Annotated in this window: 44 protein-coding genes, 1 tRNA gene and 1 pseudogene (1 of these 46 running past the window's edge); 27 read left to right on the top strand and 19 right to left on the bottom strand. The window is 75.3% G+C overall.

Annotation, left to right across the window (positions count from 1 at the left end; genetic code table 11):
* Together CHF15_RS36740 and CHF15_RS36735 are read left to right on the top strand one after the other, a co-directional pair.
* Positions 1–284 carry the 3' portion of a PPOX class F420-dependent oxidoreductase gene (locus CHF15_RS36740; RefSeq protein WP_089228271.1) on the top strand. 145 nt of this gene lie to the left of the window's left edge, so 284 of the gene's 429 nt are visible here — the last part of the coding sequence; its start codon lies beyond the left edge, outside the window; it ends in the stop codon at positions 282–284.
* A gap of 288 nt (positions 285–572) precedes the next feature.
* Positions 573–1,739: an MBL fold metallo-hydrolase gene (locus CHF15_RS36735; RefSeq protein ID WP_089228270.1), complete on the top strand. Its 1,167-nt coding sequence runs from the start codon at positions 573–575 to the stop codon at positions 1,737–1,739.
* A 54-nt stretch (positions 1,740–1,793) separates the two neighbouring features.
* Here CHF15_RS36735 and CHF15_RS36730 read toward each other — a convergent pair whose 3' ends face one another.
* The 5 genes from CHF15_RS36730 to CHF15_RS36710 form a co-directional block, all read right to left on the bottom strand.
* On the bottom strand, positions 1,794–2,969 hold the full coding sequence (locus tag CHF15_RS36730; protein ID WP_245939237.1) for an MFS transporter: 1,176 nt from the start codon (positions 2,967–2,969) through the stop codon (positions 1,794–1,796).
* Entirely contained in the window at positions 2,966–5,926 is a 2,961-nt protein-coding gene (locus CHF15_RS36725) for a glycoside hydrolase family 2 TIM barrel-domain containing protein (protein ID WP_245939236.1), read from the bottom strand. The genes CHF15_RS36730 and CHF15_RS36725 overlap by 4 nt, the downstream gene beginning before the upstream one ends.
* Positions 5,927–6,232: 306 nt before the next feature.
* The gene (locus tag CHF15_RS36720) at positions 6,233–6,604 is read right to left on the bottom strand and encodes a hypothetical protein (RefSeq protein WP_220093372.1); all 372 of its coding nucleotides are present in this window, start codon (positions 6,602–6,604) and stop codon (positions 6,233–6,235) included.
* A 153-nt stretch (positions 6,605–6,757) separates the two neighbouring features.
* Positions 6,758–8,635, bottom strand: coding sequence for a tetratricopeptide repeat protein (locus CHF15_RS36715; RefSeq protein WP_089228269.1), 1,878 nt, complete (start codon positions 8,633–8,635; stop codon positions 6,758–6,760).
* 151 nt (positions 8,636–8,786) lie between these two features.
* The gene (locus tag CHF15_RS36710; protein ID WP_089228268.1) at positions 8,787–9,509 is read right to left on the bottom strand and encodes a transporter substrate-binding domain-containing protein; all 723 of its coding nucleotides are present in this window, start codon (positions 9,507–9,509) and stop codon (positions 8,787–8,789) included.
* Positions 9,510–9,692: 183 nt separating this feature from the next.
* Between CHF15_RS36710 and CHF15_RS36705 the strand changes: the two genes are divergently transcribed.
* From CHF15_RS36705 to CHF15_RS36685, 5 genes are read left to right on the top strand one after another with little or no spacing between them, the layout of a single operon-like run.
* On the top strand, positions 9,693–10,547 hold the full coding sequence (locus CHF15_RS36705; RefSeq protein ID WP_089228267.1) for a DUF4132 domain-containing protein: 855 nt from the start codon (positions 9,693–9,695) through the stop codon (positions 10,545–10,547).
* Entirely contained in the window at positions 10,544–15,529 is a 4,986-nt protein-coding gene (locus tag CHF15_RS36700; RefSeq protein WP_089228266.1) for a hypothetical protein, read from the top strand. Before CHF15_RS36705 ends, CHF15_RS36700 begins: the two co-directional genes overlap by 4 nt.
* Positions 15,526–16,701, top strand: coding sequence for an ATP-binding protein (locus tag CHF15_RS36695; RefSeq protein WP_089228265.1), 1,176 nt, complete (start codon positions 15,526–15,528; stop codon positions 16,699–16,701). The genes CHF15_RS36700 and CHF15_RS36695 overlap by 4 nt, the downstream gene beginning before the upstream one ends.
* 4 nt (positions 16,702–16,705) lie before the next feature.
* Complete coding sequence (locus tag CHF15_RS36690) at positions 16,706–20,530, top strand: vWA domain-containing protein (protein WP_089228264.1); 3,825 nt, start codon at positions 16,706–16,708, stop codon at positions 20,528–20,530.
* The gene (locus tag CHF15_RS36685) at positions 20,527–22,299 is read left to right on the top strand and encodes a hypothetical protein (protein WP_089228263.1); all 1,773 of its coding nucleotides are present in this window, start codon (positions 20,527–20,529) and stop codon (positions 22,297–22,299) included. Before CHF15_RS36690 ends, CHF15_RS36685 begins: the two co-directional genes overlap by 4 nt.
* A 4-nt stretch (positions 22,300–22,303) precedes the next feature.
* On the opposite strand, the gene CHF15_RS36680 is transcribed toward CHF15_RS36685, so the two are convergent.
* Genes CHF15_RS36680 through CHF15_RS36670 form a run of 3 tightly spaced genes read right to left on the bottom strand, consistent with a single transcriptional unit; the run spans position 22,304 to position 26,204 of the window.
* Positions 22,304–22,645 (bottom strand): ribosomal protein L7/L12, encoded by a 342-nt coding sequence (locus CHF15_RS36680; protein WP_179280122.1) that lies wholly within the window; start codon positions 22,643–22,645, stop codon positions 22,304–22,306.
* A gap of 32 nt (positions 22,646–22,677) precedes the next feature.
* Entirely contained in the window at positions 22,678–23,532 is an 855-nt protein-coding gene (locus CHF15_RS36675; RefSeq protein ID WP_089228261.1) for an ABC transporter permease, read from the bottom strand.
* Positions 23,529–26,204, bottom strand: a complete 2,676-nt coding sequence (locus CHF15_RS36670) for an alpha/beta fold hydrolase (protein ID WP_089228260.1) — start codon at positions 26,202–26,204, stop codon at positions 23,529–23,531. Before CHF15_RS36670 ends, CHF15_RS36675 begins: the two co-directional genes overlap by 4 nt.
* A 119-nt stretch (positions 26,205–26,323) precedes the next feature.
* On the opposite strand from CHF15_RS36670, the gene CHF15_RS36665 reads away from it, so the two are divergent.
* Entirely contained in the window at positions 26,324–27,289 is a 966-nt protein-coding gene (locus CHF15_RS36665) for an aldo/keto reductase (protein ID WP_089228322.1), read from the top strand.
* On the opposite strand, the gene CHF15_RS36660 is transcribed toward CHF15_RS36665, so the two are convergent.
* Together CHF15_RS36660 and CHF15_RS36655 are read right to left on the bottom strand one after the other, a co-directional pair.
* On the bottom strand, positions 27,286–28,227 hold the full coding sequence (locus CHF15_RS36660; protein ID WP_089228259.1) for a transketolase family protein: 942 nt from the start codon (positions 28,225–28,227) through the stop codon (positions 27,286–27,288). The genes CHF15_RS36665 and CHF15_RS36660 overlap by 4 nt on opposite strands.
* Positions 28,228–28,256: 29 nt before the next feature.
* A complete protein-coding gene (locus tag CHF15_RS36655; RefSeq protein ID WP_089228258.1) occupies positions 28,257–28,958 on the bottom strand; it encodes a thiamine pyrophosphate-dependent enzyme in 702 nt (233 codons plus the stop codon).
* Between the two features lie 54 nt (positions 28,959–29,012).
* On the opposite strand from CHF15_RS36655, the gene soxR reads away from it, so the two are divergent.
* Positions 29,013–29,492, top strand: a complete 480-nt coding sequence (gene soxR / locus CHF15_RS36650; protein WP_089228257.1) for a redox-sensitive transcriptional activator SoxR — start codon at positions 29,013–29,015, stop codon at positions 29,490–29,492.
* On the opposite strand, the gene CHF15_RS36645 is transcribed toward soxR, so the two are convergent.
* The gene (locus tag CHF15_RS36645; RefSeq protein ID WP_026251357.1) at positions 29,473–29,763 is read right to left on the bottom strand and encodes a YiaA/YiaB family inner membrane protein; all 291 of its coding nucleotides are present in this window, start codon (positions 29,761–29,763) and stop codon (positions 29,473–29,475) included. The genes soxR and CHF15_RS36645 overlap by 20 nt on opposite strands.
* 180 nt (positions 29,764–29,943) lie before the next feature.
* On the opposite strand from CHF15_RS36645, the gene CHF15_RS36640 reads away from it, so the two are divergent.
* A tRNA-Pro gene (locus tag CHF15_RS36640) sits at positions 29,944–30,017 on the top strand.
* 482 nt (positions 30,018–30,499) lie between these two features.
* Positions 30,500–32,203, top strand: coding sequence for an ABC transporter ATP-binding protein (locus CHF15_RS36635; protein ID WP_179280121.1), 1,704 nt, complete (start codon positions 30,500–30,502; stop codon positions 32,201–32,203).
* A 36-nt stretch (positions 32,204–32,239) separates the two neighbouring features.
* Here CHF15_RS36635 and CHF15_RS36630 read toward each other — a convergent pair whose 3' ends face one another.
* Entirely contained in the window at positions 32,240–32,719 is a 480-nt protein-coding gene (locus tag CHF15_RS36630) for a winged helix-turn-helix transcriptional regulator (protein WP_089228256.1), read from the bottom strand.
* Between the two features lie 197 nt (positions 32,720–32,916).
* Between CHF15_RS36630 and CHF15_RS36625 the strand changes: the two genes are divergently transcribed.
* The 3 genes from CHF15_RS36625 (at position 32,917) to CHF15_RS36615 (ending at position 35,106) form a co-directional block, all read left to right on the top strand.
* Positions 32,917–33,273: an MmcQ/YjbR family DNA-binding protein gene (locus CHF15_RS36625; RefSeq protein ID WP_089228255.1), complete on the top strand. Its 357-nt coding sequence runs from the start codon at positions 32,917–32,919 to the stop codon at positions 33,271–33,273.
* A complete protein-coding gene (locus CHF15_RS36620; protein WP_089228254.1) occupies positions 33,270–34,334 on the top strand; it encodes a TIGR03617 family F420-dependent LLM class oxidoreductase in 1,065 nt (354 codons plus the stop codon). The genes CHF15_RS36625 and CHF15_RS36620 overlap by 4 nt, the downstream gene beginning before the upstream one ends.
* Positions 34,335–34,422: 88 nt before the next feature.
* Positions 34,423–35,106 (top strand): RibD family protein, encoded by a 684-nt coding sequence (locus CHF15_RS36615; RefSeq protein WP_089228253.1) that lies wholly within the window; start codon positions 34,423–34,425, stop codon positions 35,104–35,106.
* A 436-nt stretch (positions 35,107–35,542) separates the two neighbouring features.
* On the opposite strand, the gene CHF15_RS36610 is transcribed toward CHF15_RS36615, so the two are convergent.
* Complete coding sequence (locus CHF15_RS36610; RefSeq protein WP_089228252.1) at positions 35,543–36,358, bottom strand: CDP-alcohol phosphatidyltransferase family protein; 816 nt, start codon at positions 36,356–36,358, stop codon at positions 35,543–35,545.
* Positions 36,359–36,464: 106 nt separating this feature from the next.
* Here CHF15_RS36610 and CHF15_RS36605 point away from each other — a divergent pair, with 106 nt between their 5' ends.
* The 5 genes and pseudogenes from CHF15_RS36605 to CHF15_RS36585 form a co-directional block, all read left to right on the top strand.
* Positions 36,465–37,445, top strand: coding sequence for a zinc-dependent alcohol dehydrogenase (locus tag CHF15_RS36605; RefSeq protein ID WP_089228251.1), 981 nt, complete (start codon positions 36,465–36,467; stop codon positions 37,443–37,445).
* A 24-nt stretch (positions 37,446–37,469) separates the two neighbouring features.
* The gene (locus tag CHF15_RS36600) at positions 37,470–37,868 is read left to right on the top strand and encodes a 6-pyruvoyl trahydropterin synthase family protein (protein ID WP_089228250.1); all 399 of its coding nucleotides are present in this window, start codon (positions 37,470–37,472) and stop codon (positions 37,866–37,868) included.
* Complete coding sequence (locus CHF15_RS36595) at positions 37,865–38,989, top strand: glycosyltransferase family 4 protein (RefSeq protein ID WP_089228249.1); 1,125 nt, start codon at positions 37,865–37,867, stop codon at positions 38,987–38,989. The genes CHF15_RS36600 and CHF15_RS36595 overlap by 4 nt, the downstream gene beginning before the upstream one ends.
* On the top strand, positions 38,986–39,837 hold the full coding sequence (locus tag CHF15_RS36590) for an SAM-dependent methyltransferase (RefSeq protein WP_089228248.1): 852 nt from the start codon (positions 38,986–38,988) through the stop codon (positions 39,835–39,837). Before CHF15_RS36595 ends, CHF15_RS36590 begins: the two co-directional genes overlap by 4 nt.
* Positions 39,834–40,664: pseudogene (locus CHF15_RS36585) on the top strand (lysylphosphatidylglycerol synthase transmembrane domain-containing protein); the annotation flags it as partial. The gene CHF15_RS36590 and the pseudogene CHF15_RS36585, both read left to right, overlap by 4 nt.
* Positions 40,665–40,771: 107 nt before the next feature.
* On the opposite strand, the gene CHF15_RS36580 reads toward CHF15_RS36585, so the two are convergent.
* The 3 genes from CHF15_RS36580 to CHF15_RS36570 form a co-directional block, all read right to left on the bottom strand.
* Positions 40,772–41,281 (bottom strand): GNAT family N-acetyltransferase, encoded by a 510-nt coding sequence (locus tag CHF15_RS36580; protein WP_089228247.1) that lies wholly within the window; start codon positions 41,279–41,281, stop codon positions 40,772–40,774.
* Between the two features lie 100 nt (positions 41,282–41,381).
* A complete protein-coding gene (locus tag CHF15_RS36575; protein WP_089228246.1) occupies positions 41,382–42,833 on the bottom strand; it encodes an MDR family MFS transporter in 1,452 nt (483 codons plus the stop codon).
* 180 nt (positions 42,834–43,013) lie between these two features.
* Entirely contained in the window at positions 43,014–43,790 is a 777-nt protein-coding gene (locus CHF15_RS36570; RefSeq protein WP_089228245.1) for an enoyl-CoA hydratase-related protein, read from the bottom strand.
* A gap of 135 nt (positions 43,791–43,925) precedes the next feature.
* Here CHF15_RS36570 and CHF15_RS36565 point away from each other — a divergent pair, with 135 nt between their 5' ends.
* The gene (locus tag CHF15_RS36565; protein WP_179280120.1) at positions 43,926–44,711 is read left to right on the top strand and encodes a tyrosine-protein phosphatase; all 786 of its coding nucleotides are present in this window, start codon (positions 43,926–43,928) and stop codon (positions 44,709–44,711) included.
* A 279-nt stretch (positions 44,712–44,990) separates the two neighbouring features.
* Here CHF15_RS36565 and CHF15_RS36560 read toward each other — a convergent pair whose 3' ends face one another.
* Positions 44,991–45,944, bottom strand: coding sequence for a LysR family transcriptional regulator (locus CHF15_RS36560; RefSeq protein WP_089228243.1), 954 nt, complete (start codon positions 45,942–45,944; stop codon positions 44,991–44,993).
* A 114-nt stretch (positions 45,945–46,058) separates the two neighbouring features.
* Between CHF15_RS36560 and CHF15_RS36555 the strand changes: the two genes are divergently transcribed.
* From CHF15_RS36555 to CHF15_RS36530, 6 genes are read left to right on the top strand one after another with little or no spacing between them, the layout of a single operon-like run.
* A complete protein-coding gene (locus CHF15_RS36555) occupies positions 46,059–46,931 on the top strand; it encodes an FAD binding domain-containing protein (RefSeq protein ID WP_089228242.1) in 873 nt (290 codons plus the stop codon).
* Between the two features lies 1 nt (position 46,932).
* Complete coding sequence (locus tag CHF15_RS36550; protein WP_089228241.1) at positions 46,933–47,442, top strand: (2Fe-2S)-binding protein; 510 nt, start codon at positions 46,933–46,935, stop codon at positions 47,440–47,442.
* Positions 47,439–49,811 carry an aerobic carbon-monoxide dehydrogenase large subunit gene (locus tag CHF15_RS36545; RefSeq protein WP_089228240.1) on the top strand — a complete coding sequence of 791 codons (2,373 nt, stop codon included), beginning with the start codon at positions 47,439–47,441 and terminating at the stop codon, positions 49,809–49,811. The genes CHF15_RS36550 and CHF15_RS36545 overlap by 4 nt, the downstream gene beginning before the upstream one ends.
* A 9-nt stretch (positions 49,812–49,820) precedes the next feature.
* Positions 49,821–50,792, top strand: coding sequence for an XdhC family protein (locus CHF15_RS36540; protein ID WP_089228239.1), 972 nt, complete (start codon positions 49,821–49,823; stop codon positions 50,790–50,792).
* On the top strand, positions 50,782–51,681 hold the full coding sequence (locus tag CHF15_RS36535; protein ID WP_089228238.1) for an AAA family ATPase: 900 nt from the start codon (positions 50,782–50,784) through the stop codon (positions 51,679–51,681). The genes CHF15_RS36540 and CHF15_RS36535 overlap by 11 nt, the downstream gene beginning before the upstream one ends.
* Before the next feature lie 43 nt (positions 51,682–51,724).
* Positions 51,725–52,927 carry a vWA domain-containing protein gene (locus tag CHF15_RS36530; protein ID WP_089228237.1) on the top strand — a complete coding sequence of 401 codons (1,203 nt, stop codon included), beginning with the start codon at positions 51,725–51,727 and terminating at the stop codon, positions 52,925–52,927.
* 1,010 nt (positions 52,928–53,937) lie between these two features.
* Here the strand turns inward: CHF15_RS36530 and CHF15_RS36520 are convergent.
* Positions 53,938–54,924 (bottom strand): NAD-dependent epimerase/dehydratase family protein, encoded by a 987-nt coding sequence (locus tag CHF15_RS36520; protein WP_089228235.1) that lies wholly within the window; start codon positions 54,922–54,924, stop codon positions 53,938–53,940.
* Between the two features lie 269 nt (positions 54,925–55,193).
* Here CHF15_RS36520 and CHF15_RS36515 point away from each other — a divergent pair, with 269 nt between their 5' ends.
* Positions 55,194–56,846 (top strand): amidohydrolase, encoded by a 1,653-nt coding sequence (locus CHF15_RS36515; protein WP_089228234.1) that lies wholly within the window; start codon positions 55,194–55,196, stop codon positions 56,844–56,846.
* Positions 56,847–56,858: 12 nt separating this feature from the next.
* On the opposite strand, the gene CHF15_RS36510 is transcribed toward CHF15_RS36515, so the two are convergent.
* A partial coding sequence (locus CHF15_RS36510; RefSeq protein ID WP_107418602.1) for an ATP-binding cassette domain-containing protein occupies positions 56,859–57,671 on the bottom strand: 813 nt, incomplete at its 5' end.

Here is a 57,671-nt window from a genome sequence, read left to right as displayed (position 1 = left end):
ACGACCGGGCCAAGACCCGCAACCTGCGGCGCGACCCCCGGGCCAGCTACCACGTCACCACGGCCGACCGCTGGGCCTGGACCGTCGCGGAGGGCACCGCGGAACTCACCCCCGTCGCGGCGGAGCGGGACGATGCGACGGTCGAGGAGCTCATCGACCTCTTCCGTGCCGTGCAGGGCGAGCACCCGGACTGGGACGACTACCGCGGGGCCATGGTCGAGGACAGGCGCCTGGTGCTGAAGCTCCACGTCGAGCGCGCGTACGGCCAGCCCCGCCCCGCGTAAGGGCGCCTCCGGCGCGGTCCGCCGCCCGCGCCCGGTGGGGCGGGCGGCACCCGGCCCGCGACGGTGGCACCATCGAGAGTGCGGGCGACGATCTCCCGCTCCGGCGAACATCCTGCTCACAGCCGTGCCGCCGGTTGTGGGCGGGTGGGGGCGGGCCGCCGCCGGCCGATCCCGCAAAGGGGCGCGGAACCGGAATGACCGGTGTAGGAGTTGTCGCTGTACATACTGGTTCTGCCGGGGCCGGACGGCTCACGGCACGTTCGTGACCGCCGACCAACGGGAGGTGCCGTGTCCGGCCCCAGTCCGAAGCGTTCCCTGCTCTCCAGCCTCATCCCCGCCTTCGGAGACAACCCCTACGGGGAGAGGATGGAGCGCATCCGGCGGTCGCCGAACTTCGCCGACGGGGTGTTCACCAACCCCGTCGGCGCACGTACGGCGCCCTCCGGATCGATGCTGCGGTTCGCCCGGACGTACTTCCGCAAGGGGGAGCGGATCCGCAGGGCCCCGGCGGGGGCCATCCCGCTGCACGCCACGACCCTTGCCGATCTGGCCGTCCCGCCCGCTTCGGGCCTGCGACTCACCTGGATGGGCCACTCCACCGTCCTGGCCGAGATCGACGGGCGCCGCGTCCTGTTCGACCCGGTCTGGGGCGAGCGCTGCTCCCCGTTCTCCTTCGTCGGTCCCAAGCGCCTCCACCGGCCGCCGGCGGCCCTGAAGGAACTGGGCGAGGCCGACGTCATCGTCATCTCGCACGACCACTACGACCACCTCGACATGCCCACGATCAAGGCGCTGGCCGGTACCGGCACCCGCTTCGTGGTGCCGCTGGGCGTCGGTGCCCACCTGGAGCGCTGGGGCGTCCCCGCGGACCGGACGACCGAGCTGGACTGGCACGAGTCGACGCAGGTGGCCGGTCTCACCCTCACCGCGACCCCGGCGCGGCACTTCTGCGGCCGCGCGATCCGCAACACCCAGCACACCCTGTGGGCGTCCTGGGTCGTCGCGGGGCCCGAACACCGCGTCTACCACAGCGGCGACACCGGCTACTTCCCCGGTTTCGCGGAGATCGGCGAGGCGTACGGGCCGTTCGACGCCACCATGGTGCAGATCGGTGCGTACAGCGACTTCTGGCCGGACATCCACATGACTCCCGAGGAGGGCGTCCGCGCCCACCAGGACCTGCGCGGCGCGATCATGCTCCCCATCCACTGGGGCACGTTCAACCTGGCCCCGCACCCGTGGGAGGAGCCCGCGGAGGGCACCGTCACCGCGGCGCTGGCCGTGGGGGCCCGGGTCGCCGTACCGCGCCCCGGCGAGCCCTTCGAGCCCGCGGCCGGGCTCCCGCTCGACCCCTGGTGGCGGGCGATCGCGCAGGGCGCCGCCGCCCGGACCTGGCCCGCTCTCACCGACGACGCGCGGCCGACCGCCCCGCAGCCGGACAGCGCACCGGCGTGAGCGACGAGGGGCGGGCGCCCACCGCGCCCGCCCCTCCACCGCGGGCCGTCACCGTCAGCCGTCGCCGTCGCCCGCAGCCCGTGTGAGCCAGACCGTCGCCGCGAGGCTCGCCGCCGACAGCAGGAGCAGCAGCAGCGGGACGGCGCCGACGCCGGAGGCCTCGATGCCCTTGCCGAGTGCCGGCGGGGCCGCCACACCGCCGACCATGGACGCGGCGATGACCCACGCCCCCGCGCGCCGCGCCCCGGGCACCGCACGCGCCAGCCACGGCAGTCCGGTCGGGAAGAGCGGGGCGATGAACAGCCCCACACCCGCGTAGGCGTACGGCGCGAGCGCGGGGACCGCCGCCAGCGCAAGACAGCCCGTCATCCCGGCGCAGCACACCAGCAGGATCCGCGGCGCCGGGTACCTCAGCGCGATCGGCACGACGAGGAACCGTCCCGCGGTCATCATCAGCCAGTACACCGCCGTCGCGGACGCCGCGTACGCCGCCGGGTGCCCCAGGGACTCCAGATGCGTCGGCTCCCAGCCGCCGACGCCCGCCTCCACCCCCACATGCAGGACGTACAGCGCCACGAAGCCCAGCAGCACCGGCGTGACCAGCCGCCCCCTCGCGCCCGGCCGGGCGGTGGCGGGCGCGGCGGCCGGCGCCTGTGCCCGCACCCCGCGCGTGCTCAGCGCGAGGACGCCCGCGAGGACGGCGCATCCGGCGAACACGGCCGCGTAACGGCCGGGGCCGAGGGCGGCGAGCAGGGCGGGACCGGCGACCGCGCCGATCCCGAAGTGGGCGTTGAGCACGTTGAGCATCGCCGCGCCGCGGTTCCCGAAGCCCACCGCGAACAACTGGTTGAGCCCGTAGTCGATGCCGCCGAAGCCGAGCCCCGTCAGCAGCGCCGCGCCCAGCGCGACGGGCCAGTCCGGCGCGAGCGCGAAGGCCCCGCCACCCACCGCCATCAGCGCGTACGACACCGTCAGCAGCCGTCGGCTGCCGATCCGGCCGTGCACCGCGTCGAAGAGCAGCACCCCCGCGACACCGCCGACGAAGTGCGCGCTCAGCCCCAGCCCCGCCATCGACGGCGACAGCCCGTGCTCCTGCCGCAGTGCGGGCAGCGCGGGGCCGTACAGCGCCTGGAGGGCGCCGATGAGGACGAACCCGGCGCAGGACGCCACCACCGCGGGCCGGCTGAAGAGACGGGGCGCGGGCGCGGTGTCGCGCAGGGCGGTGGTCACCGGGACTCCCCGAGGGTGGTGAAGGTGAAGCCGAACGAGGCCGGGGCGGCCTCCAGCCGGTGGCGGGGCAGCACACCGGGCCCGCAGGACTGGCTGCCGATGCCGTGCAGGGCGTGGTCGAGGTTGACCCACAGGGTGTCCCCAGGCACCAGGTCGCAGGTGTGCGCGGCGGCGTCCAGCTCTTCCGAGGTCCAGCGCCGGGCGGTGAACCAGAAGGGCGGGCCGCCCTCGATCGCCACCCCCGTCCCGTCCTCCCGGCGCAGCCGCACCCGGCGGACGTCGGCGCGGGCGCCGTTCTCCTGCGGGCGGACGTACGGGGTCTGCAGGGCGTCGACGGAGGCGGTGTGGAGGCCGACGCGGGAGGCGGCCCGCGTGTCGGGGTAGGCCTCGCCGGGGCCGCCGCCGAACCACTCGGCACGGGTGAGCGTGCCGCACAGGCCGAGGCGGACCCCGAGCCGGGGGAGCGGCAGCGTCCACCGGCCCTCGGGAGTGACCGCCACCGCCAGGTGCAGCCGGTCGCCGTCCGCGGTCCAGCGGTAGACCGTGCGCAGCCCGAGCGAACCGGCGGCGGGGGCGACCCGTGTGGTGACGGTGAGGGCGTCGTCCCCGGCGACCACGCCGTCCACCCGGTGCCGCATCCGGTGCAGGCCGGCCTCGCGCCACAGCAGGCCGTGGCGCGGGTCGGACTGCCAGGGGGCGCCGAGGTCGTTGTCCGTCGGGGCACGCCACACGTCCAGCCGGGGGCCGGCGAGGGCGAAGCCGTCGAGCAGCCGCAGTTCCCCGGTGGCCGCGTCGAAGGTGCCCGGTCCGAGCAGCACCACGCCGCCCTCCGCGTGCCGGGGGCGGTGCGGGCGCTCGGGATCGGGGGCCGTCCGCAGGCTGCCCGGGCGGTCCGCGGCGGGCCACTGGCCCCACGCCACCTCGTGTCCGGCCGGTGCCCACGGGGTGTCCCGCGCCAGGACCGCCCGCACCTGCCAGAACGCCTCCCCGGCCCCGTCCGCCGCGGCCGGCAGCGGCAGCTTCAGCTCCGTGGTGCCGCCCGCGGCGAGCGGCGGCACATCGAGGTCGCCGCGGGCCGCGGCCACCCCGTCCACCTCGTACGACCAGGTGAAGCGCAGGTGCGAAAGGTCCGCGACGTCATGGCGGTTGGTGACGCGTACCGTGCCCGCCACCGGGTCGCCCTCGATCCGCACCGGCTCGACCACCTTCTTGTACTCGACCAGGCCGGGCGAGGGCGTCCGGTCCGGGAAGAGCAGCCCGTCGCAGACGAAGTTGCCGTCGTGCAGTTCCTCGCCGAAGTCGCCGCCGTAGGCGAACCAGCGCCTGCCGTCCGGGGTACGGCGCGCGATGCCGTGGTCGATCCACTCCCAGACGAAACCGCCCTGCAGCCGCTCGTGGGTCTCGAACAGCCGCTGGTACTCCGCCAGTCCGCCCGGTCCGTTGCCCATGGCGTGCGCGTACTCGCACAGCAGGAAGGGCATCGCGCGCCGCCTCGCGTCGAGCGCGGGATCGTCCAGGGGCTCCTCCTCGCGCCTGCCGATCCGCTCGACCTCGGCGTGCGGGGCGTACATCCGGGAGTACAGGTCCGTGTCGGCGCAGGTGCGGTCGCCCTCGTAGTGGAGGGGGCGGTCCGGGTCGCGCTCGCGGATCCACCGTGCCATGGCGGTCAGTGCCCGGCCCGTCCCGCATTCGTTGCCCAGCGACCAGACGAGCACACTCGGGTGGTTCTTGTCGCGTTCGACCATGCGGGCGGCGCGGTCCAGCAGGGCAGGGGTCCAGCGGTCGTCGTCGACGGGATTGCCCGCCCAGCCGTCCTCCGCGAAGCCGTGGGTTTCCAGGTCGCACTCGTCGACGACCCACAGGCCGAGCTCGTCGCACAGGTCGAGGAAGGCGGGATGCGGCGGGTAGTGGCTGGTCCGTACGGCGTTGACGTTGTGACGCTTCATCAGCAGCAGGTCCTCGCGCATGGTGCCGAGGTCCAGGGCGCGGCCGTGCTCGGGGTGGAACTCGTGGCGGTTGACGCCGCGGAAGAGGATCCGGCGGCCGTTGACCTTGAGGACCCCGTCCTCGACGGCGACCGTGCGGAAGCCGACGCGGAACGGGACGCGCTCGCCCGCGCCGGTGAGCACGGCCTCGTACAGCCGGGGCACCTCGGCGCTCCACGGCTCGGCGGGCACGGTGACCGTCTCGCCCACCGCGACGTCGACGCCCAGTTCGGGCACGGTGACCCGGCCGCCGGACGGGGCGTCCACCCGCAGGGTGCCCTCGCCGGTGGAGTGGTCCCAGCCGGCGTGCACGAAGAAGTCGGCGACGCATCCGGCGGGCCGGTGCAGCAGCGTGACGTCCCGGAAGACCCCGGGCAGCCACCACATGTCCTGGTCCTCCAGGTAGCTGGCCGAGGACCACTGGTGGACGCGGACCGCGAGCACGTTCCCCCTTCGCCTCAGCAGGTGCCCCACGGGGTACTCGGCGGGCAGTCTGCTCCCCTTGAAGACCCCCACCTCACGGCCGTTGAGCCAGATCCGGGCGCAGGACTCGACGCCGTCGAAGCGCAGCACCGTCTCGCCGCCGGCGGGCCAGTCCTCCGGCAGGGCGAAGGTGTGCCGGTGGTCGCCGGTCGGGTTCTCCGTCGGCACCCGGGGCGGGTCGACGGGGAAGGGGTAGCGGACGTTGGTGTACGCGGGCGCGCCGTGGCCGCCCAGTACCCAGTGGCCGGGGACGGCGAGGATGTCCCAGCGCGAGGCGTCGAAGTCCGGCCGGGTGAAGGCGGTGTCCTCGGCCGTGGCGGTCGGCGAGAGCCGGAACCACCACAGGCCGTTCAGGCTCAGCCGTGCCGCGTCGGAGGCGGGCACCCAGGCCCGGGGCGGCAGCGCACCGTGGCCGGGGGAGAAGTCCTCGTAGTACGTGAGGTGCGGCCCGGCGGCCGGGGAGCCGGACGGGTGCGCGGGCATGGTCATACGACTCCTCGGTCGGCCCTGGTTGCCGGTCTGCCGTTCCCTGGGGTGTGCCGCCGGTGGGCGCGCAGCCGCGGCCGCCGCGGCGTTCCGCGGACGTGCGCCGTGGAGGGGCCCGGGGGGTGCGGCGATCCGCCGCCGGCGGTCCTCCCGCGGCCGTGCCCGGGCCGGTGCGGCCCGGCGCGATGCCACCCGACGTCCGCTCCACCCCCGGGTCCCCCTCCCGTGCCGCCGCCGGCGCCGACGGGTCCTCACGCTAGGGCGCCGGGCGGGAGTCGAACAAGCGCTTCGCGCACACCCCGCCGTGCGTCACAGCGCAGGGAACGGACCGCCCGCGATCCGCAGTGCGAGCTGTCCGACGTCCACCGGGCGGGTGGCGTCCACCCGGTGCACGCTGCCCAGGCCCAGCGGTTCGGCCATCTCCGTCCGGAAGCGTGCGCTCTCCGTGTGCACCGGGTGCCGTGCTTCCGCCCGCTCCCGGAACCTGCGGCGCGCGGTGTCCGGCGGTACGGCGCACCACACCTCGTGAGCCTCGGAGGCGCCCGACCGGGCCGGGCCCGCGGCCACCACGGGGCGCATGTGCGCCGGCCGCGGGCTCTCCGGCACGGCCGGCGCGTCGGCCGGGGTCTCCTTCACGGAGTCCTCGCTGAACAGGGGGAGTTCCAGTTCGCGGGCGGGCATCCGGGCGAGGGTCGTCTTCCCGGCGCCGGAAGACCGTCGACCAGCACAGCCAACATGCCGCGACCCTCACCACGCCGCGGGCGGCCGTGGAGGACGCCGACCCTCCCGTCCGCGCGGCACCCCGACCCTCCCGTCCGCGCGGCACCCCGTGCCTCACGGCTGGGCGGCGGCCGCCTCCTCCGTGACGTCGATGCCCGTGAACCGGGCCCAGTTGCGCCCGATCTCGCCCCAGGCCGCCACCGGCCCGCCGCCCAGACGGCCGGTGAACAGCGGGCGCAGGTCCGTGTCGCGTTCCGCCCAGGCCGCGGAGAACTGGCTGCGCGTCACCCGGAGGCTGGTGTTGAGCTGGACGACGGCCGCCCGTGCGCAGTCCTCGCGCCACTCGTCGTCCGTCCAGGCGGCGGACCCCGCCGGGGGCCGCGTGGTGAGCGCCAGGCTGAGGAAGCACGCCGCGTTGTAGTTGACGAGGTATCCGGCGGCGGCCCGGTTCGAGCCGCGGTGCCGGGGCGCGGAACCGGCGATGCCCGCCCGGCTGTGGGCGTCCCCGCCCACATGGTCGGCGCCGGAGTGGTGGTCGGCGTAGAGCAGCCTGCGCAGCCCCCAGTCGGGGCCGCCCCACAGCCGGCCCCAGCGTGCCCAGCCCCCGGTGACCTCACTCGCCACGTTCCGGAACGCCGTCCGCAGTTCCTCCGGACCGGGCGAGCCGTTCTCGCGCAGCACCTCGGCGGCGCTGGCGATCCGCACCGCCCCGCGGAAGGAGCGGCGGCGGGTGCGCAGGGAGGGACGGGGCCGCTCCATGGCCCACCACTGCCGCCAGTAGCGGCGTTCCCCGAGGTTGCGGCGGCCGGGGAGCAGGGTGCGGGCGTACCGCCGCAGGATGGCGCGCCGCGACAGGCGCCCGAGCAGCAGCCGCAGGTGCTCCCGCGACGCGGGTTCGCGGCGCCTCGCCCGCTCCTCCCGGTGCGCCGGGTGGCGGCTCTCCTCGGCGCGGGCGATGGAGAGCCGGTAGGCGGTCTCGATGTGCTCGGGCCACAGCTGGACGCAGTACGTGTAGATCTCGACGGCCCGCCGGATGTGGTCACCGGGGTCGGTGACGCCGGGGAACTGGCCCATCAGTTCCAGCACGCCCGCCTGGTGCAGCCGGACCGTGAGGTTCCCCGGCACCAGCGCCGCCGCCTCCTCGAAGTGCCTCAGGGCCCGCTCGTGCCCGGCCCGTTCGCCGTCCACGTCCCGGCGCTTGTTCGCGGCCAGCGCGTCCTCCTGCGCCTTGGTGCCCAGGCGGTAGAGGAGGTACGCGTCGGGGTCGTCGCCCCAGCTCTCCCAGCGGGGGATGCGGTCCTGCGAGCGCGGGTCGGCCAGGATCTTGACGGTGCAGTAGCAGGCGATGCGTTCGTACAGCTCGCGGTCGGCGTCCCGCCTGTCCCGGTCGGTGGCGCCGGGCTCGACCTCGCGGCCCTCCATGAGGGTCGCCGCCACCACCGTGTTCTTCGGCATGTACAGGATCCGCACCGAGAAGCGGGCCGGCTGGTCGCCCGTCGACAAGCGGTGCAGCATCACGTGGTAGGCCCGGGGGCGGAAGAACGCGAGCCGCTTCATCACGTCCACCCAGCCGTGCGGGGAGGAGGCCGTCTCGGGCGCCGGGTCGGGCCCGATGGTCGTGCCGCTGCCGGGGGTGAGGACGTTCGGGCCGAGCGCGTCGGCGGCCATGTGCTCCGTGATGTACGCGGCCAACTCGGCGGTGGCCCCGGACTCGTGGCCGTGGTCGGGGCCGCCCGGCCCGCCGCCGTTGCCGCGGTGGCCGTTGCCGTGGCCGCCGAGCAGACCCCGGTCCTCGCACACCACCACGGGCAGCAGCCGGTTGCCGCGATGGCGCCGCAGCAGCCCCGAACCCAGCCGTACCAGGCCGATGAACACAGCGACCGCGAAGATGCCGAGCACCCACACGGCGGTGCCCCCGGACTGCTGCCAGAACCCCTCGGGCCACGGGCCGCCGTCCCCGGCGGCCGAAGGCGCGGCGAAGACCGTCCCCACGGCACATCCCCCCGTCACATCCCCCTGTGCACTCCTTGGTGATCCCCACAACCGGAGATCACCAAGCCCGTGCAAGGACGGCGAATCACGGGCTCCCCTGCCATCGGCGGGCGTTCCGCGACGTACGGGACGGACGGCGCCGAAGGGGCCGTCAGGCGGGCGGGGCGACCAGCGTCTGCGCCTGCCCGGCCCGGCGCAGGGCGCGGGCGACGAAGCCGTCCGTCTTCAGCTCCTCGACGACCTCGCGGAGGAAGGCCACCGACTCGGGCCGCCGGGTCACCGTCGTGCCCGCGGCCTGCCGGATCTGCATGAACGCGCCCTCGACGAGACGGACGTCGGGGTGCCGGGAGACGTACTCGGTCATCGGCTGCCCGATCCCCGCCGCGACCTCCAGCCCCTCGGTGCGGAAGACGTCCACGCCCTCGTCCCCGCGGACGACGGTCGCTTGGCGCAGCGTGCGCGACAGGAAGAGGTCGTAGGCGGAGCCGCGCTTGACCCCGATCCTGACACCCGCACGGTCCACCTCGTCCACCGTGGTGATCTCCGAGTCGCCGGGCACCGCGAACACGCCCTCGATCAGCACGTACGGCGCGGTGAACGCCACCTCGGCCTCGCGGGCGGGCTCGATCGCCAGGAAGCAGAGGTCCGCCCGGCCCGACGCCATCGCCTCGTACGACGCGCGGGCCGCGTCGAAGCACACGAGCTCCACCGGCTCCTCCAGCCGTGCGCCCACCTCGCGCGCGATGTCGACGGTGACACCGCCGGGGGAGCGCGCGGTGCCGTGCGCCAGCACCGGGTTGCCCAGGTTGATCGACGCCCGCAGCACGCCTGTCGGCGCCAGGTCCCTCACGACGGCAGCAGTCACGGTCCTCATGGTGCGGAGTGTAGGCCGGGCCTCGCCGGCGGCCCGTCAGGGCCCTCTGCCCGCGGCTGCCGGTGCCCGTCGCGGGCCCTTCCGGTTGCGGCCGGGCGCCTTGTCAACAGGGTGGCGGGGGCGTTGTCAGTGGCCTCGCCTAGTGTTCCGGTCACTTGATCACGGCGTTGCAGGGAGGCACGCATGGGGTGGGTATCGGTGGGCGACTACGAAGTCGCCCTCGACGAGGGGAAGGTCGTGTGCCGCAACGCGGCGGGCCGCCGGCTGAAGTCGGTGCCCGCGAAGCTCGCGGACGACCCGGTGATCACGGGGCTGCGGCAGCTCACCGAGTGGCTGGAACGTCACGAACGCCGGTGCCTGGCCGACGTCGAGCGCTGGATGGTGCGTTCGCTTCCGGTGCCCCTCGCCGTGATCGGCCGCGTGTGGCCCGACCCCGCGTGGCGGGCGGCCCTGCGCGACCTCGTCGTCACCGGGGAGGACGGACAGGTCGCCGGCTTCCTGCGGGACGCCGGCACCGATCGCGGCCTCGGCCTGGTCGACCTCGACGGCGACACCGTGCGCATCGCCCCGGACATGGTGCGCATCCCGCACCCCGTCCTCCTCGACGACCTGGCGGAGCTGCGGGAGTTCGCCGTCGAGCTGGGCGTGGAGCAGAAGGCGCAGCAGCTCTTCCGCGAGGTGTGGCAGCGTCCCGACGGGCTCGACCCGCAGGGCACGCTCGTCGAGGAGTACGCGGGCGGCACCTTCAAGGAACTGCGCTTCCTGCACGGCCGCGCCACCTCGCTCGGCTACCGCGTCCGCGGCGGGCACTCCGTCTGCCCCGTGCTGGAGGACGGCCGCTCCGTCGAGGCCCGCATCTGGATCGGCGACTACGACGGCTGGAGCGAGACCGAGACCGGCTCCCTGTCCTGGACCGACACCGCCGGGAAGACCCTGACGTTCGATCAGGTCGGGCCCGTCGCCTGGTCGGAGGGCATGCGCATGGCGGCCGCGCTCTACGCGGGACGCGACATCGAGGACGAGGAGCAGGCGGCATGACCACGTACGACCCCACGACCACGGCCGCGCTGCTCGACGCCGGCGCGGTGCTGCCGCCCGGTACCACCGCCCGTGAGGACGCCGACACGCTCACCGTCCGCACCTACACCCACCCCGTGCTGGACGACCGGCGCGTCGTCCGGCTCGTGCCCGGCACCCTCGGGGAGGCCGAGGACCTCGCCCTGGACTTCCTCGGCCTGACCCGCGAGGACGAGGCCCCCGTGGTCGGCCAGGTCCGCCGGGAGACCCTCGGGTTCCCCGCCTGGGCCCTGGTCAACGACCCGGCCAACGGGCACCACGCGCTCGCCCTCGTCAAGGACGTCGAGCGGCTCGCCCGGATGGCCAAGTCCCGTGCCGGGGCGGCCAAGGACGGCTTCGACGCGCTCGCCGAGCGCCTGGGCCGCGCCGTACCGCACTTCCTGCCCACCTTCCACGAGCAGGCGGCCCGCGTCTTCCTCCAGCACGAGAACACCACGTACGCCGCCGCCTTCTTCGGCAAGGCCCGTGCCGCCGAGCGTGTCCACGGCCTCGCCGTCGACGAGGAGCGGCAGCGCGCCGTCTTCCTGGAGTTCGCCTTCGCCGGCGCCCTCACCGTCAAGGCCCTCAAGGAGCACGTCAAGGACCTGGCGCGGCGGCTGGACCCGGCCGAGGCCTGGCGGCAGTTCCGGCAGCTGACCGTGGAGCGCTGCGCCGCGGGGATGCCGCCGTACGCGTCCCTGCCGCAGGACGCCAGGAGCCTGATCAAGGCGGCCGACCTCGACCGGGTCACCGAGGAGTGCGCCCTCGTCGCCGACCTCGTCGCCTCGCCCGCCGTCGTCCGCGCCCCCGGGTCCTTCTGGACCGCCTACCGCGCCACCCTCACGGTCCTCGCCGAGCGTGAACCGGCCGTCCGCGCGCGGCTGCTCGAGATCATGCCGGCCGGGCTCGGGCACGATGCCGCGGGCGACGAGTTCTGGCTCGCCCTGCTCGTCGAGACCGGCGCCGACACCCTGCTCACCGGCGAGGCGGGGGAGGCCTCGCGGGCCGTCGACGCGGCGGACTGGCTGAGCTGCTGGGCGAGCCACCGCAAGCACGGCTCCGGCGCCTCCGAACGCTCGGCGGCCACCCTCGGCCTCGTGACCCGCATGGCGCCCCGGTTGCGGGCCGACGGCAGGCCCGTCGACCTCTTCACGGGCCGCTGGCACCAGGGCGCCGAACTCGACCTGCTCGACCTGTGCGCCGCCGAGAGCGTGCCGCTGACCGTCCCCGCCGAGGACGTCTCCGTGCACCTGCCGCTCCGCCAGTGGCTGGAGACCGCCGACCCCGGCCGCCGCGACCTCGTCGCCACCGGCGCCGACCCGCGCCTGCGCCGCCTGCTGCACGAGGCCGTCGGCCGCCTCGGCGAGGACCGGGGGCTGCCCGGCGTGGTGGAGGCCCTGGCCGGTCACCCTGTGCTCGGTGACGTCCTGCACGCGTGGCTGGACGAGGCCGCAGGGCAGTTCACCCGCGCCGCCGGCCTGCCTGCCGCGCGCACCGCCGTCCGACGGCTGCGCCCCTTCCGCTCCGTAGCGGGCCGGGTCAACCCGCAGGCCGTGGCCGGGGTCGCCGCGCACGAGATCGCGCCGCTTCTCGGCCGCACCCTTCGCGAGGGCATCCTCGACGAACTGGGCTGGCCCGCCCTCGAAGAGGGGCTGCGCCTGCTCGAAACGGCGGTCGCCAAGAACAAGGACCACACCCTGGCCGTCGCCGAGGCCTGGCCCGCGCTGATCCTCAACCGCGCGGACAAGGCCGTCGTCGTCGGGCCCGACAAGGTGCTGCTCGAGCACGACCTGCGCATCCCCGTCGAACTCGACCGCTGGAGCCGCCCCCACTTCCGCTGGGCCGACGGCGAACTCCTGGTCATGTGGTGGCAGGACGGCAAGCAGCTCGGCTACTGGTCCGCCCGGCCCGCCGAGGTGTTCACCGTCGGCGGCGAGGAGCTCCCGCACTGGTGGTACGGCCACGTCTCCGCCCCGTCGATCCCGCTGCCGGGCGGCGGCCGCGCCACCGGCGGCCGCACCCTGCACGCCGGTGACACCGTGCTGCCGCCCAGCCGCCCCGTCATCGGCGACGGCACCACGCTCTGGCGCCGGGGCAAGCAGGGCGGCCACGAGCTGTGGATGGAGTACGACCCGGCCACCGGCACCCACGGCCGTGCCTCACTGCCCGCCTTCCTCCGCTCCGGCATCCGCGACGGGGCGAGGCTCAGCCAGGAGGCTTGCGAGGTCCTGCCGCTGCAACCCGGCCTCGAACAGAGCCCCTTCGGCACCGACGGCACGGTCCTGGGCCGCTGGGTCCGCGAAGAGGGGGAGGGCGAGGAGGCCCGGACCGTCACCGGTACGCCCGACGGCCGCACCGTCACGTTCCCCACCCGGGACGGGAGGCGGACCCACCGCGTTCCCCTGGGCGCGCTGCGGCTGCCCGGCGGGGCCGAGCCCGTCGTCACGCTCGTGAACCAGACGGTGTCGCTGTACGCGGCGGGCGACGTCACCCGCGACGACGAGCTGGGCAGTGTGTCGCTCACCGAGCCGGGCGGCGACTTCGCGGCCGGCACCCGCTACGTACCGCCGCTCGCCTACTGGCACGCCCTGCGCCCGCGCGACGAGGAGGCCTCCGCGGTGCTGCGCGCCTTCGACGACGAGCAGGCGGCCGAGGTGCTGCGCGTCACCGCGCACGCCCTGGCGGAGCGTCAGGCCGAGGTGAACAGGACCGAGAAGTACACCGGCCCCTCGGCGGAGGACGTCGCGCGGACCGCCGTCGCCGCCGCCCTTCCCGCGCTCACGGACGAACGGCTGCTCATCGGGGTCACCGCCCTCGTCCGGGGCACCCTGCGCCACGCCGAGTCCGTCGAGTCCTTCGTCGCCCCGCCCGCCGAGAAGTCCCGGCAGCCGCTCCGGCGCACCGAGGGCATGTTCTGCGACCACAAGCCGCTGCACGGCGACGACACGACCCTTCGCGCCGCCGTCTCCGGCATCGCCGACCAGCAGGGCTACTCCTGGTGGAGCGGCGGCATGGAGTGGAGCGTGCTCCAGCAGATCCGGGCGGTCAACCACGTCCTGTCCGGCAAGGAGGCCGACGGCAAGCCGCTGCCGGACCGGGCCGCGCTCGGCGCCCTCGGCGACGGCTGGCACAGCGAGGAGTACACCGTCCCCGGCATCGGCATGGTGTGGCCGTCCACGCTGGCCGTGCTGCGCCCCCTGGCCTACCGTGCCGCGTCTCCCGTCACGGGTCAGGCGCTGCGCGAGGGTCTGCTCCTCCTCTTCGACGCGATCACCGAGGGCCCACTGGCGGTCCCCGGGAGCGGTCTGCGCGAGATCGTCCTCGGCGAGAAGCACGAGAAGCAGCGACGCGTGGGCCAGGTCCTGCGCAAGGACGGCCGCACCGTGGTGATCCTCGGCTGCAAGAACATCGACGGCGACCGCGACCGCGTCCACTGGCTCGCCCTCGACCACGACCCCACCGGGGCGTTCGGCGCCGTCGCCCACTTCACCCTGGAGGACGAGACGGACCGCGCGCCCGTCTTCCCCGCCGAGCGGCTCGCCGCCGTCGCCCGCCTCGTCCGCGACAAGGGCCCCGCGCCCTGGCATCACTGCGCCCCTGATGCGCTCGCGGCGGCCACCCGCGGTGGCCTCGGCCCCGTTCAGGCGACCCTGCTCGTCGCCGGGCGACCGGAGGAGCCGGGCGCCGAGGCACTGACCCTCATGGAACTGAAGACACGTCAGAAAGCGTTCGGTGAAGGCCTGCTGAGCTCGGTGTCGCGGCACGACTGCGCCGCCCTCATGGGCGCCCTCCTCCCCGACGACCCCGCCGACCTGTGGACCCACGGACCCGACGCGGACGCGGCGGGCCGCGTCTGGCGCGAACGCCTCGGCGACGTCGTCCGCCTGCCCGAGGACATAGCGGCCGACCTCGCCGGAGTCACGGCGGCATCGGCCGAGGCCGTGCTCAACCCCGCGCGGACGCCGTGGCTGAGCCGCACCACGGAGCAGCGCCCCGACAAGGACGGGGACCTCGTCCCGGCCGACCCCTCCGCGCTGCCCGGCCGGCAGGACATCACCCGCTCCGTCGCCGCCCTCGCCGGGCTCGCCTACGGTCTGCCGTACGGCCATCCGCTGCGCTCCGCCCTCCCCGAGGGCCTGGCGGCGCTGCGGCGGCGGATGGCCGACCCCGGTCTCCTGCTCGACCTCGACATCGCCTGGTCGGAGAAGGGCGGCCCCACCGCCGTCCAGATCCGCAAGGCGTACGGGCTGCCCGCCGCCGGCGGCGCCGGCCTGCAGGGACTCACTCCTGTGGGCGAGGCGCTGGTGCTCCGCCCCTGGTACGGCGACACCGAGGCGGTGCTCGTCCGGCCTGCCGGGCTGACCGGGGCCGACGATCCCGTACTGGGCCTCCTCGAGGGGCTCGTCGGCGTCCAGGGCGGAGGGGGCGTCCAGGCGCTGCGCGCCGTGCTCGGCGACGGACTCGCCCGCGCCCTCGCGGCGGGCAGTGAGGCCGGCGCACCCGGCGGCCACGCCCAGGACCCCACGGTCTCCGTGCCCGCCCTCGTCACCGAGGTCGCCGCGGCCCACGGCCTGAGCGAGGACGCCGCCGCGCTCTACCTCCAGCTGCTCGCCCTGCCCGACCCCACGGACCGCGACTGCGCCCGCTGGACGGGCTGGAAGCCCACCCGCGCGAAGAAGGCCCGCGCCGAACTGACCGCGACCGGCCTCGTCGTCGAGGCCAAGCGCCCCCGGGCCGGACGCACCCTCTTCCTGCCCTGCGGCTGGCGCGACCTCAAGGCCCCCGCCCTGCCCGTGGAGACGTGGAAGGAAGGCCTCTACCCCGTCCGCGACCACGCCCGCGTCATACCGCTGCTGCCCGTGCCCGAACTGTTCGCCCGCGCCTGGGAACGCGTCCGCGCCGGCGACGCCCCCGCCTTCGAAGAACTCACCACCCGTGCCACCCGGAAGGGCCGCCGCCGATGACCACCACAGCACCCGCCCCCGCACCCGCCGCGCGGCAGATCACCCCGCCCGAGGACCGGTACGCCACCGAACTCGCCTTCCTCGCCGCCCACGACGGCGGACCGCGCCCGCCCGCCTGGCGGCTCACCCCGCGCGCCGTCGTCACCTTCGTGATGGGCAGCGACGGCCGGGCCCTGCGCCTGCCCGACGACGCCGAGGTCCCCGAGGGCGTGCCGCGCCGCCTCGTCGTCCAGGGCAAGTTCGTCGGCGACCGCGCCCTGGTGGAGCGATGCGTCGTCACCCTCGCGGGGGAGCGCGGCCTGCTCCTCGTCGGCGAGCCCGGCACCGCCAAGTCGATGCTCTCCGAACTGCTGTCGGCCGCGATCTGCGGCACCAGCGGGCTCGTCGTCCAGGGCACCGCGGGCACCACCGAGGACCAGCTCAAGTACGGCTGGAACTACGCCCTGCTGCTCGCCCAGGGCCCCAGCCGGCAGGCGCTCGTCCCCTCACCCGTGCTCACCGCCATGAGCCGCGGCGCCATCGCCCGCGTCGAGGAGGTGACCCGCTGCCTGCCCGAGGTGCAGGACTCGCTGGTCTCCCTGCTCTCCGAACGGCGCATCGCCGTCCCCGAACTCGCCGGCGGCGACGACGCCCTGGCCCACGCGGCGCCCGGCTTCAACCTGATCGCCACCGCCAACCTCCGCGACAAGGGCGTCTCCGAGATGTCCGCGGCCCTCAAGCGGCGCTTCAACTTCGAGACCGTCGGCCCCATCGGCGACCTCGACGCCGAGACGGCGCTCGTGCGCAGCCAGTCCCGCGCGGCCGTCGAACGGGCCGGCGCCCCGTACCAGGTCGACGACGCCGTCCTGGAGGCACTCGTCACCGCCTTCCGCGACCTGCGCGAGGGCCGCTCCGCGGAGGGCTGGGAAGTCGAGCGGCCCTCCACGGTGATGAGCACCGCGGAGGCCGTCGCGGTCGCCGGCGCGCTCGCCCTGGCCGCCGCGTACTTCCCCGGCGACCGGGACGTGCTCGGGCTGCTGCCCGGCCACCTCCTCGGCGTCGTGCGCAAGGACGACCCGGCCGACGCCGCCCGGCTGCTCGGCTACTGGGACGGCCCCGTGCGGCGCCGCGCCGAGCAGGGCTCCCCGACCTGGCGCACCCTGTGGGAGCTGCGCGCCGTCCTGGAAGGCTGAGCCCGTGTCCCTGCCCCTCACCCCGGACGAGGCCGCCGCGGTCCTCACCGACCCGTCGGCGCCCTACCTCGTCGGCGTACGGCACCACGCCCCGTCTCTGGCGGCCGCGCTGCCCGCCCTGCTCGACGGGGCCGAGCCCGACGTGCTGCTCGTCGAACTCCCCGGCGAGATGCAGGAGTGGCTGCCCTGGCTCGCCCACGAGGACACCCGGGCCCCCGTCGCCCTCGCCGCCGCCCCCGGCGACGGGGGCGGCGGCCCCGCCTTCTACCCCTTCGCCGACTTCTCGCCCGAACTCGCCGCCGTCCGCTGGGCGGCGCGGTGCGGCGTCCCCGTCGTCGCCTGCGACCTGCCGCTCGCCGACCGCGCCTGGGACGCCGGACGCACGACGGCCCCGGCGGCCGACCCACGGCCCGGGCTCCACACCGCTCTGCGCGCCCGGCTCACCGGCCGCCCCGGCGACGACCTGTGGGACCGCCTCGTCGAGGCCACCGCCCCGGGCTCGCCGCCCGAAGCCCTTCGCCGTGCCGCGCTCCTGACGGGCTGGGCGCTGCGCCGGGACACCGCCGAGGGCGCCGGCGTCCCCGCCCTCGACCTGCGCCGCGAGCAGTGGATGCGGGCCCGCGTCGCCGAGGCCGTCGCGGACGGCCGCCGCGTGGCCGTCGTCGTCGGCGCCTTCCACGCGCCGGCCCTCGTCCCGGCCGGTCTGTGGCCGCGGGGCACCGCCCCCGAGGACGAGCCGGAAGCCCCGGACGCACCGCACGCACCGCAGGGCGGCGCGGCCTGGACGACCTCCCTGATCCCCTACGCGTACCCGCTGCTGGACGAGCGCTCCGGCTATCCGGCGGGCATCCGAGACCCCGAGTGGCAGCACATGGTGCTGGAGGCGGCCGGCGACCCCGGAGCCCTCGACGAGGTGCTGACCCGGGCCGCAGTCCGCATCTGCGCCGAACTGCGCTCCCAGGGGCACCCATCGGGCCCCGCCGACGCGCGCGAGATCAGCCGGCTCGCCGGTGACCTCGCCCGGCTCCGCGGGCTGCCCGCGGCCGGCCGGGGAGAGCTCGTCGAGGCGGTGCAGACCGTGCTGGCCCAGGGGGAGCCGTACGGCCGCGGACGGGCAGTGGCGCGTGCCATGGAACGCGTGCTGGTCGGCACCCGCGGCGGCCGCCCCGCGCCCGGCGCGCCGCGCAGCGGCCTCGCCCCCGCCGTCGAGGCGGAACTGGCCGCACTGGGCCTGCCCGCCCCCGGCCCGGACGCCGCGGCCCCGGCCGACGCCCGGGACCTGCGGCTGGACCCGCTCCGCTCCGATCTCGACCGCCGCCGCGAACTCCTGCTGCGCAGGCTCACCGTGTGCGGCGTGCCCTACGCCGAACCGACGGACGTCAGGGGAGCGGCCGGCACCGAGGGCCTCACCACCCGATGGGAGGTCCGCTGGACACCCGCCACCGCGGCCATGCTCACCGCCGCCGGGGTCCGCGGCGTCACCGCCCTCCAGGCCGCCGAAGGCGTACTGCGCGAGCGGCGCCGCCAGGAGACGGACGAGGGCGGCCCCACGGCGGCGCAGACCCTCGCCGGACTGGCCCAGGCCGCGGAGTGCGGGCTGCCCGCGCTCGCCGGGGAACGCCTCGCCGAGACCGGCGAGGTGCTTCCCGCCTCCGGCACCCTTCCCGAACTCCTCGCGGGACTCGCCCTGCTGGACCGGGTTCGGGCCGGGCACATCGCCGGGCTCGGCGCCGACGAGGCCCGCGCCGCCCGCGTCACCGCCGTCGCCGGGCTGCTGACCGCGGCGGCGGTCCGCCAGGTGGACGGCCTCACCGGCTCCGAGGACCCCGCCGACGCGCACGCGCTGCTCGAACTCGCCCACCGCGCCGACCTCCTGGGCGGCGTCCGGCTCACCGACGCGCTCGCACGGCTCGCCGCGGACGGCTCCCCGCTCATGCGCGGCGCGGCGGGCGCCGTCCGGGTCCTCCTCGGGCACGAGACGGCCGAGACCCTCGGCGCCCGTGCCGCGTCCTGGGTCGACGCGGCGGGCGACCCCGACTCCCGCGCCGCCCTCACCGCCCGGCTGACCGGGCTGCTGACGGCGGCCGGCCCGCTGCTGGAGGCGGCCCCGCCCGCGCTGGAACCCCTGCTCGACCGCGTCGGCGACCTGCCCGACCGGGCGTTCCTCTCCCGGCTCCCGGCCCTTCGCGGCGGCTTCGACACCCTCAGCCCCGCCGCCCGCGACCGCCTCCTGGCCGCCGTCGAGGAACGCCTGGACGCCGAGGGCATCGCCGACACCGCGGGCGTCGACCCGGTCGCCCTCGCCACCTGGACCCGCGCCGACCTCGCCGCCCGCGCGGCCCTGGCCCGGCTCGCCCTGCTCCCTCGCGAGCGGTCCGAGGCGGCGCCGACGGCCGCCACGGCAGCGGTGGTTCCCGCGGAGCCGGCCGCCACGCACGAGCAGGCTGCCATGGCGTCGCCGGGTGTGTCGCACGGTGCCGTCACCCCCGACGCGACCGGTCGCCGCCATGGCCCGACCGCAGGGCCGGCCACCTCCGCCGGCAGTGCCTCAGGTACCGGGTTCGTAGCTGCCGTCCATGCCACCACCCGCGAGGGTGGGACGGCGGGCCCGGCGGTCGACGGCGTCGCGGGCCCGGTCGGCCCGGCGTCGCCGGGCACACAACGGTCCGCCACCACCCCCGGTGGGCCGGGCGAGGACCCCGCCGCGGCCCGCACCCTCGCGCCCGCCGCCCGGTGGCGCCTCGTGCTGGGCCGCCGGGGCGACCGTCTGCCGCCCTCCGCCGCCGCCCTGGCCACCGCGCTGGACGAGCTGTACGGCAACGGCCGGGGCGAGGGCAGCCGCGGCGACCTCGGCGGCCACGGCGCGGCGGGCGACCGCGGTGGCCGTGAGGCGCCCTACCCCGGGGTGCGCGAGTGGTCCGAGGAGCTTGCGGCGCTGTTCGGGCCCGGCATCCGCGAGGAGGTGCTGGCGACCGCCGCCGCGTCCGGCCGCAAGGACGTGGTCGCCGAACTCGACCCCGACAGCGTGCGCCCCTCCGTCGACCTGCTGCGCACCGTCCTGCGCCACGCGGGCGGACTGCCGGAGGCCCGGCTGGCCGCGCTGCGCCCGCTCGTACGGCGCCTGGTCGAGGCACTCACCCGCCAACTCGCCACCCGGCTGCGCCCGGCGCTGCACGGCACAGCCCTGCCGCGACCCAGCCGGCGCCCCGGCGGCGGCCTCGACCTGCCCCGTACGCTGCGCGCCAACCTGGCCACCGCGCGCCGCGCGCCCGACGGCACCGTCCAGGTGATCCCGGAGCGTCCGGTCTTCCGCGCCCGGGCGCAACGGGCCGCCGACTGGCGGCTGATCCTGGTGACGGACGTGTCGGGGTCCATGGAGGCCTCCACGATCTGGGCCGCGCTCACCGCCTCCGTCCTGGCCGGGGTGCCCACCCTGTCCACGCACTTCCTGGCGTTCTCCACCGAGGTCATCGACCTCACCGACCACGTGGCGGACCCGCTCTCCCTCCTCCTGGAGGTGAGCGTCGGCGGCGGCACCCACATCGCCGCCGGGCTGCGGCACGCCCGCGAGCTGGTGACCGTGCCCTCCCGCACCCTCGTCGTGGTCGTCAGCGACTTCGAGGAGGGGTATCCGCTCGGCGGCCTCCTGGCCGAGGTCCGCGCCCTGGTCGGAGCCGGCTGCCACGTCCTGGGCTGCGCCAGCCTCGACGACGCCGGGCGCCCCCGCTACTCCACCGGCGTCGCCGGGCAGCTCGTCGCCGCGGGCATGCCGGTCGCCGCCCTCAGCCCCCTCGAACTCGCCCGCTGGGTAGGGGAGAAGATCACATGAGCCGGCAACTACCCCCGGTCGCGCCCGCCGTGACCGCGGAACTCGTCGAGGCCCTCTCGCCGCGGCTGCGCAAGCGCCTCGACGCCTCCGTGGCCAAGCTCGAGGCCCGCCCGGTCGTCGTCGACGGCGACATCGTGCGGATCTCCGTCGACGACGACACCGACCTCGAACTCCTCGCCCCCGGCGGCACGGTGACCCGGGCCGCGGACGTCCGCTGCGGCTGCCTGCTCGCCCCGGACTGCCTGCACCGCGCCGCCGCAGCGTCGGCCGCACCCGTCGCCGAGGCCCCCGGAACGGCAGCCGAAGGAGCCCTGCCGGAGCCCGAGGGGGAGACGGCGCCCGCAGCCGAGCCCGAGACCGCCACCCCGGAGCAGCGGGCCGCCGCCGGCGCCCTGCGCGCCGCGGGCGCCGCCGCCCTCGACGCGGGCATCGACGGCTCCGGCGCAGTCGTCCAGGCCGAACTGCTCAGGGCGGCGCACTCCGCCCGGCTGGCCGGACTGCCCCGCGCCGCGGCCGCGGCGGTCTCCGTCGTCACCCGGCTGCGCGCCGCCCGCGCCGCAGACCCCGGACACCGCCTCGCCGACCTGGTGGCCGCGCTCCGCGAACTCCTCGGCACCGCGCACCGCGTGCCCCACGCCAACGGCACCGAGCTGGCCGCCGTACGCGGCACCGCCCGGCAGCCGTACACCCCCGACGGCTCGCTGCGGCTGTACGGGCTGTTCTCCGAGCCGGTCCTCACCGCGAGCGGCTACGCTGGCGCCGTCACCTGGACGACGGACGCCGACGGCCGCCTCTGCACCGTCTCCGACGTCGCCCCCGGCGGCCCCGGCCGAGCGACGGGCGCCGCCGACCGGGCCGTGCGCATCGGCGACACCGCCCTCACCCACCGCGAACTCTCCCGCGCGGGCCTGGCCGTGTCCGGCGCGACGGTCTCGCCCACCGGCCGGCTCGGCGCGGGCGCCGCCGTCCGCGCCGTACGGGCATCCGGCGCCGCCTGGACGGCCGAGCCCCTGGACCGCCTGTGGCGGGTGCCCGTCGCCGAGCAGGCCGTGCGCGCCCTCGGCGCCGGCGACGGCCTGCTCTTCCTCGACGTCACCCTCGTCGGCACCGTCCGCGAGGCCGGCGGCGACTGCCTCCTCGCCCGGTGCGGCGACCTGACGATCCGGCTCGCCGCCGCGCACGACCACCCCGCGCTGCCCCACCGCGACAACCTGCGGCTGCTCGCGGACGCGCCGGGCACCCGGCTGCGTGTCATCGCCCGGCTCGACCCCGCCCCGCACCCCCGCGCGCTGCTGCTGGCCACCAGCCACCCGGCCGACCCCGAGGCCCGCGTCGACACCGGCCTGGACCGCCTGCAGCGCGCCGACCTCCCCGCCGGCGCAGCGGCGGTCCCCCTGCCGGCCCCCGACGCGCCCGACGAGGCCCCGGTCCATCTTCTGCTCCGCCGCGTCCACCAGGCCGCCTCCGGCGGCCGCCGGGTCCTCGCCCTGCCCACGAGTTCGTCCCCCGACACCAGGCGCCTGCGCCGCGCCGCCCTGCCGACCGCCGCGGACCTGATCGACGACCTCCACCGCGCCGCGGCCGACCGCGGCCGCGACGCCTTCGGCCGCCTCCTGCCCGCCGACACCGAACGCTTCGCCCTCGCCTGGCTCGCCGCCGCCGTCTACTCCGACGAACTCTCCCGCGCACTGTGCGCCGCGGCCTGGGGCGCCGACCCGTCCGCCGAAGCCCCGGCGCCGCCCGTCGGGGCGGTGGGCAGCCCGGTGTGACGGCTCAGCGGCGGAGGGCGCGGCGTGCCGGCGGGCAGCCCTCCGCCGACCAGTCGGGAGGCGTGCACGGCTGCTCGCCACCGGGGCCGGATCCGGGGGCGAAGACGCACCCGCTCCATGTGCAGCGCACCCGGGCACCGGCTCCGGCCGCCTCGAGCAGCCGCGCGGCGTCCTCGGCCACCCCCAGCGAAACATCCTCCATAACCATGAGCGGTACGGAGTCCAGGAGCCGACTGCTGCGCCAGGCGCTCAGCCCCGTCACGGACCGAAGCGCCCGCACGACGTCCAGCTTCCGGTCCGCCTCACCGGCACCGGTCAGCAGCACGCCGTACTCCGGCTCCTCCACCCTCCACCGCCCTCGGATCCCGGTCCCGCCCCTCAGGACACGATGTCCTTCCCGCGGAAGCCGCGGAAGGCCAGCGCGACGAACACCACCGCGAAGGACAGCGACACCGACGTGCCCTTGAGCATGCCCGACCACTCCAGCCTCGGCTGGAGCGCGTCGATCCAGGCGTACTGCCAGTGCGTCGGCAGGACGTCCCGCAGCGAGCCCAGCGCCGTGATCGCGTCCAGGATGTTGGAGAGGATCGCGACACCCACGGCCCCGCCGACCGCCCCCAGCGGCGCGTCGGTGAGCGTGGACAGCCAGAGGGCGAAGCCCGCGACGGCCAGTTGCCCCACGAAGACGTACAGGGCGGCGATCGCGAGCCGGCCCGTCGCGGTGCCCGGGGGCAGCGCGCCGGCCGTGGTGAGCTCCAGGTCGCCCCAGCCGTAGGCGAGCGTGCCGACGCCGAGCGCCACCGCGGGCAGCGCCAGCACGGCGGCCGCGCTGAAGACCAGGGACACCAGCGCCTTGGAGGCGAGCAGCCGGGCGCGGGGCACCGGGGCGGCCAGCAGGTACCGCAGGGAGGACCAGTTGGCCTCCGAGGCGATCGTGTCGCCGAAGAACAGGGCGACCGGGATGGTCAGCAGGAAGCCGGAGGAGACGAAGAGCACCGCCAGCGAGAAGTTGACGCCGGAGGCGGTGGCCACGTCCATCATCGTCGGGCCGGAGTTCCGGCCCCGCGGGGTGCCGCCGATGGCGAAGGCCGCCCACACGATCACGGGCAGGCCGAGCACGACGGCGAACGCGACGAGCGTGCGGCGCCGCAGCAACTGCCGTACCGCCTCGACCCGCAGCGGGAGCGTGCGGCCCGGACGGTACCCTTCGGCCAGTTCCAGGGTCTCGGTCACGCGGGGCCTCCGATCAGGGTCAGGAACGCGTCCTCCAGGCGGCGGTGCGGGCCGACCCGCTCCACCGGCACGTCGAGCCGCAGGAGTTCGGACAGCAGTTCCGGCACGGTCATCCCGCCCGGCCGTACGAGCAGCCCGCCGTCCGCGGGCTCGGCCGCCTCGACGCCGGGCAGCGCCGACAGCTTCGCGGCGACCGCCTCCCGCTGCTCGGCGGCCATGCCCGGCGCGCCGACGAAGAGCGCCTGCCCGCCCCCGGCGATCTCGCCGACCGGACCGGCTGCGACGAGCCGCCCCTTGTCCATGACGACCAGGTGCGTGCAGCTCTGCTCGACCTCCGACAGCAGGTGGCTGGAGACGAGGACGGTACGGCCGGCGGCCGCGTAGCGCCGCACCACGTCGCGCATCTCGCGGATCTGCGGCGGGTCGAGCCCGTTGGTCGGCTCGTCGAGGATCAGCAGGTCGGGCAGGCCGAGCATGGCCTGCGCGATGGCGAGCCGCTGCCGCATGCCCTGCGAGTACGTGCGCACCGCGCGCTCCAGGGCCTCGCCGAGGCCCGCGATCTCCAGGGCCTCCTCGACGTGGGCGTCGGCCGCCGGCCGGCCCGTCGCCCGCCAGTACAGCTCCAGGTTGGCCCGCCCCGTCAGATGCGGCAGGAACCCCGCGCCCTCCACGAAGGCCCCCACCCGGGACAGCACGGGCGCACCCGGCCGGATCGCGTGTCCGAACACGCGGATGCTGCCCGCGTCGGGCCGGATGAGGCCCATCATCATGCGCATCGTGGTCGTCTTGCCCGCGCCGTTGGGGCCGAGAAGCCCCAGCACCTGGCCCCGCTCGACCCGGAACGACAACTCCCGCACTGCGTAGCGGTCCGCCGCGCCGTGGTACCGCTTGGACAGCCCGGAGATCTCCAGGGGCACGTCCGCGAGGGCCGGGTCCGGCGCCTGCCGCACCGCGCCCGCCCGGCGGCGGCCGGTCAGCAGCAGCGCCGCCGCCAGCGCGAGCGCGCCGACCGGCAGCAGCCACACCCAGGCGGGCAGCGCGCCCTGACCGGTGGCCAGCCCCGGGTCGGTCGGCACGGTCAGCGCGGCGCCCGCGGGCAGGGACACCCGGTACGTGGCGGCCGCGACGGGGGAGGCGTAACCGAGGTCGGTGGTGGACAGGACCAGCCGCAGCCGGTGGCCGGCGGCGAACTCGTGGTCCACGACGGGCAGCCGCACCGACACCGTGCCGTCCCCCGCGACCCGCAGCGGCGCGACCAGCTGGTGCGGCAGCGTCTCGTTGCCGCCGGGGGCCACGTCGTAGAGCTTCGCGAAGAGCACCGCGCCCGCGGGCGCGTCCGTCCCGACGGTGACCCGCGTCGTGGCGGCGCCCGTCAGCCGCAGCGACGAGGTCAGCGGCGCCGAGTCGAAAGCGGCGCGCTGGCCGGGGAAGTCCAGCGACAGCGAGAGCCCCTGGCCCAGGTCGGAGAGCTGGGAGAGCGCGCCCACACCGGGCACCGCCGAGATCGCGGGCGGGCTGCCGCCGGCGGGGTTGGCCACCGTCTGCGCGCGACCGCCGAGCGGGACCGTCCGGCTCCGCGTGCCCCCGAGCCCCGGGTACGCGTCCGCGTCCGCGCCGCGGCGCACCGCCCTGCCGTCGGTGGTGTCGACGCCTCCGGTCCGGGTGACGCGGAACGCGGGCCCGGTGTCGGCCGCCTTGTCCCGCTTCAGCCAGCGGTCGAACCATGCCGTGGTGCGCGCCTCGATCCGGGACGTCTCCTGGTCGCCGCCGTCGTGCCCGCCGGAGAACCAGTCGACGGCCACGGGCGCGCCGTTCGCGGCGACGGCCCGCGCGATGGCATCGCCCTGGTCCAGCGGGAAGAGGGAGTCGTTCTGGCCCTGCACCACCAGGGTCGGCACCTTGATGCGGCCGGCCACCGAGGAGGGGCTGGAGCGCGTCAGCAGTTGCAGCGTCGCGGCGTCCGGGCGGCCGGCGACGGCCGACCGGTCGTACATCGCGCACAGTTCGGCGGTGAAGCCGCACGTGGCGCCGCGCGAGCCCGTGGAGAAGAAGATCCCCGCCCACAGCTTCTTGAACACGCCCTGCGGGAACAGCGCTTCGCCCAGGTCCCACCAGGTGATCGCGGGCACGATGGCGTCGACCCGCCGGTCGTACCCGGCGGCCAGCAGCGAGATGGCCCCGCCGTACGAGGCCCCCGCGACGCCGACCCGCGGGTCGTCCCGGCCGTCGCGCAGCACCTCGGGGCGCCGGCCCAGCCAGTCGACGAGCCGCGAGACGTCGGCGACCTCCGCGTCGGGGGAGTTGAGCCCGATCCGCCCACCGGAGTCGCCGAAGCCCCGCGCGGACCAGGTCAGCACGGCGTAGCCGCTGCGGGCGAGGGACTCGGCCTGGGCCCTCATGTCGTCCTTGCTGCCGCCGAATCCGTGCGCGAGCAGCACCGCCGGGCGCGGCGCCGACCCGCCGGAGGTGAAGTAGGAGGTGTCGATCCGCACCTTCGCGGCGCTGCCCGGTGCCTCGGGCAGGGAGAAGACCCGGTCCTGCCGGCGCACGGGTGCGGGGGAGTCGGCCGTCGCGAGGGTGACGACGCCGCCACCGGCGAGCAGGGCGAGGGCGGCGGCACCGGCCGCCAGCCGGCGCCGTGTGCGCCAGGTCCTGGGCAGGGCGAATCGCATGCGTGATCCTCGGACGGGGACGACGGGTGTGACGCTCCCACTATGCATTCCGGTGATCACTCGCGACGTCCGCCTCAGGCACCGGATCGGCGTACTCCACCGGGAGTACGGTGGCGACCGTGCCCTTCGAACGACTCGTCACCGCCCCCCTGCCGCGGCTGGGTCTCGGCCTCGCCGCCGTCGGCCGCCCCGCCTACATCGACCTCGGCCGCGCCGCCGACCTGCCCGCCGACCGCACCGTCGAGGCGATGCGCGACCGCGCCCACGCCGTCCTCGACACCGCCTACGCGCTCGGCATCCGCTACTTCGACGCGGCCCGCTCCTACGGCCTGGCCGAGGAGTTCCTCGCGAGCTGGCTGGACGCCCACCCCGAGGCCGCCGACGTGCTGATCGGCAGCAAATGGGGTTACACCTACACGGCCGGCTGGCGGGCCGACGCCGAGGTGCACGAGGTCAAGGACCACAGCGCCGCCACCTACGACCGGCAGATCGCCGAGACCCGCGCCCTGCTCGGCGACCGCCTCGACCTCTACCAGATCCACTCCGTCACCCCGGACAGCCCGGCCCTCGCCGACCGCGACCTGCACGCACGCCTCGCCCGGCTGGCGGCCGACGGGGTGGCCGTCGGACTGTCCACCAGCGGTCCGCTGCAGGCCGAGGCGATCCGCGCGGCGCTGAAGGTGACGGTGGAAGGACGGCGCCTGTTCACCGTCGTGCAGGCCACCTACAACCTGATGGAGCCCTCCGCGGGACCCGCCCTGGCCGAGGCCCACGACGCCGGACTGACCGTGATCGTCAAGGAGGCCATGGCCAACGGCCGCCTGGCGACGGCCGATCCCGACTCCCCCCTCGCCGAGGTGGCCGCCCAGACCGGGGCGACGCCGGACGCGGTGGCCCTCGCCGCGGTCCTGCGCCGCCCCTGGGCCGGCGTCGTGCTCTCCGGCGCCGCCACCACCGGCCAGGTCACCGCCAACGTTCGGGCCGCATCCGTCGGGCTCGACGCGGAGCAACTGGCCCGGCTGACCGCTCTGGCCGAACCGGCCCCGGCGTACTGGCGGCACCGCGCGGAACTGCCCTGGAGCTAGCCGACGCCCGAGCCCGCGAGGCCCACCGGGCGGCGGGAGCCCGCCAGGAAGCCCCCGATCCGCGCCCGCAGACCGGCGGCGTCCAGGCCGTGCGCCGCCACGTGCTCCTGCCAGGTGCCGTACCGGCGCAGCTCCTCCCGGGCGGTGCCCAGCGCGAGGACACGGTGCGGCCGGTCGAGCAGCGCCTCGGCGGCGAACGACGCCGACGTGCCCGCCAGGTACGGCTCGACCAGCACCACGTCCGCCGCGTCCGTGCCCGCCACGGCCGCCCGCAGCCCGGCCGCGTCGAAGGGGCGCACCGTGGAGGCGTACAGCACGGTGACGTCCAGGTCCGCGACCGCCTCCAGCGCGGCGTCCAGGAGCGGTCCCACGGCGACCACCACGCCCGCCCGGCCCTCGCGCAGCACCCGGAACCGGCCCGGCGAGACGGGCCGCGCGCTGCGGTTGAACTGCTCGCTGAGCCGTACGTAGACCCGGTTGTCGGCGTCGGCCGCCGCGTGCCGGATCAGGGCCTCGGCCTCGTCCGGGTGGCCGGGCACGTGCACGGTCCAGCCGTCCAGGGTGTCCAGCAGGGCGACGTCGCCGGGGGCCTGGTGGGTACGGCCCCCCGCGGCGATGTCGTACGAGCCGCCCGAACTGACCAGCACCGCGCCCGCGCCCTGGTGCCCCAGGTCCAGCTTGACCTGCTCGAAGGGGCGTTCCACCAGGAAGCTGCAGAAGGTGTGGACGATCGGCCGCAGCCCGGCCAGCGCCAGCCCGCCCGCGACGCTGACCAGCAGCTGCTCGCGGATGCCCACGTCGATCACCCGGTCGGGGTGGCGGCGGGCGGCGTCCGTGAAGCGCTCCCCGGAGATGACCGCCAGCACGACGGCCAGCCTGGGGTCCTCGTCCAGCAGGCGGCCGGCGACGGCGGTGAAGCGGTCACGCATGGTGTCCATCGGAAGGTCTCCTCGGCTCGGGGCGGTGGTCACCGCTTGGGCTCGACTCGGGCGACGACGGCGTGCGGCCGTCCGGGGTGCGGCGCGGTGAACGCCTCGTACAGCGCCTCGTGGTCGCGGCCGTCCACGCTCGTCACGGACCAGCCCTCGCCCGCGAACAGCGAGGCGGGACCTCCCGGGCGCCGGTAGGTGGCGGAGGTGTTGTCGACGGCGACGACGTGAAGGCCCTCCAGCCCCATGGCGCCGGCGAAGGCGACGGCCTCGTGGTTGCTGCCCTCGTCCAGTTCGGCGTCGCCGACCAGCACCCACACCGCGGCGTCGGTCAGGCCCTGCGCCCGCAGCCCCAGGGCGCTGCCCACCGCGATCGGCAGTCCGTGGCCGAGCGAGCCTGAGCCGATCTCGGCCCCCGGCACGAGCACCCGGTCCGGGTGGAGGCCGAGCGGCGAGCCGAAGGAGCCGAAGCCCGGCAGCCACTCCTGCGGGACGAAGCCCTTGGCGGCGAGCACCGCGTAGTACGCCATCGGGCCGTGGCCCTTGGAGAGCAGGAACCGGTCCCGGCCGGTGTCCTCCGCGGTCTGCGGGGTCACCCGCAGCACGCGGTCGTAGAGCACCCACAGCACGTCGAGGGTGGAGGTGGCGGCGGGCCCGTGCTTCTCGTCGCCGGTCATGAGCGACATCAGCCGCCGGAGGTCGTCGTATCCGTACGCGGTGTCCGCACTGGTCGGAGTCATGGGTCGAGGGTGCAACTTCAAGTCCGCTTGAGGTCAAGCGGTACGCTCGGCCCCATGAGCGACCCCGCACCGCGCCGCGACCGCCTGGCCATCGGCGAGCTCGCCGCGCGCAGCGGTCTCGCCACCTCGGCCCTGCGCTACTACGAGGACCTCGGCCTCATCCGCTCCGAGCGGACCGCCGGCGGGCAGCGCCGCTACCCCCGTGCGACGCTGCGCCGCGTCGCCTTCATCCGGGCCGCCCAGCGGGTCGGCCTGTCGCTGGAGGAGGCCGGCGCCGCCCTCGCCCGGCTCCCGGAGGACCGCGCCCCCAGCGCCGCCGAGTGGAACGCCGTCGCCCGCACCTGGACCCGCCGCATCGACGAGCAGATCGCGGAGCTGGAACGGCTCAAGGGCAACCTCACCGGCTGCATCGGCTGCGGCTGCCTCTCCCTGCGCAAGTGCGCCCTGTACAACCCGGACGACACCGCCGCCGCCCGGGGGCCCGGCGCGCGCTACCTGCTGGGCGACGAGTCGGCTACACCCCGTCGACCTTGAACGGGTCGTGCTCGGACAGCAGCTTGTCCAGCCGCGCCTGGTCCACCCGGCTCGTCACCTGGCCGGCCTCCTGCCGGTCGCGGACGACCTTGGCGAGCGTGAACGCCGAGGTCACCACATAGAGCAGCCCCACCGCCAGGAAGGCCCGCACCCACGGGCCGACCGGCAGGTAGGCGATGCCCACGACCATCGCCCCGAGGGCGACGGCGAACGAGATCGCGGCCTGCGCCGAGTAGGCCGCCGTGTTCTGCTGCTGGATCGGATTCGCCATGCCTGAAGCATCGGCCGCCGCGGCCCGCGCCACATGAGTACGGCTACTCATCCGGGGCCGGGTACCCCGCCCCGGCGGCGCCGCACGTGGTGCGGGAATGGTGCGAGCGAGCACCCGACGACGTGCGGTATTGTTCTCGTGCGCGGTCGGCCGGGTGGGAAACCCGGTACGAGCCGACACCGGGACGTGGCGCAGCTTGGTAGCGCACTTGACTGGGGGTCAAGGGGTCGCAGGTTCAAATCCTGTCGTCCCGACGGTGCTGACCAGCGGGTTTGTCATTCATGACAAACCCGCTGGTTGCGTTGTGCGGCACATGAGGCGCGGACCGAGCGTGGCGGCGCCGACCGGCCGCCCCCCGTGCGGGGCCGCGCCGCCCCACGGCCGCCGAGGGCCTTGTCCGTGCGCCGGGAAGCCTCCGTGCGCCGTGCCGCCGGACCGGAAAACGCTTGGACTCCGCACGTGTCGCCGCGGGACACTGCGACATCCGGACCGCCCACTCATCGCACGGCGGCAGCGGCGCGAGCCGCGCGGGCCGCCGGCCCGAACGCAGTGCCGCACCGCCACGGCGGCAGCGGTACCCCCGGAGAAGCACGCGGCCATCGCCGCACGACACCGCAGGGTGAAGATGGGATCGCCTGAAACAGACAGGTTCCGGCCGGCCAGGGGCCCGGTGCTCCTGGCGCTTCGTCACTACGGAAGGGAGCTGTCCCGGCTTCGGTGGCTGACGCTTCCGGCGATGCTGTCGCCGGCCCTCGGCAACATCGGCATCAACTACGTGGCCCCGCTGGTCGTCGCGAAGCTCGTCGGCGGCTTCGTCGACGGCACCGCCCCCGGCCTCGGGGCGACCCTTCCCTACGTCCTGGTCTTCGCCGGCGTACTGCTGCTCGCGGAGACACTGTGGCGGATCGGCCTGCACTGCCTGAACCGCCTCGACGCCCTCGGCATCGAGCACCTCTACGTGGTCGGCATGGACGAGCTGTTCGCCAAGGACGCGGCGTTCTTCCACGACAACTTCGCCGGGTCGCTCACCAAGCGGGTGCTGAGCTTCGCCTCGCGCTTCGAGGAGTTCGTCGACACGCTGACCTTCAACGTCCTGGGCAGCTTCGTACCGCTGCTGTTCGGGTCGGTGGTGCTGTGGGCCTACGAACCGCTGCTGGTGGTCGGCCTCTTGGTGATGATCGCGGTGACCGCGCTGTGCGTGGCGCCCCTCATCCGCCGGCGCCAGGCGCTCGTCCGCCGGCGCGAGGAGGCGATCGCCCGGGTGTCCGGGCACGTCGCCGACAGCCTGATGAACATGGACACCGTCCGGGCGTTCGCCGCCGAGGAGCGCGAGGCCGCCGAGCACCGCTCCCGCGTCGCCGAGTCGCGCAGGCTCACGCTCAAGTCGTGGGACTACGGGAACCTGCGCATCGACACCCTGGTCGCACCGCTGTCCGTGCTCACCAACGCGCTCGGCCTGCTGCTCGCGGTCACGCTCGGCGCGGGCACGCACGGCGTGGAGGCGGTCGTGGTGGCCTTCACCTACTACTCCAACGCGACGCGGATCATGTTCGAGTTCAACCAGATCTACCGCCGTCTGGAGAGCTCGATGACGGAGGCCGCGCAGTTCACCGAACTGCTGCTGAACCCGCCCACCGTGCTCGACCCGCCCGCGCCGGAGCCGCTGCGGTCCCAGGGCGCCGGTGTCCGCTTCGAGCACGTGACCTTCGCCCACGGGGGCGCGCAGCCGCTCTTCGAGGGGCTCGACCTGGCCGTGCCCAGCGGTGCCAGGGTCGGGCTGGTCGGCCGCTCCGGGGGCGGCAAGACCACCCTCACCCGGCTGCTGCTGCGCATGAACGACATCGACGGCGGCCGGATCCTCATCGGCGGGCAGGACATCAGCCGGCTGCGCCAGGCCGACCTGCGCGGCCTGATCTCCTACGTGCCGCAGGACCCGGCGATGTTCCACCGCTCACTGCGGGACAACATCGCCTTCGCCCGCCCGGACGCCACCGAGGGCGAGATCCGCCGCGCGGCCAAGGCCGCCCACGTCACGGAGTTCGCGGACGCGCTGCCCGCCGGCTTCGACACCATGGTCGGCGAACGCGGGCTCAAGCTCTCCGGCGGACAGCGGCAGCGGGTCGCGCTCGCCAGGGCGATCCTGCGCGACGCCCCGATCCTGCTGCTCGACGAGGCGACCAGCGCGCTGGACTCGGAGAGCGAGATCCTCGTCCAGGAGGCCCTGTGGCGGCTCATGGAGGGGCGGACGGCGCTCGTGGTGGCGCACAGGCTCAGCACGGTCGCCGGCATGGACCGGCTGGTCGTCCTGGACCGCGGACGCATCGTCGAGCAGGGCACCCACCAGGAGCTGCTCGCGGAGGACGGCGCCTACGCCAAGCTGTGGCAGCACCAGTCGGGCGGCTTCCTTGACGACACCGCCGAACGGGCCGACCTGCACTGAACCGGGCCGCCTGCGGCCGCCGGGGCGCTCTGCGGGTCAGACCGCCCCGGCGGGCCGGGTCACCGCGATGGACACGTCGGTGCCCGGCACCTCGCTGCCGTCGTCGGTGAGGAAGCCGACGTGGACGGCCTGCCCGGTCGAGCGCGTCCGGCGGCGCGCGGAGGGGCCGGAGGGGCGCGGCCGGTGGCGGTCGCCCCACTGCTGGAGGGAGGCCATGACGAGGTCGAGCTCCCGCCCGGCGTCGGTCAGGTGGTAGCTCTGCCGCTGCCGGCTGCCCGGCTCCTGGTACGTGCGCGTGCACAGCACCCCGGCGTCGACGAGCAGCTTGAGACGGGTGCTGAGGAGGTTGGGGGCGATGCCGAGCGAGGTCTGGATCTCGGCGAAGCGGTGCCGCCCGGCGAAGATCTCGCGCAGCACCAGCAGGGACCAGCGCTCACCGAGGATCTGCAGGCTCCGCTCGATGGAGCAGGCCGGCTGGTCCTCCTCCGGGCCCGACACATGCCGTCCGGTCGCCACTGCCGCTCACCTCCTGGACGATGCGATTCCCGCCCGCCGCGTCGTCGCGACCGCGCTCGGGGGGAACGTCAGTGTACACCTAGGTTTCCTCTTGCTACCCAGGTCCGGGCCGAAGGGGCGGAGGGGGGCCGGAGGGGGGCGTCACGCGCGGGGGACGCGTCACGGCCGTTGTCGGAGGCGATGGCTACCGTGGTCGCATGCCCGATTCCGAAGACGTCCGCCGCATCGCCCTCTCGCTGCCCGAGTCGGTGGAGAAGGAGGCCTGGAGCATGCCCACGTTCCGGGTCGCCGGGAAGATGTACCTCACGCTGCCCGATGACGAGTCGTCCTTCGCGGTGCGCTGCCCCATGCACGAGCGGAGCGAGCTGATCGCGGCCGAGCCGCGGAAGTTCTGGGTGCCGCCGCACGAGGCCGGGTCGAACTGGGTGCGGGTCCGCCTCGCCGCCCTGGACGACATGGACGAGCTCCGGGACATCGTCGCCGACTCCTGGCGGCAGGCCGCGCCGCCGCGGCTCACCGAAGCGGCCGGCCCGGCTTCGGGAGCCGGCGCGTGACCACCCCGCCCGCGCCCCTCAAGGCCGACTTCACCTTCACCGGCCGGATCGAGCGGACCGCCGCGGCAGCAGCCCGGGCCGAGGCCCACGGGGCGGACGGCGTGCTGGTCAACGAGATGCGGCACGACGCCTTCCTCCAGCTGGCCCTCGCCGCGGGCGCCACCCGCCGGGCCGACCTGGTCAGCGGTGTGGCGATCGCCTTCGCGCGCAACCCGATGACGGTGGCCACGGCCGCGTACGACGTCCAGCGGCTGTCCGGCGGGCGGCTGACCGTAGGCCTCGGCTCGCAGGTCAAGCCGCACATCACCCACCGCTACGGCATGCCCTGGTCGCGGCCCGCCGCCCGCATGAAGGAGTTCGCGGGCGCCCTGCGGGCCATCTGGCACAGCTGGCAGACCGGCGAACGGCTGCGCCTCCGCGGCGAGTTCTACACCCACACCCTGATGACGCCGATGTTCGACCCGGGCCCCCTGCCGTCCGGGCCGCCCCGCATCTGGCTCGCCGGTGTCGGCCCGAAGATGACCGCCGTCGCGGGCGAGGTCGCCGACGGGCTGATCTGCCACGCCCTCACCTCCGCGGACTACCTCCGGCAGGTCACCCTCCCCACCGTGCACCAGGCCAGGGCGGCCTCCGAGCGCGCGGGCCTGCCCTTCGAGGTGGCGGGCAACGCCCTGGTCGCCACCGGCCGTACCGAGGAGGAGTACGCGGCGGCGCTGACCGCCACCCGCGAGCGGATCGCGTTCTACGCCTCCACGCCCGCCTACCGCCCCGTGCTCGACCTCCACGGCTGGGGCGGGCTCCACGACGAGCTGCACCGGCTGTCCGTGCGCGGCCGGTGGGCCGAGATGGGCCGGCTGGTGGACGACGACGTCCTGGACGCCTTCGCCGTCCACGGTGAACCGCAGGCGGCCGGCCGGGCCGTACGCGACCGCTTCGCGGGCCTGTGCACCCGCGTCACCGTCTCCCTCTCCCACGATGCCGACGACTCGCTCGCCCTCGACGTCCTCGCCGGGATACGGGACCGACGGGCCGCCTCCGCGGCTGACCAGGCCCGACGGTGATCGGCGGACCCTACATCGATCCGGAGGCTCGCGCGCGACTTACGGAACCTTCACATCCGCGAACGCCCTTGTACGGCAATGTGTCCCCATGAGATCGCGCCCGTACGTACTGATGTCCGTGGCCTCCTCGCTGGACGGATGCCTGGACGACACGAGCACGACCCGGCTGCTGCTCTCCAACGAGGAGGACTTCGACCGGATCGACGACGTCCGCTCCGGGGTGGACGCCATCCTCGTGGGGGCCAACACCATACGGTCCGACGACCCGCGGCTGCTGGTGTGCTCCGCCGAGCGCCGCGAACGGCGGCTCCGCGCGGGGCTGTCGCCGACGCCGATCAAGGTCACGGTCACCGAGAGCGGGAAACTCGACCCAGGCGCCCGGTTCTTCACGACGGGGGAGTGCGAGAAGGTCGTCTACACGACCTCCGGCGCGAGCGACTGCCTCCGCGAACGCATCGGCGACGTCTGCTCCGTCGTCGACGCCGGCGACCCGCTGGACGTGCGGATCCTGCTCGCCGACCTCGCCGAGCGCGGTGTCGGACGGCTCATGGTCGAGGGCGGGGGAATCGTCCACACCATGTTCCTCAGCGCCGGGCTCGTCGACGAACTCCAGCTCGTGTACGCGCCGTTCTTCGTCGGCCAGGCCGACGCCCCGCGCATGGTGCACCCCGCGGTCTTCCCGCAGGGCCCCCAGCAGCGGATGACGCTCGCGGAGACCCGGCAGATCGGCGACGTGGTGCTGCTGCGCTACCTGCCCCGCCAGGACGCCTGACCGCGGGTGGCGGCGGCTCAGCCGCCGACCGGGCCGCGAGCGGGACGGGTCTGCCCCTGGCGCCGAATCGAGCCGCGACAGGCGGCGCTTGGGGCCCGGCGACAAGGCGGTCAATCGGCGGCGGCGGCGCTCTGCGCCGATCGGGCCGGAGCCTCGGACATCCCGGATGAGGGCCGGGGCTGCCTCGTGGGCGATGGCCTTCGGCGTGCCCGGGGTTTCGTGAACTCCGACCGTGCCGCCCGAGCGTGCCTGCCCGGGTCCCGTCCGGGCCATGAGCGGGGCCGGCGGCCGGGCGGTGACCCCGAGGTCGCACTCCAGGGCCCGGAGGGGCCGTCGCGCGGTGGCCTTCGGCGCGCCCCGGGGCGGTTGGTGGTGTCCTGGGCCGGACGGCAGCCCCGGCAGCGGAGGGCGCCGCCGGGGCCGCGGACCTGCCGGGTCAGGAGGTACGGCCGCCCGCGCCGGAGGAGACCAGCACGCGGGAATCCTCCGCCGCCCCGCCCGCCCCCGCGAGGCCCGTGGCGGACCCGGACCGCGGGGCCGGGCGGTGGCGCCACAGCCAGAGCACGTCGCGGCCGAACGACCACACCAGCGAGGCCAGCGCGAGCACCGTCAGGGCGGCCGAGACCCCCGCGGGCAGGAGCCCCGAGCATGCGGCGAGCAGGACGACGCCCTGCAGCGCCGCAACGGTCTTGCGGGCGAAGCTCGGCGGGAGCGGCGCGTTGAGCCACGGCAGTACCCACGCCGCCGCCACGAACGCGTACCGCATGGCGCCGATCACCAGCACCCACGGGCCCAGCGTCAGGGCGAGCCGCGCACTGAGCACCAGGATCAGGAAGGCGTCGACCTCCATGTCGAAGCGCGCGCCCAGGGCGGACGACGTGCCCGTGCGCCGCGCGACCTTGCCGTCCACCGCGTCGAGGGCCAGCGCCACCGCGGTCAGCCCGGTGAGCAGCGGCGTGCCGTGCGCGACGCCTCCCGCCACCATGGCCGTCACGCCGCCGACGAGCACCGCGCGGGCCAGGGTGACGTGGTCGGCCGGGCCCAGCGAGCGGCGACCCGCCCGCCGCAGGCCCGCCGCCAGCAGCGCCCAGGTGCCCGCCGCGTAGACGGTCCCGGCCAGCCAGCCCACGGCGTCCAGGCCCGTGGTGGCCCACAGCGCGGCGAACAGCGCCAACTGGGCGGCTGCCGCCCCGGCCTGCTCACGGCCCGCGGTGCCCCCACGGAACTCGGATCCAACGGTCATCACGGTCATGAGACGTCCCCGCTTGTCGCCTGTGCGGCACAGCCGCGTACGGTCGGGCCCGGCACCACCTGGATGGCCGGTGTCTGTTGCCCGCCATGGAGTACGGAGGAAAACGGTGGAGCGTTCGGCGCGTGCGTTCTGGCTTCGCGAACCAGGCGAGGGCGAGGTCAGGGAGACGCCCCTCGCGGAGCCCGGCCCGGGGGAGGTGCTGGTGCGCTCCCTGTACTCCGGGGTGAGCCGCGGCACCGAGACCCTGGTCTTCCGGGGCGGGGTGCCCGTGAGCCAGCACCAGTCGATGCGGGCGCCGTTCCAGGAGGGCGAGTTCCCGGGGCCGGTGAAGTACGGCTACCTCAACGTGGGCCTCGTCGAGCAGGGGCCGCCCGAGCTGCTCGGCCGCACCGTCTTCTGCCTCTACCCGCACCAGACCCGGTACGTCGTCCCGGCCACCGCCGTGACGCCCGTGCCCGACGACGTCCCCGCGGGCCGCGCGGTGCTGGCGGGCACCGTCGAGACCGCGGTCAACGCGGTCTGGGACGCGGGCCCGCAGATCGGCGACCGGATCGCCGTGGTCGGCGCCGGCATGGTCGGCTGCAGTGTGGCCGCCGTCCTCGCGGGCGTCCCGGGGGCGCGGGTGCAGCTCGTCGACGTCGACCCCTCCCGCGCCGCCGTCGCCGAGGCGCTCGGCGTCGGCTTCGCCCACCCCGACGCGGCCGAGGGCGGCTGCGACCTGGTCGTGCACGCCAGCGCCACCGAGGCGGGGCTCGCCCGCTCCCTGGAACTGCTGGAGCCCGAGGGCACCGTCGTCGAGCTGAGCTGGTACGGCGACCGGCGGGTCAGCCTGCCGCTGGGCGAGGCCTTCCACTCCCGCCGCCTGGTCGTGCGCAGCAGCCAGGTCGGCACGGTCTCACCCTCGCGCCGCACCCGGCGCACCTATGCGGACCGGATGGCACTGGCCCTGCGCCTGCTCGCCGACCCGGTCTACGACGCTCTCGTCACCGGCGAGAGCGACTTCGAGGAACTGCCCCTGCTGATGAAGGAGATCGCAGGCGGTGAACGTTCCGTGCTCTGCCACCGTATTGCCTACCGTCCCGGTTAGGCCTTTGGGGAAGGTTGTCCTCGCGTGTTCAGTATCACCGTCCGCGACCACGTCATGGTCGCCCACAGCTTCCGCGGCGAGGTCTTCGGACCCGCGCAGCGGTTGCACGGCGCGACGTTCCTGGTGGACGCCACGTTCCGCCGCCCGGAGCTCGACGCCGACAACATCGTCGTCGACATCGGCCTGGCCACCCAGGAGCTGGGCGCGGTACTCGCCGCGCTCAACTACCGCAACCTCGACGACGATCCGGACTTCTCCGGGATCAACACCTCCACCGAGTTCCTGGCGAAGACCATCGCCGACCGGCTCGCCGACCGCGTGGCCGCGGGCAAGCTCGGCGAGGGTGCGCACGGCCTGACCGGCATCACCGTCACCCTCCACGAGTCGCACGTCGCCTGGGCGAGCTACGAGCGTTCTCTGTGAGGACGCACGCGCGCTCGACCGCCCCCGCTCCGGCGGGGGCGGCCCCCGCGTACGTCGTCCTCCCGGGCGACGTCGACGACGCCTCCGCGCCCAGCGGCGGCAACGTCTACGACCGCCGGCTGAGCCAGACCCTGGCGGCCGCGGGCCGGCCGCTGCGGGAACTCCCCGTGCGGGGCGCGTGGCCGCGCCCGGACGGCGCCGCCCGCGAGGCACTGGCCAGGGCGCTCGCCGCGGTGCCGGACGGCGCCGTCGTCCTGCTCGACGGGCTCGTGGCCTGCGGCGTCCCCGAGATCGTCGTCCCGCACACGCGCCGGCTGCGCACCGCCGTCCTGGTGCATCTGCCGCTCGCCGACGAGACCGGCCTGGACCCCGCGGCCGCCCGCGAACTCGACACCCTGGAGCGCGAGACCCTGCGGGCCGCCGCCGCGGTCGTCGCCACCAGCCCCTGGGCGGCCCGGCGCATCGCCGAGCGGCACGCGCTGCCCGCGGGCCGGGTCCACGTCGTCGTCCCCGGCACCGATCCCGCGCCGCTCGCGCCCGGCAGGCAGGACGGCGCACGGCTGCTGTGCGTGGCCTCGATCACCCCGCGCAAGGGCCACGACCTGCTGGCCGAGGCCCTGGCCGCCGTCGCGGACCTGCCCTGGACCTGCCGCTGCGTGGGCCCGCTCGGCCGCGACCCCGAACACCTCGCACGCGTACGCCAACTGATCGGCCGGCACGGCCTCGGCGACCGCGTGGACCTCACCGGCCCGCTCACCGGCGAACCCCTCGCGGCGGAGTACGCCGCCGCCGACCTGCTCGTCCTGCCGTCCCGCGCCGAGACCTTCGGCATGGTCGTCACCGAGGCCCTGATGCGCGGCACCCCCGTACTGGCCACCGCCGCCGGGGGAGTGCCCGACGCCCTCGGCCTGGCACCGGACGGCACACGGCCCGGCCTGCTCGTCCCCCCGGACGACCCGGACGAACTCGCCGCGGCGCTCCGCCGCTGGCTCGACGACGCCGGCCTGCGCGACCGGCTGCGGGCGGCGGCCCGCCTGCGGCGCGAGACGCTGCACGGCTGGGAGCGCGCCGCGCGGGACATGGACGCGGTACTCGAACTGCTGCGGGAGGGAACCCGATGACCACGTCCGACACCGCCCCCTTCACACCGCACTGGCTCGCGCTGCGCGAGGACGCCGACGCCGCGGCCCGTGCCGCGGACCTGCTCGGCCCGCTCCGCGAGCACCTCGCGGGCGCCGACCGCGGCAGCGGCCCGCTCGTCGTCCGCGACCTCGGCTGCGGCACCGGTTCCATGGGCCGCTGGCTCAGCGGAAGCCTCCCCGGGCCGCAGCACTGGATCCTCCACGACCACGACCCCGCCCTCCTCGCCCTCGCCGCGGCGAGCCTGACCGGCCTCACCGCGGGCGGCGGCCCCGTCACCGCCGAGACCCGCGAGGGCGACCTCACCCGGCTCACCGCCGCCGACCTCGCCGGGACCTCGCTCGTCACCGCGTCCGCACTGCTGGACCTGCTCACCGCCGACGAGATCGACGCCCTTGCCGCCACCTTCACCGCCGCCGGGGTCCCCGTGCTCTTCGGTCTCTCCGTGGTCGGCGAGGTCGAACTCGGGCCCGCCGACCCGCTCGACGCGGACATCACGGCGGCCTTCAACGCGCACCAGCGCCGTACGGCCGGCGGCCGCGCACTGCTCGGCCCGGACGCCCTCGACGTCGCCGCCCGGGCGTTCACCCGGCACGGTGCCAGCGTCACGACCCGGCCCAGCCCCTGGCGGCTCGGCGCGGACAGCGCCGCGCTCACCGCCGAGTGGCTGCGCGGCTGGGTGGGCGCCGCCGTCGAACAGGACCCCCGCCTGGCCGCCCCCGCGCAGTCCTATCTGCGCCGCCGGCTCGAGGACTGCGCCGCCGGGCGGCTCACCGCCGTCGTCGGCCACGGCGACCTGCTCGCCCTGCCCGGAGGTGGCGCCCGGTGAGGCAACGACTGTGGGCCTGGCTGCGGTTGCTGATCGGCGCGGGCATCCTGGCCGCCCTCGTGTGGCGGCTCGGCACCGGCGCGTTCGTCGACGGCCTGCGGGTCGTCGACGGCCCCGCCGTCCTCGCCGCCCTCGTGATCGGCCTGTTCACCACCGTGACGAGCGCCTGGCGCTGGTGCCTGGTCGCCCGCCGGCTCGGCCTGCGGCTCCCGCTGACCCGGGCCGTGTCCGACTACTACCGGGCGCTGCTGCTCAACGCGGTGCTCCCGGCCGGGGTCCTCGGCGACGTCGACCGGGCCGTCCGCCACGGCAGGCACTCGGGCGATGTCGGCCGCGGTGTGCGCGCCGTCGTCCTGGAACGGGTCGGCGGCCAGGTCGTCGTCCTCGTGCTCGGCGCGGCCGTCCTGCTGACCCGGCCCTCACTGGTCACGGCCATCGCCGGCGACCTCGTGCCGGGCCGGGCCGCCGCGGAGGTCACGGCCGGTGTGCTCCTGGCCGTCGTGGCGCTGGGCGGATGGCTGCTGTGGCGGCGCGGCGCCAAGGGGCGCAAGGCCCTGGCCACCGGGCTGGCCGACCTCCGCAGCGGACTGCTGGCCCGCGGCACCTGGCCGGGTGTGGTCGCCCTGTCCGCGGCGGGACTCGCCGGGCACATCGCCCTGTTCGTGGTCGCGGCCCGTGCCGCCGGTTCGCCGGCGCCGGTCGCCACGCTCGTGCCGCCGCTCGTCCTGGCCCTGCTGGTGATGGGACTGCCCGTCAACATCGGCGGCTGGGGCCCGCGTGAGGCCGCCGCGACGCTCGCCTTCGGCGCCGCCGGGCTGGGCGCCGCCCAGGGCCTCGCGACCGCCGTCGTGTACGGGGTGCTCACCCTCGTCTCGAGCCTCCCCGGGATCGCCGTCCTCGCCCTCCCCGGACTGCGCGCCCTCGCCGCCCGCTTTCAGCCCGCGGAGGACGGCGCCGTCCCGTCCCCCAGGTCGCGGACGAACCGGAGCCCGGGACGGCCGCTCAGCTCGACCGTGCCGGCCGGCACGAACCCCGTACGGGACAGCACTGTGCGCGAGCCCGCGTTGTCCACCGTGGTGACCGCCCGCAGCGTCGCCAGCCCGTACTCACCGGCCGCCCGCGCGCACACTTCGTGAACCGCGGCCGTGGCGAGCCCTCGCCCGGCCGCGCTCTCGGCGATCCGGTACCCCAGCTCCGCCGACCCGTCGGCCACGTCCACCAGGTTGATCCGGCCCAGCACCTCGTCGTCCGCGCCGACCAGCACATGGAAGTGGCAGAACCCGGTGTCCTGCTCGGCGAGCAGAGCTTGGTGCCGCGCGTCGAAGTGGGTGAAGTAGTCGTCGCCCCGGTCGGGTATCGACGCGGCGAAGTACGAGCGGTTCGCTCGCTCGAACTCCAGGAGCGCGGCGGCGTGATCGGTACGGAGACGTTCCAGGCGAGGCATGCCCCGATGGTAGTGGCGGCCGCCCGCGTCCGGCCGAGGCGTGGCGCCGGGCCGGAGGCCGGCACGCGGTGCTCCGCGACCGGCCTCCGGCTCCGTCGGGTCAGGAGGCCGGCGAGGCGGCCGCGCCGGGGCGGGCGTGCCGGCCGGGGCGGGACGTCTCGACGCCCAGGGCGTCCTTGTCGGAGACGAAGAGCGCGGCGACCGCGGAGATCAGGGCCAGGCCCGTGCAGAGCACGAAGCCGGCGTGGTACGCGCCCAGGTTGGCCGTGGTGGCGCCGCCCGCCGTCACGGTCGTCGTACCGACCGCGGTGAGGAGCGTGGCGATGAGCGCCGTACCGAAGGCACCGCCCAGCTGCCGCTGCATGTTGAACACGGTCGCGGCCCGCCCCGTCGAGGGCGCGGGGATCGTGGCGAAGGCGGCGTTCTGAGCCGACATCATCACGTGCCCGATGCAGTAGCCGAGGACGAAGAGCACCCCGCGCAGCACCCACGGCGAGGTGGCCGTCGTGAACCCGGTCATCACCGCCACGCAGACGCCCATGCCGGCCGAACCGCCCACCATGAGCCACCGCGGCCCGATCCGCCGGTACAGGCGCGGGGCGATCTGCGCGGCGGCCATCACTCCCACGGCCTCCGGCCAGGTGGCCAGGCCGCTCTCGAAGGCGTTGAAGCCCAGCGCCTCCTGCAGGAACATCGGGTAGAGCCACACGGTGCCGAGGAAGACCGCGCTGAGCGGGAACATCACGACGGTGTTGGCGCGGAACAGCCGGTCCCGGAAGAGCTCCAGGTCCAGCATCGGCATCGGGATCCGCCGCTCCACCAGCACCATCGCGCCGAGCGCCGCGATCCCCACGAGCAGCGGCACGAGGATGCCCGCGGTGCCCCAGCCGTCCTTGGCGCCGTTGGTCAGCGCGTACAGCGCCAGCGCCAGCCCGCCGCCGGCCAGGAGGAAGCCGACGAGGTCGAAGCGCCCGGGGCGCTCCAGCCGGAAGTCCGGGAGGAACAGCAGGCCGAAGACGACGGCGGCGGCACCGACCGGCAGGTTGACCAGGAAGACCCAGTGCCAGGACACGGCGTCGCACAGCCAGCCGCCCAGCACCGGGCCCACGGCAGGCGCGATGGCGGTCGGCACCATCAGCGCGCGCTGCGCCTTGATCCGTTCCGCCGGCGGGTACGCCCGGAAGAGCATGGTCTGGCCGACCGGGACGAGCAGACCGCCGCCCGCGCCCTGCAGGATCCGGTAGAGGGTGAGCTGTTCGAGACTGGTGGACATCGCGCACAGCGCCGACGCCAGGGTGAAGGCGACCAGCGCGGCGAGGAACACCCGGCGGGTGCCGTACCGGTCGGCGAGCCAGCCGGCGACGGGGATGAAGACCGCCAGGCTGACCAGGTATCCGATGTTGACGCCCCCCAGCCCGGAGGCCGGCACGCCGAAGTCCTCGCCGATGGCCGGTACGGCGACGTTGACGATGGTGGTGTCCATGATCGCCATGAACAGCGCGGCGACGAACACCACGGCGACCGCGGTGGTCGGCGGAATCCTGCGTGCCAAAAGGAAGCTCCTCGCTCGGGGCGCCTCCTGCGCGGCGGACCGCGGTCCGGACGACACCGGTCACGGGTTCCAGATAAGCCCGGACTCCGGCGTGGCGCACGCCGGAGTCACCCGGATGCGTGCATCCGCCGGTCACCGGCCTCGTCAGTGGCTCCGTCAGCGGCCGTGTCACGGGCCTCGTCAGCGGCCGGTCCAGCGGGGCGGGCGCCTGTCCAGGAACGCGGCCACACCCTCGTGCCGGTCCTCGGAGGCCATCACCGTACGGGTCGCCTCCTCGGTGGACCGCCAGCCGAGCGCGTCGGCGCCGGAGAGCCAGGCGTCCATGGCCACCAGGCTCGCCTGCACCGCGACCGGGGCGTTCTCGCAGACGCGCGCGGCGAGTTCGAGCGCGCCCGCCAGCGCCCCGCCCTCCTCGGTGACCCGGTTGACCAGCCCGGCGGCGTGCGCCCGCGCGGCGTCGACGGGATCGCCGGTCAGCACCATCTCCCTGGCCAGGTTGACGGGCAGGGCCCGCGGGCCGCGGAAGAGCCCCGCGCAGGTGGGCACCAGGCCCAGCCGGACCTCCGGCAGCCCGAACACGGCGTTCGAGGCGGCCACCACCAGGTCGCAGGCGAGGACCAGTTCCATCCCGCCCCCCAGCGCGGCGCCCTCGACGGCGGCCACCAGCGGCTTGCGCCGGTGACGGCGGATCAGTCCGTACTCGCCGCCGCGCTCGGTGACGTAGTCGCCGATGGCGTTCAGGTCGCTGCCCGCGCTGAACACTCCGCCGGAGCCGGTGAGCACCCCGGCCCACAGCTCCGGGTCGTCCTCCAGGGTGTTGAACGCCGCGTCGAGCGCCTCGGCCAGCCGCCGGTCCACGGCGTTGCGCTTGTGCGCACGGCACATCCGGACCACCAGCACGCGGCCGTGCCGCTCCGTGCGCACCAGCGGCTCCCCGGGCGGCTCGGACTGGGCCATGGCGGGCACCTCCGGTCGGTGGTCGTCCGGGACATGTCCCGGGGTCAGCCGACGATATCCCCACGGCCGCGGACGCCGGTGGACCGGGGCGGCCGCGCACGGCACGATGGCCGGGGGCTGTACGAGGAGGGCGCCTTGGAGACGACGCAGGACGGATCCACCGGTGACACGCCGCGCTGGGTCGAACTGGCGGAGGTCGACAACATCCGGGACCTGGGCGGACTGCCCGTGCGCGGCGGCGGCACGACCCGGCGCGGCGTGGTCTTCCGGGCCAGCACCCTCCAGGAGGCCACGGCGGACGACGTCGGACTCCTGCTCGGCCGCTACGGGCTGCGTACCGTCCTCGACCTGCGCGGCCCCGACGAGGCCGCCCGCGAGGGGCACGGCCTGCTGGCGGACGCGGCCGTACGCAGGGTGAACCTGCCGGTCAGCCGGGTGCAGGCGCTGGTCACCGACGCCGTACCGGTGACGACCGCGGACGACGGGAACGCGACCGGCTTCTACCTCGGACTGCTCGACGGCAGCGGCGAGTCGCTGGTCGCGGCCGCCCGCGTGATCGCCGACACCGACCAGCACGCCGTGGTCTTCCACTGCGCCGTCGGCAAGGACCGCACCGGCGTCCTCGCGGCCCTCCTGCTCGACGCGGTGGGCGTGCCCGCCCCCGCCATCGCCGCCGACTACGCGCTCACCGCCCAGCGCGTCGTCCGCATCCGCGCCCGGCTGACCCGCTTCCCCTCCTACCGGGACCTCCCCGCCGTGGAGCACGCCTTCATGGCCTCGGAACCGCGGGTCATGCGCCGTTTCCTGGCCACCCTCCACACCGCCCACGGCGGCGCGGGCCCCTGGCTGCGCGACCGCGGACTGACGGCGGCCGAACTCACCCGCCTGAAAGAAGTCCTGGTCACCGCGGCCCCCGGCTGAGCCGCGCCCGCGCGGGAGCGCCGCCCCGACCGCTTCTCCTCCGCGTCCAAGCCGGGGGAGGGCATGTGAAGACACGGCTAGGTCGTGTCGTCAAATGAACGTCGGCCGCCCGGAGGGCGGGCCCAGCGGCGTCTGGTGCGGTGCATCGCAAGGCGGAGAGTCGTCCTCGTAGTGGGCTACTCGGACGATTCGACAACGCAGCGTGGGGGCACCTCCCAGCGAAGCTGGGGGAGTGCCGTGCCAGGCGCCGCTGGGCAGGCGAGCATTTGACGACACGGCCTACGGCCAGAGCGTGACGCGGACGGCGGGACGGGAGCGGGAGGGGGTGATGCCGGTGCCGGGGGCGCCCATCAGGCGGGTGGCGGCGGCGGTGCGGAGGAAGTGGAGGAAGACGTCGGTCGCGGGGGAGCGGAAGCCCGGCGGCAGGACGGTGGCGTGCCAGGTGGCGTCCGCGGGCGTGCCCGGGGTGTCGAGCAGACGCAGTTCGTCGCGGCGCAGGCGCGGGGTGACCAGATGGGCGACCGCGGGCGCCACGCCCGCGCCCTCCGCGGCGGCGTCCCAGGCCGCGGTCAGGTGCGGGAAGACCCGGACGCGGGCCTCGGGCACCCGCAGCCTGCGCAGCAGGCGTCCCGCGTCGGCGCCGGGGTCGGTGCCGGAGGCGTCGACCAGCCACGTCCACCGGGACGGCGGTCCCGCGGGGCGAGGGGCCCGCGCCCCGGTCACCGCGACCAGCACGGCGCGGAAGACGGGCTCGCCGACCAGGTCCCCGCCGCGCACCGCCCCCAGGTCGGGGCCGAGCGCCACGTCGGCGAGGCGGTGCTCCACCAGCGCCCGCATCGCGTTCGTCGTGGCGACGCCGAAGGACGTGTCGATGCGCCGGCCCGTCCGCTCGGCGAAGGCCGCCGTCAGCGACGGCAGTACGAATTCCGCGAGCGTGCCCGCGGCCACCACGCGCAATTCGTCGGGCTCGCCCTGCGCCGCCCGCACCGCGGCCTCCGCGTCCGCGCTCAGCGCGACCATGCGCGAGGCGACGGGGAGCAGCCGCGCGCCCGCCGGGGTCAGCCGCATCCCGCCGCCCGGCGCGCGGCGGATCAGGGGGTCGCCGAAGTGCGCGCGCAGCGCACCCAGCGCCTGTGACACGGCGGACTCGCTCACGTTCAGCGTCCGCGCCGCGGCGGTGACCGAACCGAGCCGGGCCACCAACACGAACGTGCTGAGCTGCGTCACGGTCACCTCTTGATTTTCCCGCTTTCGCCCCGATAAGTGAAGCCTTATCGGCCCATTGCACCGGCACCACGGCGAGGCGCAGCATCACGCCACAGGGGGAGCCCGGCACCAGGAGGGCGTATGCAGGTTCCGGCCACGTTCCAGTACGCGCGGGCGACCGGTGTCGAGCACGCCATCGAGCTGCTGACCCGGTACGGGCCCGAGGCGCGCCTCGTCGCGGGCGGGCACAGCCTGCTGCCGATGATGAAACTGCGGCTGGCCCAGCCGGAGGCGCTGATCGACATCAACGGCCTCGACGAGCTGACCCGCATCCGCGTGGACGGCGGCGAGCTCGCCGTCGGCGCCATGGTCCGCCATGCCGGCCTGCTGGCCTCGGCCGTGGTCGGCGAGCACTTCCCCGTCCTCCGCGACGCGGAACGCATGATCGCCGACCCGCTGGTGCGCAACCGCGGCACGGTCGGCGGCTCGCTCTGCCAGGCCGATCCGTCCGAGGACCTGTCCGCCGCGTTCTGCGCGCTGCGCGCGACCCTCGTCGCCCAGGGTCCGGACGGCCGGCGGGTGGTGCCGGTGCGGGAGTTCTTCCTCGGCCCGTACGAGACCGTGCTCGGCGAGGCGGAGCTGCTGCTGGAGGTCCGGGTGCCGATCCGCTCGCACGCCAGTGCCTACCGCAAGGTGGAGCGGCGCGCCGGGGACTGGGCGGTCGCGGCCGCGGCCGCCGTCCTGGAACTCTCCGGGGGAGTGGTCACCGAGGCGGGGATCGGGCTGACCGCCGTCGGCGCGCCCCGGTTCGTCGCCGAGGAGGCCGAACGGTACCTGTGCGGCGGACCGCCGGACGAGGAGCGGTTCGCCGAGGCGGGCCGCGTCGCGGGCGAGGAGTGCCGGCCCTCCGCCGACCAGCGCGGTCCCGTCGACTACAAGCGGCACCTCGCCGCCGAGCTCACCGTGCGGGCCCTGCGCGCCGCGGCCGCCCGTGCCCAGGGGCAGGAGGCCTGACATGCAGATCACGGTCACCGTGAACGGCGAGCGGTACACCCGGGGCGTCGAACCCCGCCTGCTGCTGGTGCACTTCCTCCGCGACGACCTGGGTCTCACCGGCACCCACTGGGGCTGCGACACCTCCAACTGCGGGGTCTGCGCGGTGTGGCTGGACGGCGCACCCGTCAAGTCCTGCACCGTGCTCGCGGTGATGGCCGACGGCCACGAGGTACGGACCGTCGAGGGCCTCGCCCACGGGGCGGAACTCGACCCCGTGCAGCAGGGGTTCGTCGCCTGCCACGGACTGCAGTGCGGCTTCTGCACCCCCGGCATGATGATGACCGCCCGCTGGCTGCTCGACCACGACCCCGACCCCTCCGAGGAGGACATCCGCGAGGCCGTCTCCGGCCAGCTGTGCCGCTGCACCGGCTACGAGAACATCGTGCGCTCCATCCGCTGGGCCGCCGAGCACGGCGGCGCGGCGCGGCCCGCCGAGGAGGACGCCGGCCGCGAGGAGGTGCGGACATGACCACCACCGGGGAACGGCCGGTCGGCTTCGGGCGGATGACCCGCAAGGAGGACGCCCGCTTCGTCCGCGGCCACGGCACCTACGTCGACGACGTCCGGCTGCCCGGCATGCTGTACGGCGCCGTCCTGCGCAGCCCGCTGGCGCACGCGCGGATCGTGTCGGTCGACACCTCCGCCGCCGAGGCGCACCCCAAGGTGAGGGCCGTCATCACCGGGGAGACGCTGGCCGGGCTCGGACTGGCCTGGATGCCGACGCTCTCCTACGACACCCAGGCGGTGCTCGCCACCGACAAGGTCCGCTTCCAGGGCCAGGAGGTCGCCTTCGTCGTCGCCGAGGACCGCTACGCGGCCCGTGACGCCCTCGAGCTCATCGACGTCGAGTACGACCCGCTGCCGCCCGTCGTCGACGCCCGCCGCGCCCTCGACCCCGGCGCACCGGTCATCCGCGACGACAAGGAGGGCCGCACCGACAACCACGTCTTCGACTGGGAGGCCGGCGACCGGGCCGCCACCGACGAGGTGTTCGCCCGCGCCGACGTCGTCGTCGGGCAGGACATGCTCTACCCCCGGGTGCACCCCGCCCCGCTGGAGACCTGCGGCACCGTCGCCGACATGGACGCCGTCACCGGCAAGCTCACCGTGTGGTCCACCACCCAGGCGCCGCACGCACACCGCACGCTCTACGCGATGGTGGCGGGGCTGCCCGAGCACAAGATCCGGGTCATCTCCCCGGACATCGGGGGCGGCTTCGGCAACAAGGTCGGCATCTACCCCGGTTACGTGTGCGCGGTCGTCGGCTCGATCGTCACGGGGAAGCCGGTCAAGTGGGTGGAGGACCGCTCGGAGAACCTGATGAGCACCTCCTTCGCCCGCGACTACCACATGCCGGGTGAGATGGCGGCGTCCCGCGACGGCCGCATCCTCGGTGTGCGCGTCAAGGTCCTCGCCGACCACGGCGCCTTCAACTCCACGGCGCAGCCGACGAAGTACCCGGCGGGCTTCTTCCACATCTTCACCGGCTCGTACGACATCGAGGCCGCGCACTGCGAGGTCACCGGTGTCTACACCAACAAGGCGCCGGGCGGTGTCGCCTACGCCTGCTCCTTCCGCGTCACCGAGGCCGTCTACCTCGTGGAGCGCATGGTCGACGTGCTCGCCGCCGAACTCGGCACCGACCCGGCCGAGCTGCGGATGCGCAACCTGCTGCGGCCCGAGCAGTTCCCCTACCGGAACAAGACCGGCTGGGAGTACGACTCCGGCGACTACCCGCGGGCCCTGCGGCTCGCCATGGACCTCGCGCACTACGAGGAACTGCGCCGCGAGCAGGCCGAGCGGCGCGAGCGCGGCGAACTCATGGGCATCGGCGTCAGCTTCTTCACCGAGGCCGTCGGTGCGGGCCCGCGCAAGCACATGGACATCCTGGGCCTGGGCATGGCCGACGGCGCTGAACTGCGCGTCCACCCCACCGGCAAGGCGGTGCTGCGGATCTCCGTGCAGACCCAGGGGCAGGGCCACGAGACGACGTTCGCACAGATCGTCGCCGAGGAACTGGGCATCCCGCCCGAGGACATCGACGTCGTGCACGGCGACACCGACCAGACGCCCTTCGGCCTCGGCACCTACGGCTCCCGCTCCACCCCGGTGTCGGGCGCGGCCGCCGCACTGGTGGCCCGAAAGGTCCGTGAACGGGCCCGGCTGGTGGCCTCGGCGATGCTCGAGGTCAGCCCGGACGACCTGGAATGGGAGAAGGGCCGCTGGTTCGTCACCGGCGACCCCGACCAGGGCCGCACGATGGCCGAGATCGCGCTCGCCGCCCACTCCACCCTCGAACTGCCCGAGGGCGTGGAGGGCCACCTCGACGCCAGCTGCGTCTACAACCCGCCCAACCTCACCTTCCCCTTCGGGGCCTACATCTGCGTCGCCGACGTCGACGCCGGCACCGGGCAGGTGAAGGTCCGCCGCTTCGTCGCCGTGGACGACTGCGGCACCCGCATCAACCCCATGATCGTCGAGGGACAGGTGCACGGCGGCCTCGCCGACGGGCTCGGCATGGCACTCATGCAGGTGATCGCCTTCGACGAGGACGGCAACTGCCTCGGCGGGTCCTTCATGGACTACCTGCTGCCCACCGCCGTCGAATGCCCCTCCTGGGAGCTCGGCGAGACCGTCACCCCCTCCCCGCACCACCCGATCGGCGCCAAGGGCGTCGGCGAGTCCGCGACCGTGGGCTCGCCGGCCGCCGTCGTCAACGCGGTCGTCGACGCCCTGCGGCCGCTCGGGGTACGCCACGTCGACATGCCCCTGACCCCGGCGGCGGTCTGGCGGGCCGCACGGGGGCAGCCGTTCCGCAGCGACCTGGCGATCACCTGAGGCCACCCGATGACGAGCACCGAACTGCTGAACCGCCTGGACGAACTCCGCCACGGCCGCACCCCGTTCGTCCTCGCCACGGTCGTCCGCGCGCAGCGCCCCACGAGCGCCAGGCCCGGCGACAGCGCGCTGGTGCTGCCCGACGGCACGATGGAGGGCTTCGTCGGCGGTGTCTGCGCCGAGTCGACCGTCCAACTGCAGGGACTGCGCCTGCTGGAGACCGGGGAGTCGGTGCTGCTGCGGATCACCCCCGGTGGCGGCGCGGCCACGGCGACGGCGGGTTCCGCTGCGGGTTCGGCTGCGGGTTCCGCGGCGGAGGACGAGGGCCTGGTCACCGTCGCCAACCCCTGCCAGTCCGGCGGGACCCTCGACATCTTCCTCGAAGCCCATCTGCCGCCCCTGCTGGTGCACGTCCACGGCCGCGCGCCCATCGCCCGCGCCCTGCTCGACCTCGGCCGGGCCCTCGGCTACGACGCCCGGCCCGCCGGACCGGGCACGCCACTGCCGGACGACCTCGACGCCGTCCTGGTCGCCTCGCACGGCCGTGACGAGGAGGCCCCGCTGGCCGCGGCGGTGCGCGCCGGGGTGCCCTACGTCGGGCTCGTCGCCAGCCCCCGGCGCGGTGCCGCCGCCCTGGCCGGGCTCGGGCTGACGGCGGAAGAGCGGGCCCGCGTCCACACCCCGGCGGGGCTCGACATCGGCGCCCGCACCCCGCCGGAGATCGCCGTGTCGGTGTACGCCGAGGTCATCGCGGTACGGCGCTGCCGGGCCGCCCGTCCCGCCCGCCCCACCGGGCCGGACACGGCGGTGCCGGGGCGGCCCGCCGCGGAGGCCGTCGACCCGGTGTGCGGCATGACCGTCGCCGTCACCCCCGGCGCCTTCGCACTGACCGGGCCGGCCGGCGGCCCCGTCTACTTCTGCGGCCCCGGCTGCCGGCACGCCTACACCGACGACCCCGACCGCTACGCGCATGCCTCCTGACCCCGGCACCCTCGTCCCCGACGTCCCCGCCCTGCGCGCCCGGCTCGACGCCGCCGACTACCTCGCCGACGACGCGCTCGCCACGGCCCTGCTGCTGGCCGTCCGCATGCGGCAGCCGATCCTGCTGGAGGGCGAACCGGGCGTCGGCAAGACCGAGGCGGCCCGCGCCCTCGCCACCGTCCTCGACACCCCGCTGATCCGGCTCCAATGCTACGAGGGGCTGTCCGCCGCGGAGGCGCTGTACGAGTGGAACTACCCGCGCCAACTGCTCGCGATCCGGCTGGCCGAATCGCGAGGCGAACCGCTGCGGGACGCCGACCTGTTCACCGAGGACTTCCTGATGCCGCGGCCCCTGCTCGCCGCGATCACCCACCCGGGGCCGCGGCCGGCCGTCCTGCTGATCGACGAGGTGGACCGCGCCGACGACGAGTTCGAGGCCTTCCTGCTGGAGGTGCTCGCCGACGCCGCCGTCACCGTCCCCGAACTCGGCACCCGCACCGCCGAGGTGCCGCCCGTCGCCGTCCTGACCTCCAACCGGACCCGCGACCTGCACGACGCGCTGAAGCGGCGCTGCCTCTACCACTGGATCGAGTACCCGGACACCGAGCGCGTCGCCGCCGTCATCCGGCGCCGCGTCCCCGGGGCGGGGGAGTGGCTGGCCTCCCGGGTCGCCGGCGCGGTGGACCGGCTGCGGGCCGGCGACCGGCTCACCAAACCGCCCGGCATCGCCGAGGCCGTCGACTGGGCCGCCGCGCTGCGGGCGCTGGGCCTCACCTCCTTCGACGCGGAAGCGGCCGACCGCACCCTCGGCGCGGTCCTCAAGTACGCCGAGGACCTCGCGGCCGTCCGCGCCGAGGGCCTTGCGCGCCTGGTGGACAGCGATGCGTGAACCCGGGGCTGCTCCGTCAAGTAATGCGAGGGTCGAGAATCCCATGGATCCGGGGCTGGCGGAGGTGGTCGCCGCCCTGGGCGCGGCCCTGCGGGAAGCAGGGATCCCGGTGGGGCCGGACAGGGCCGGACGGTTCGCGCGGGCGGTGACCGTGCTGGCGCCGGCGACGGCACCCGAGCTGCGGAACTGCGCGCTGGCGACGCTGGTGGCGGACCCGGAGCAGATTGCGGTGCTGGACGCCGTGTTCCGGGAGGTGTTCCGCGGTGGGGCGCTCGGCCGCCCCGTCGCGCGGGGGCAGCGGGGAGACCCGCCGAGGACGGCCGCCGGGCCGGCCCGCGCCGCCCCTCAGGACGGTTCCCCGCGGCCCGCCGGGGACGCCAAGGGGCGGGCCCGCGACGTCACGGTACCGACCACCGCCAGCCCCGCCGACCGGCTCGCCACCCGGGACTTCGCGGCGCTGACCGAAGCCGAACTCGTCCTGCTGGCACAGGCGATGCGCGCGATCGTGCTCAACACCCCGCTGCGCCCGTCGCGCAGGCGCAGGCCTGCCCGCCACGGCGGGCGCGTCGACCTGCGCCGTACGCTCGCCGCCGGGCGCCGCACGGGCGGGTACCCCCTGCGGCTGCGCCGTTTCACGCCGCGGACCCGGCGCCGCGACCTGGTCGTGCTCTGCGACATCTCGGGGTCGATGGAGCCGTACGCCCGGGCGATGCTGCAGTTGCTCTACTGCGCGTCACGCGGGGCCCGGGCCGAGGTCTTCACCTTCGCCACCCGGCTCACCCGCCTGACCCCCGTCCTGCGGCGGCCCGGTCTGCCCTCCGACGCGCTGGCACGCGCCGGGCGTACGGCGCCGGACTGGTCGGGGGGCACCCGGATCGCCGCGTGCCTGGGGGAGTTCAACGAGCGGTACGGACGTCGTGGCATGGCCCGCGGCGCCGTGGTGGTGATCGTCTCGGACGGCTGGGACACCGGTGACCCCGCGCTCCTCGCCCGGCACATGGCCGCGCTCGCCCGGGTGGCCTTCCGTGTCGTGTGGGTCAACCCCCGTACGGCAAGTCCCCGCTATCGTCCGCTCGTGGGCGGCATGGCCGCGGCGCTGCCGTACTGCGACGCTGTGGTCAGTGCCCACGACCTGGCCGCGCTCGACGACTTGGCTGCCGCGCTGTCGGCGCCGGGGCGCCGTCGCGCGGGTGTGGCGCGGGGCACATCGGGTTCCGTCACATCCGTGCCGGGTCTCCCGTCCTGATTCCCTCGACGATTCCCTCGACCCGGCTGCGCGGCGCGGACATCGTGCGGGCCGGGCTGCGCCTGGACCGGCGTCCGCGGCACGGCTCGGGTTCGGAGGCGGTGGCCGGCGGCGCCGGCGCCGTCGTACCGGGGCTGTGTGAAACCGCGGCGGACCGGCCATGACGCAAGGGGGTCGCGTTGACCGGCGCCGCGTACAACAACCCCGCGCTGATCCGCGGCCGTTAGGGGCGGACAACTTCGCGGCGCTGATGGAGACGTTCGCGGGGATCGCGCAGCGCCGGCACGCCACCGGTGAGATCGAGTACCGGCCCGCCGTCGATCCGGAGGGCATGCCCGCGGGGAATCCGGGGCCGGAGCCCGCCGCGTACCACGGCACGGCTCGGGGTGCCCGTCCCGGCTGGGAGAACCGCTGCACGGCGCTGTCCGTCCTCCAGGAACTCACCCTGGACGTCGACTCCCACGTCCCGCTGGTCACCGCCCCGACGCTGGTCGCGTGCGGCCGCGGTGACACCGCGATCCCGGTCGCCGACGCCGTGGCGGTGCATGCCGCCCTGCCCGGACCGAAGGAACTGCCGGTCCTGGACACCGTGGATCACATCGGGCTGTACGACGACGACACGTACGTCAAGCCCGCCATCGAGGCGGCGGTGGCGTTCTTCGGGACGCACCTGGGCGCGCAGCCCGCCGGGGAGGCCGGGCGCACGGCCTGGGCCGTGTCGTCAAATGCCCTCCCCCAGCCTTCGGCCGGGGGTGCCCCCACCCCGCGCCGCTCCCCCAGCTCCGCCGGGAGGTGCCCCCAGGCACGGCACTCCTCCAGCTCCGCTGGGAGGTGCCCCCACGCTGCGTTGTCGAATCGTCCGAGTAGCCCACTACGAGGACGACTCTCCGCCTTGCGATGCACCGCACCTGGGGGCACCGCCCAGCGCAAGCTGGGGGAACCGCGGGGCCCGCCCTCCGAGCGGTGGGGGCACCCAGCGGTAGCTGGGGGAGCTCGTTTGACGACATGGCCTAGGAGCCGAGCGCCTTGGCCTCCTTCGCCGGGTCGAGGCCGACCGTGGGGCGGTCGGGGCGCTGGGGTGCGGTGCCGCCGATGGAGCGCAGCCACTCCCAGGTGTCGGAGACGGTCTCGGTGACGGGGCGGCAGTGCAGGCCGGTGGCCAGGGCGCGGGAGACGTCGCCGGTGTGGAGCGTGTCGTAGAGCTCGCCCGGGGGGAGCCAGACCGGCAGTTCGCTCCAGGGTTCGATGCCCGCGGCCAGCACCGTCTCGGGGTCCGTCCAGCGCAGTTCGGCGTCGGAGCCGGTCACCGAGGCGCAGGTGCCGAGGAGTTCGCCGGTGGTGGTGTGTCCGGGCGGGCTGACGAGGTTGTAGGCGCCGCCGAGGCCGGAGTGCGCGGCGTTCAGCATCCATGCGGCGAGGTCGCGGACGTCGATGTACTGCAGGGGCAGGTCGCGGGGGCCGGGGGCGAGCACGGGGCCGCCGCGGGCGATGCGGTTGAGCCACCAGGGGAGGCGGCCGATGTTCTCGTAGGGGCCGAGGATCAGGCCCGCGCGCACCAGCAGGGCGTGGTCGCCGAATGACTCGGCCGCGGCCAGTTCGCCGCCGCGCTTGGCGCGGGCGTAGTCGACGTCGGGTCCGTCGTCCGGGGCGGCGTCCACCACGGGTCCGTCCTCGTCGAGGCCGGCGGTGGCGGGGTAGGTGTACACGGAGCGGCTGGACACGTAGGCGTAGGTCCGGGCGCGGCCGGCCAGGAGGCGGGCCGTCTCCCGGACGGCGGCGGGTGCGCCGGACCAGGTGTCGACGACGGCGTCCCACTCGCCGTGCTCCAGGGCGGTGAGGCCGTCCTCGGCGCCGCGTTCCCCGAGCAGTTCCTTGGCGCCGGGCGGCGCCTGGTGCCGGCCGCGGTGGAACACCGTGACCTCCCAGCCCCGTTCGAGCGCGTCCTCGACGACGGCGCGTCCCACGAACTCCGTACCACCCAGTGTCAGCAGTTTCATACCGGCCACTGTGCCTCGCGGCGCGGCCGGACGGCAGCGGTCACGCTGTGGGCGCAATCGCGGGGGACGGCCAGGTGCCGGCCGCCGTCCCGGGCGCGCGTGGGCCGTGCTGTGCGACTCTGCGACGCCCTCCCCGCCCCACCGCCGGCCGCGGCGCGCAGGCGGGCGCCTTGACCGCGCCCCGTGGACCGTACGACCGTCTGAACGCACCGCACGAACCCCGGACCGATGCCGTCCCCGTCCCCGCCCCCGTCACCCCTGGAGCGTCCATGTCCCACTCCCGTGCCGACCTCGTCCTCACCGGCGGTCCCGTGCACACCGTCGACCCCGTTCTCGGCCGGGCCACCTCGGTCGCGGTGCGCGACGGGCGGATCGCCGCGGTCGGCCACGACGAGGTCCGCGAGCTGATCGGGCCGGGCACCGAGGTCGTCGACCTGGCCGGGAAGATGCTGCTGCCCGGTTTCCAGGACGCCCACGTCCACCCGCTCGTCGCGGGTGTCGAGCTGGGGCAGTGCCATCTGGCCGAGGCCCATGAGGCGGGGGAGTACCTGGGGCTGGTCCGGGCCTACGCCGACGGGCACCCGGGAGCCGAGTGGATCACCGGCGGCGGCTGGTCGCTGGACGCCTTCCCCGGTGGCGCCCCCACCGCGGCGCTCCTGGACGGCGTCGTCCGCGACCGTCCGGTCTTCCTGCCCAACCGCGACCATCACGGGGCGTGGGTCAACTCCCGTGCCCTGGAGCTGGCCGGGATCACCCGGGACACCCCCGACCCCGCGGACGGCCGTATCGAGCGCGACGCCGACGGCAACCCCACCGGGATGCTCCAGGAGGGCGCACTCCACCTGGTGGGCCGGCTGCTGCCGCCCGTCACGGCCGCCGAGCGGGCCGCTGCACTGCTGCGCGCCCAGGGGGTGCTGCACTCCCTGGGGGTCACGGCCTGGCAGGACGCCATCGTCGGCGACTACGCGAACATGACCGACCCGGTCTCGGCCTACCACGCCCTGATCGCCGACGGGTTGCTCACCGCCCGCGTCGTGGGTGCGCTGTGGTGGGACCGGGCCCGCGGCGCCGAGCAGATCCCCGAACTCGTCGAGCGGCGTGCCGCGGTGAGCCGGGGCCGGTTCCGTGCCACCAGCGTCAAGATCATGCAGGACGGCATCGCGGAGAACGGGACCGCCGCCCCGCTCGGCCCCTACCTCGCCGCGTGCGGCTGCGCCTCTGGCAACAGCGGCATTAGCTTCGTGGACCCGGCGGCGCTGGCCAAGCACGTCACCGAACTGGACGCGCTCGGCTTCCAGGTGCACTTCCACGCCCTCGGCGACCGTGCCGTCCGTGAGGCGCTGGACGCGGTGGCGGCGGCCCGTTCGGTGAACGGCTTCCGCGACACCCGGCACCACCTCGCCCATCTGCAGGTCGTGCACCCGGACGACGTCGCCCGCTTCCGCGTGCTGGGTGCCACCGCCACCGTTCAGGCGCTGTGGGCGGCCCACGAGCCGCAGATGGACGAGCTCACGGTGCCCTTCCTCGGCCCGGAACGGGCCGCCCTGCAGTATCCGTTCGGTGATCTGCTCCGCTCCGGGGCCACGCTCGCGGCCGGCAGCGACTGGCCGGTGAGCAGCCCCGACCCGTTCCAGGCCCTGCATGTCGCGGTCAACCGCCGTACGCCGGACGCCCCGGATGGGACTCCGGTGTTCCTGCCGGGGCAGCGCATCGACCTGGCGGCGGCCATCGCCGCGTACACCGCGGGGAGCGCGTACGCGAACCACCTCGACGACACGGGCACGGTGACCCCGGGCAAGCTCGCCGATCTCGTCGTCGTCGACCGCGATCCCTTCGCCGGGCCGCCCGCGCGGATCGCGGCCACCCGGGTGCTGCAGACCTTCGTGGGCGGCGAGCGGGTCTACGCGGCTCCGGACGCGTAGACCCGTGGGCCGTCAGTCCTGTTCGGGGCGGTCGGGGCGGACGGCGATGTGGTCGGGTTCGAGTTCGAGCATGACGCGGTTGCGGATGTCGAGGGCGTGGGTGTAGTCGCGGGGGAGTTGGAGGCGGCCGGAGCGGTCGACGGTGGCGTATTCGCTGGCGTGGACGGTGGTGCGGCCTTCGTCGTCGACGCTGGTGCGGCGGACGACTTCGGAGGCGGTGCGGCCGTCGCGAATGGCGACGGTGCGGTCGACTGCGGTGGCGACGGCCTGGTCGTGGGTGACGACGACGATGGTGGTGCCGAGTTGTTCGTTGGCGGTGCGGAACGCGGCGAAGACCTGTTCGCCGGTGGCGGAGTCCAGTTGCCCGGTGGGTTCGTCGGCCAGGACCAGCGAGGGGTGGTTGGCCAGGGCGACGGCGATGGCGGTGCGTTGCTGTTCGCCGCCGGACATCTGCTGCGGGCGGCGGTCGGCGCAGTAGCCGACGCCCATCATCTCCAGGAGTTCGGTGGCGCGGTCGGCGCGTGCCTTGCGGCCCTTGACGCGGCCGGAAAGGCGCATGGGCAGGACGACGTTCTGGAGGGCGGTGAGGTAGGGCAGCAGGTTGCGTGAGGTCTGCTGCCAGACGAAGCCGACGACTTCGCGCTGGTAGCGCAGGCGTGCGCCGGCGTCGAGGGCGAGCAGGTCGAACCCGGCCACCGAGGCGGCGCCGGCGGTGGGGGTGTCGAGGCCGGCGAGGATGTTCAGCAGGGTGGATTTTCCGCTGCCGGACGCGCCGACCAGGGCCATCAGTTCGCCCTGCTGGACCAGCAGGTCCAGCCCTTGGAG

It is taken from the genome of Actinacidiphila glaucinigra (assembly GCF_900188405.1).
Taxonomy (GTDB): Bacteria; Actinomycetota; Actinomycetes; order Streptomycetales; family Streptomycetaceae; genus Actinacidiphila; species Actinacidiphila glaucinigra.
The sequence above is the reverse complement of the archived record's forward strand: the minus strand, read 5'-3'. Positions and strand labels throughout refer to the sequence as shown.

Bases quoted from the DNA above. Each gene is read 5' to 3' on its own strand.
- CHF15_RS36615 (WP_089228253.1), top strand. From the start codon at position 34,423: ATGAGATCGCGCCCGTACGTACTGATGTCCGTGGCCTCCTCGCTGGAC.
- CHF15_RS36515 (WP_089228234.1), top strand. From the start codon at position 55,194: ATGTCCCACTCCCGTGCCGACCTCGTCCTCACCGGCGGTCCCGTGCAC.
- CHF15_RS36610 (WP_089228252.1), bottom strand. From the start codon at position 36,358: ATGACCGTGATGACCGTTGGATCCGAGTTCCGTGGGGGCACCGCGGGC.
- CHF15_RS36535 (WP_089228238.1), top strand. From the start codon at position 50,782: ATGCCTCCTGACCCCGGCACCCTCGTCCCCGACGTCCCCGCCCTGCGC.
- CHF15_RS36545 (WP_089228240.1), top strand. From the start codon at position 47,439: ATGACCACCACCGGGGAACGGCCGGTCGGCTTCGGGCGGATGACCCGC.
- CHF15_RS36555 (WP_089228242.1), top strand. From the start codon at position 46,059: ATGCAGGTTCCGGCCACGTTCCAGTACGCGCGGGCGACCGGTGTCGAG.
- CHF15_RS36580 (WP_089228247.1), bottom strand. From the start codon at position 41,281: ATGCCTCGCCTGGAACGTCTCCGTACCGATCACGCCGCCGCGCTCCTG.
- CHF15_RS36590 (WP_089228248.1), top strand. From the start codon at position 38,986: ATGACCACGTCCGACACCGCCCCCTTCACACCGCACTGGCTCGCGCTG.
- CHF15_RS36660 (WP_089228259.1), bottom strand. From the start codon at position 28,227: ATGGACACCATGCGTGACCGCTTCACCGCCGTCGCCGGCCGCCTGCTG.
- CHF15_RS36710 (WP_089228268.1), bottom strand. From the start codon at position 9,509: ATGAGGACCGTGACTGCTGCCGTCGTGAGGGACCTGGCGCCGACAGGC.
- CHF15_RS36670 (WP_089228260.1), bottom strand. From the start codon at position 26,204: ATGCGATTCGCCCTGCCCAGGACCTGGCGCACACGGCGCCGGCTGGCG.
- CHF15_RS36520 (WP_089228235.1), bottom strand. From the start codon at position 54,924: ATGAAACTGCTGACACTGGGTGGTACGGAGTTCGTGGGACGCGCCGTC.
- soxR (WP_089228257.1), top strand. From the start codon at position 29,013: ATGAGCGACCCCGCACCGCGCCGCGACCGCCTGGCCATCGGCGAGCTC.
- CHF15_RS36695 (WP_089228265.1), top strand. From the start codon at position 15,526: ATGACCACCACAGCACCCGCCCCCGCACCCGCCGCGCGGCAGATCACC.
- CHF15_RS36635 (WP_179280121.1), top strand. From the start codon at position 30,500: ATGCTGTCGCCGGCCCTCGGCAACATCGGCATCAACTACGTGGCCCCG.
- CHF15_RS36540 (WP_089228239.1), top strand. From the start codon at position 49,821: ATGACGAGCACCGAACTGCTGAACCGCCTGGACGAACTCCGCCACGGC.
- CHF15_RS36645 (WP_026251357.1), bottom strand. From the start codon at position 29,763: ATGGCGAATCCGATCCAGCAGCAGAACACGGCGGCCTACTCGGCGCAG.
- CHF15_RS36700 (WP_089228266.1), top strand. From the start codon at position 10,544: ATGACCACGTACGACCCCACGACCACGGCCGCGCTGCTCGACGCCGGC.
- CHF15_RS36685 (WP_089228263.1), top strand. From the start codon at position 20,527: ATGAGCCGGCAACTACCCCCGGTCGCGCCCGCCGTGACCGCGGAACTC.
- CHF15_RS36570 (WP_089228245.1), bottom strand. From the start codon at position 43,790: ATGGCCCAGTCCGAGCCGCCCGGGGAGCCGCTGGTGCGCACGGAGCGG.
- CHF15_RS36720 (WP_220093372.1), bottom strand. From the start codon at position 6,604: ATGCCCGCCCGCGAACTGGAACTCCCCCTGTTCAGCGAGGACTCCGTG.
- CHF15_RS36655 (WP_089228258.1), bottom strand. From the start codon at position 28,958: ATGACTCCGACCAGTGCGGACACCGCGTACGGATACGACGACCTCCGG.
- CHF15_RS36705 (WP_089228267.1), top strand. From the start codon at position 9,693: ATGGGGTGGGTATCGGTGGGCGACTACGAAGTCGCCCTCGACGAGGGG.
- CHF15_RS36725 (WP_245939236.1), bottom strand. From the start codon at position 5,926: ATGACCATGCCCGCGCACCCGTCCGGCTCCCCGGCCGCCGGGCCGCAC.
- CHF15_RS36550 (WP_089228241.1), top strand. From the start codon at position 46,933: ATGCAGATCACGGTCACCGTGAACGGCGAGCGGTACACCCGGGGCGTC.
- CHF15_RS36625 (WP_089228255.1), top strand. From the start codon at position 32,917: ATGCCCGATTCCGAAGACGTCCGCCGCATCGCCCTCTCGCTGCCCGAG.
- CHF15_RS36530 (WP_089228237.1), top strand. From the start codon at position 51,725: ATGGATCCGGGGCTGGCGGAGGTGGTCGCCGCCCTGGGCGCGGCCCTG.